Raw genomic sequence first — 57671 nt, forward strand, 5'->3', positions numbered from 1 at the left:
CTTCGTGTGGACGAAACCGGTCGAGGAGATTCTCAAGAAAGCTCAACCGAAAACCAACTAACGAAACGCGACACTAGCGGGGTTTCTTGAATCACTGCCCTAGCGTCGGCCGCGGCCGGATTCGTTCAGGCTCGACAGCATCGCCGATCCCGAAAACGCGCCAGTGATCGAAGTCGGCATCGGGTAGGTCATCGAGATCTGGGCATCGCTGCATCGTGGCGAAAATTGTGTCTGCGGGCAATGGGACGTCCCCGACCACGCGCAGATTCGTTCCAGGGTCCGGCGGCAGCTTGATATACGCGACATCGGGTGACGCGTAGATAGGGCGAGTGGCCATTCCGCGCTCCGAGAGTTGCTCGCGTATCCACTTCAATGCTTTACGTTTGCGGAAGTGCTTGAGCGTTTCCGGGACGACGACGAACGCGAGTAGTTCCTTGACGTTCGGTTCGTCCAGGACGGCTGTGAACGCCGTGTAGGCCGTTATGACACCGCGGTGACCCTCGGCATCGATTAGTGCCCACGACCGTTCTTCTGATCCCTCCATGTAGCCTTCGCCCCATTCGTGGACGAAGTCCAGGGCCTTTATCGCGGCAGCCGGCTTGCGCACGTCGAGGCCGGGGAAATCGATCCGCAGCACGGCCTTGTCGCCACTCACGAGCATCGTTGCGTCTGAATCCTGGAACAGCGCAACCAGGTAGTTATCGTCTGGGTCGTCACAGACGAGAGGGATCTCGTTGTCGGGGCGGTCGTCGATCCAATCAGCTACGACGGTTACGGCGTCGACGAAATCTCGAACCTCATCGAGAGAAAGCCAACGTCGGAACTTTTCCCGCTCCAGCCTGGTCTCCAACTCTTCGCACAGGTGGTCCGACATGATGAGCGAGATGCGACCCCGCCGAGCAAGTTCGATGAGCTGCGCAGAATGACCACTCGGGCTGAGCGCTGCACTTATAAGAGCGTTGGTGTCCAGTACAAGGACAACGGTCAACTATCCGATACCTCCGGCTACCGGGCGTAGACACCCTGGCGACGTTCGCGCCGGATACGTTCGGTTTCGGCTTCGACTTCCTCGAATGCCGCGTCCTCCGACAGTTCGCCCCGTTCGCGGACCTCGCTGTAGACCGCATCGAGAGCGGCTCCGGCCAGGGCTGCGTCGTCATTCTTCCCGTAGCGCGCAGACAACCTCCGTAGAGCGTCGGCACGCCTATTCTGCCTGCTCATGAGGTCCTCCTCCGGATGGTGTCCCACAAGTCTACCCATCCGAAGACACGGACGTAATGTGAACGACCCCGATGCCGGGTAGGGCATCGGGTCGTCGGGTGCTCGCGTCATCGGGTGACGCAGGCGGGTTCCGCCGCAGCGGTCGCCACCCGGTAGATGGCGGCGGGTTGGTACACCGCAACATCGAATCGGCCCTCAACGCGCGCCTGAATCTGGTTGCGCTGGAACAGCTCTCCCGACTCGACGCTCCATTCGATGTCGATGCGCGGGCCGACGATGTCGATGGAGATGGCCGCGGGGTCTAGGACCACACCGACCTTGACCGGCAACGCCGTCGACAGGACGACACGCACTCTTCGGATGACCGCGGCACACTGAAACCCGTTGGCACACTCTTGGCACAGTGGCCACTCAAACGAAAAAGCTAGGTCAGAGGAAAATACCTCCGACCTAGCTACCTTCTTGTGCGCCATCAGGGACTCGAACCCCGAACCCGCTGATTAAGAGTCAGCTGCTCTGCCAATTGAGCTAATGGCGCTTGGCCGTGCGAGAAAGAACCTTACAGGGTCACTGCCTCAGAAGTGAAATCGCCTGCTCGGAAGCCCTTTTTGGCCTCTCCCGCACGGGAACTCATGCGTTGCCCTTTTTCCACACCGCCCACGGGACGTTCCAGTCGCCGAGGCCGTCGTCTCCTGGCAACGGCTCGCCGACGGTGTTCTTCGCGATGACGACGTCGCCTCGGAGTGCGTTGTTCAAGAACCACTCCGCGTTGGCGGGGCTCACGTTGAGACAGCCGTTGCTCACGTCGTCGACGCCCTGGTCGCCCAACGACCACGGCGCGGAGTGAACATAGATGCCGCTGAACGAGATTCGAGTCGCGTCGTACACGGTCTCGCGATAGCCGCCGGGCGAGCTCACCGGCACGCCGTACGTCGACGAGTCCATGATCACGCTCGGCTCACGCTCGGCGACCATGTAGATGCCGTTGTTGGTCGGCGTCGAATCCTTGCCCATCGACGTCGGCATCGTCTTGACGACCTTGCCGTCGACCGAGATCGTGATGTTCTTGGTCTTGTCGTCGGCAACCGCGACAAAACTGCGCCCCACCTTGAAATTGGTGTCGAGGTTGTTGCTGCCGTACACGCCACCACCGAGGTCGATGCCCTTGAGATTGGCCGCGACGTGCACCTTGGTGCCCGGCTTCCAGAAATGCTCGGGGCGCCAACGCACCATGCTGTCGTTGAGCCAGTAGAAGGCACCCTCGACCGGCGGGTCGGCGGTCACCGTGATCGCACGCTGCGCGTTGAGCTTGTTGGCGACCGGAGTGTCGAAGTTGATCGCAACTGTCTGCCCGACACCGACGGTTTCGTTGTCTTGAACCACCGACGACACCGATGCCAGCGAGTCCGCGGATGCCGTCGTGAAGCTGATCTTGCGGGCACCGTCGCCCTCGACGCCCTTCGCCGCGGCGGTGAGCGTGTAATCGCCACCGAAGTCGAGCGGCTGACTCGACACCCAGGTACCGCCGTCGGGCGACACCTTGCCCGCGACCGGACCATCGGGCCCCGACACGACGACGGACGTGAGACTGCCGTTCTGTGCCGCGACCTTCACAGGTGCGCCCGGCATGACGCCGACCGCGTGGTCGGTCATCGGACGATCACGCCAGCCGGTCACCGAGATCGTCGGCTGCGCAAACGATTGCAGCGCAGGCGCATTGGTGACGGTGTCGGGATACTCGGGCGACTGAGAACAAGCCGCCGCACTGGCGACCACCAATCCGGCCGCCGCGAGTGCGCCCACACGCCGTGCACGCGAACCCCGGGACTTCTGTCGGTCTACAGAACTGGAGGGACGAGCACGCGTCACGCGATCACCTTGCGGACGACGACAACCAATACGACGGCGCCGGCAACCGCGAGCGAGATCTTGACCGCCGGCTTGTTGACCAAGGCGATCAGCTTGGTCTTCGCGTCGTCGGCAAGCCGCTCGGGACTCACCCGAACCGCGAGTTCGTCGAGCGTGTTGGCCAGGTCCTCGCGCGCCTGCACAATGTCCTGTTCGATACGGTCGGTGTCGCCGGCCACAGTTGTCCTCCCAGACTTTCTTCACTACACATGCGGACTCACCGATCCGCATCTTTCCGCCAGAACGCCGTCCACGCAGCGGCCACGGCAGGTCTCGCACGCGTCGACAGAGCAAACGACATGTCGAGAATACGTCATCGCGAGGTGGTGAGCCGCGTCCTGCGCGCGTGAGTTGAGACCGTGCCCGGTTTGCCCGGCTGTGGGTCGATCACCCGGTCGACCTGCCCTATCGGTTAGCCTGACGACCATGTCTGGCACATCCCGTCTCGAGGTCGGCGACACCGCGCCCGACTTCACACTCACCGACGCCCACGGCGAAGCGGTCTCCCTCTCCGACTACGCCGACTCGAAGGTCATCGTCTACTTCTACCCCGCGGCGTCGACTCCCGGCTGCACCAAGCAGGCGTGCGACTTTCGCGACAACCTCGCCGAACTGGACGGACAGGGCATCGCCGTCGTCGGCATCTCCCCTGACAAGCAGGAGAAGCTGGCAAAATTCGCCGACGCCGAGGGCCTGACATTTCCACTCCTGTCCGATCCGGACAAGTCGGTCATGACCGCATGGGGCGCTTTCGGCGAGAAGAAGCTGTACGGCAAAACCGTCACGGGTGTGATCAGGTCGACGTTCCTCGTCGACCACGGGACCATCGCGCTCGCGCAGTACAACGTGCGTGCCACCGGGCACGTTGCCAAGCTCAGGCGCGACCTGTCGGTGTGACCACAGGCGTTGATCGAACCGAGCTGATCGAACCGATGAGTACCGAACCCCTGGTGCCGCGCAAACGCCCGACGCAGGAGCGCAGCAAACGAAAGTTCTCCGCGATGCTGGCGACGGCGCGGGACCTGCTGACCGAGGTGGGTTTCGAGTCGCTCACCTGCGAAGAGATCGCCGTTCGCGCCGGAGTGCCCATCGGAACCCTCTATCAGTACTTCGCCAACAAGTACGTCATCGTCTGCGAACTCGACCGACAGGACACGGTCGGGGTACGTGAGGAGCTCGCCGCCTTCGCCTCGGAGGTGCCGTCGCTCGAATGGCCGAACCTGCTCGAGAAGTTTCTCGACCATCTGGCGACCCTCTGGCGCGACGATCCGTCGCGCCGCGCGGTCTGGCTCGCCGTCCAGTCGACGCCTGCCACCCGCGCGACGGCATCACTCAACGAACGCGTGCTCGCCGAACAGGTGGCAGGCATCCTTGCCCCGCTGACCCCCTCGCAGGGACGGCGTCGGGACATGATGGCACAGGTCCTGGTCCACACCGCGTACTCACTGTTGAGTTTCTCGGTGCAGGACGGCCACGACCACGCCGCGACGGTCGACGAACTCAAGCGCATGCTCGCGGGATATCTCCTGCTCGAGGAGTCGACCGGTAGCTGAATCCGTTGCACGACAGACGGATTGGGCACCCTCCGGTCAGCTCCCCTCCAGAATCGCCACCGCGGCAGCGGTGTTCCCGTCGTGCGTGAGCGAAATGTGCACGGTCGTGTCACGAAGGTGTTCGGCGATTTCTCCCGACAACCTGATCGCCGGACGGCCCCAGGTGTCGGTGACCACTTCGATATCACTGTGCCGGATCAGCGGCAGCAGCGGCGAGCGCGAGAATCGGCTCACAGACCACGCCTTGACCACGGCCTCCTTCGCCGCCCACCGTGCCGCGAGGTGACGGGCATCCTCGCCCGTACCCGTTGCCGCGTCACGCCGCTCGCCCACCGTGAACCTCTCGACGAAGTTCGTGCCCACCTGCTCGAGTTGGTCTCCGAACTCCGGGATCGACACGACGTCGATCCCCACCCCGAGTACGGCCATCGCGTCAGCGTCCATCGGCCGCGGCGCCGTACGCACCATCGGTCGTCAGCCGCGCACCCGGATCGAGCAGCAGTCCGGCTTCGGCATCATGCTCGTCGAGTGTGCTGTCGAAACGACGACCCGACGGACGTCGGTACGCAGGCTCGCCGCCGCACATCGCGACCAGCCGCCGCTGTGCGCCATCACGTTCGCGGCGTGCCGCCCGATCGCGATAGCTCTGCGCCTGATCCGAATCCAGAGTTGCAACAAAGGCTTCCGGATGAACGATGGCGATCAGACCCGACACGTGGCCGAAGCCGAGGCTGGTGAGCAGACCTGCCTTCAGGGGGAATCGATCACCGAGCGCGAGCGGCTCACGCGCCCACACGAGATGGGGGTAGTCGCGCATCTGCTCATCGACACAGTCGAGACTGCGGTTGGGTGGGATCACTCCGTCGCGCAGCACCTGACAGAGCCCGATGAGCTGGAATGCCGCCGCGCCGCCCTTCGCATGGCCGGTGAGCGACTTCTGCGACACGACGAACAGGGGCGCGCCGGGCGTCCTGCCGATCGCGTCGGCGAGCCGTTCGTGGAGCTCGGACTCATTGGGATCGTTTGCGCGCGTTGAGGTGTCGTGCTTAGACACGACCGCGACATCGTCGGCGCTCACGCCGAGCGCACCCAGCGCATCGGCCAACGGTGAGGCGAGCGCCCCACGTGCGGCGCCCAGTGCTCCGAGTCCCGGCGCGGGAATCGAGGTGTGAACACCGTCGCCGAAACTCTGCGCCCAGGCTACGACGCCGAGAACCGGCAATCCGAGCTGTGCCGCGACGTCGCCACGAGCGAGCAGAATGGTTCCGCCACCGGCAGATTCGACGAATCCACCACGTCGCCGATCGTTGGCACGCGAGTACCGGCGCTCGTCGATTCCGCGTGCAGCCATCTTCGCCGACTCCGCGGTCGCCGACATGTCGCCGAATCCGACGATGCCTTCGATACCGAGATCGTCGAATCCGCCCGCCACCGCGAACATCGCCTTGCCGAGACGGATCTTGTCGACGCCCTCCTCGACCGACACAGCGGCCGTCGCACACGCAGCGACAGGGTGGATCATCGCACCGTAGCTGCCCACGTACGACTGAACAACGTGTGCGGCAACGATATTCGGCAACGCCTCCTGCAGGATGTCGTTGGCTTTCGCCTCGCCGAGCAGCGTGTTGACATACAGCTCACGCATCGACGTCATGCCACCCATGCCGGTTCCCTGAGTGTTGGCGACGAGTCCCGGATGCACCCACCGCATCAGTTCCGACGGCGTGAAGCCCGATGACAGGAAGGCGTCGACGGTCGCGACGAGATTCCACAGCGCCACACGGTCGATTGATTCCACCATGTCGGGCGTGACACCCCAGCGAGTCGGGTCGAACCCGGTCGGAATCTGACCTCCGACGGTCCGGCTCAGCTCGAACTTGCGGGGCACGCGGATCTCGGTACCGGCCAGACGCGTGACCCGCCAATCCCCGGTGTCGGAGATCGGAGCGATCCTCGTCTTGTCCGGATCAGCATCCGCGAATGCCCTGGCCTGCTCTTCGGAGCTGACGGTAAAGCTCAGATCCTCGTCGAGGAAGATCGACGTGAGCAGCGGCGAGGTGTTGTCGACCATCGCACCGTCGTCGGCGTAGCGTCGAATACCGCAACGTTCGACGACCGCGTCGTGGTAACGCTCGGCGATATCGGCCTCGTCGACCGGATCGCCACTCTCGGTGTCGTACCAGCCCGGCTTCGGTGCGTCGTCCCAGACGATCAGACCGGTGTTCCAGGCAAGCTCCAACACGCCTGCCGCGCTCAGCTTTTCGTCGACCTCCATCTCGAACCGGGTGCGCGACGAACCGTAGGGTCCGAGCTCTCCGGCGCCGACGATGACGACGAGATCCTCGGGACGCGCATCGATCGACGGCCACGCGGGCGTCATCGATGCCGCGGCACGAGCCGGCGCGGGCAGCGCAGCGACGGTCGCCTCGTCGAGTTCCTCCGTCTCGACCTCGCTCGCGTCATCCTGTTCGGTGGCAAGTGATTTGAGGTCGATAGACGGATCGAGGCCGCCGGTGAAGTCGGCGAGAATCGCCTGATCCCGCGCGGCGACGCGCTGCGCGGGAGTGCACAGTTCGAGGAGCTGTGCCGCCATCTCGTCTGTGCTCCACGTTCGCACGCCCGCGGCCTCCACGGCCGCGACCATGCCGTCGTTGTGACCCATCAGCCCGGTGCCGCGCACCCAGCCGATGAGCGCGTGCGCGAGAGTCGTTCGCGCACCCCACGATTCCTCGGCTCCCCAGCGGGTGACGAGCGCATCGAGTGCGGCCTTGGATTCGCCATAGGCCCCGTCCCCACCGAACATGCCGCGATTGGGCGATCCGGGCAGCACGACGTGCAGTCGAGCCGCGATGTCATGGTCGGCACCGATCTCACACAGCCCCGCGATGAGCCGCTCCACCGACCAGAGCAGGACCTTCATCTCGAGCTCGGCGCGCGCTCCGGCGTCGGTGAGATCACCGGCGACACGAGGTGCCGCGAACGGGAAGAGGAGCGTCGGCTTCATCGCCGGCTTGAGGACAGCCGTTGTGCCGCCGATGTTCTCGGTCTGTTCGCTGCCGACCCATTCGACGAGATCGTCGACGTCGGTGTACGACGCCATGTTGGTCGGTGCGACCCACAGCGCGGCGTCGTGACGCGCGTTCTCGCGGTAGAGCTTCTTGTAGAAGGCGAGCTTTCCGGAATCGAGCTTCGACGTCGTGGCGATGACCGTCGCTCCGCCCGCGAGCAGTCGGCCGATCACGCCTGCGGCGATCGATCCCTTGCCCGCGCCGGTCACCACTGCGACCTCGTCGGACCATTCACCCGAGTCCGGCGCCTCTGCTGCGGCGGCGATCGCGCCGAAGATCTGGGCACGTGTCGCCTCGCCTGCAGCGGAAGCCTTGCCCTGCCACCACGTGGCATGTTGTGCGACAGTCTGTCCCGCACCCACGAAGGACTCGACGATCGACTCATGTCGGTCGGCGAGATCGGCGTCGGAAGTCAGCCAGATCCGCACCAGATCCTCGCGGCTCGTGGCCCACCGGTCGTCGACGAGGACGATCTTCTCGGCGTCGAACGCCGGCGCGACGGTGCGTGCCCAGTCGGAGCCGAGCTCGGCACTGACCCGCTCGGCCAGCTGAGCGTCGACGTTCTCCGCGATCTCGGGCGCGGCGTCGTCCTCGGTGAGTCCGAGTTTGGCCAGCACCGTGTACGCGGCAGAGGCGAGCGCGCCGCTACGTCCGGTCAGTTGCTCGGTGAACTCACCGAGAGCGGCCGCGTCGACCGTTGCGCCACCGCCGGTGTCGGCCGCGGGCTTGGCGACCGCGATGCCGCGGGACGCACCCACCGCGGTCACCGCGCGGTCGACGAGAGCGTCGAGTGCGTCGGTGTTGGCGAGAGGTCCGTCGAGCAGGTCGCCGAGGTCGCCGCCACGCACACTGGCGCCGTCGCGTGTGCCGAGAGCGAGCGCCACGGTGGCGTGCAGCCCCCAGCCGGGACCGAGCTGCCACACACCGGTCACCCGATCGGCGATGTACGCCTGCCGCTTTCCGACGGGGCCGAGCACCTTGCGGATCTGATCGGACACCGCGTCGGTGAGGACCGCACCCAGAGGGCGGTAGCCACGCGCGAGGCTGTCGACCGTCGCGGCGAGCGCCACCATGTCGGCTTCTGCGGCGCCGTCGATCGCGCCGAGTCCGAGTTCGCCACCGATGTCGAGCAGGAGCTGGTTACGCCGCGACGATACGCCGTCACACAGCGCCTCGATGGTGTCTGCCGAACCGATCTGCTCGGGGCGGATCTTGGTCCACAGCGCGACTACTGCACGAACCGCATCCGACGGCCCGAAGGTGACGTCGTCGGGCCGCGGAGCGCCCGCGGGCGCGCTCGGAGCAGCAGGCGCTGCCGCCGCTGGAGCGGGCGTGCTTGTCGCCGCATCTTGTGAAGCACCAGTGTCTTGCGCAGCTGCCTCGTCGGCGGGTTCGTCATCGAGCTCGGCACCCGCGTCCTTGGCAAGGATGACATCGGAATCGCGCTCGAGATTCACCACTTCGGTTGTCGCCGAACCGTAGTCGTCGAGCTTGAGGGTGTTGGTCGCCAGGCCTGCGAGCGTCGGCGCACCCTTGAGGCCGATCTCGACGAACCGTTGGATGCCGAGCGCACCGCGTTCGGCTGCACCGAAGAGAAGGTCCTGCGTCTCGATCCAGCGCACGGGACTCGCGAACTGCCACGCGAGCAGCTCGATGAGAACGATGCGTGCCAAACCAGCCGGGTCAGCCGCATGGGTGTCCCAGTCGGCGAGCACGGCGTCGAGCGGCTCGGACGGCACCAGTGCCGCGATCTCTTCGACGAACGCGCGGTCGAGTGTGAACAACCGCGGCACGAGATTCGGGATGTAGCGCCCGACGAGGATGTCGGGATCGATCCGTGCGGGCAGCAGTTCGTCGAGCTTGCCGCGGAACTCGGGCACACCGGCGCGCAGCACCGTCGAATGGAACGGGACGTCGATGCCCGGTACGAGGATGAACGATCGCTTGCCGCCGAATTCGGTTCGACGACGCTCGATCTCGTCTTCGAGATGTTCGAGACCGCGAACCGTGCCCGCGATGGCGTACTGCGAGCCGAGAAGGTTGAGGTTGACGACTTCCAGGAACTCGCCGATCGACTCCCCGACCTCCGCGACGAACGACTCGACGTCGGCGTCGGCGAGGCCGAACTGACTCGGGCGAATGGCCGCCATGCGATAGTCGCTGCGCCCCAGGTCATCTCGCGGGACCAGATGGTGCATGGCCTCGCCGCGCTGGAACACCACCTCGAGGACGGCCTCGAGTGGGAGCACTCCCGCGCATGCCGCGAGGGCGTTGTACTCGCCGACCGAGTGTCCACAGGTGATGGCACCGTCGACGAATCCGCCCGCTTCCTTGAGCTCAGCGATCTGCGCGACGCCGAGCGTCGCCATCGCGACCTGGGTGAACTGAGTCAGGTACAGCACACCGTCGGGGTGGTTGTAGGTGGTTCCGTTGGCCACGAGGGTGGTGGGGTTGTCGCGAACGACCGCGAGGATCGAGAACCCGAGAGCAGCACGTGTGTGCTTGTCCGCGCGATCCCAGATGGCCCGGGCGGCCTTCGAGCGCGACCGGGCGTCGAGCCCCATGCCCTTGCTCTGGATGCCCTGGCCCGGGAAGGCGTAGACGGTGCGCGGAGCCGCGAGAAGTCCCGTGGCACTCATCACCAGGGTGTCGCCGACCTTGCAGGTCACCTCGACGACCTCGCGGCCGTGGTCGAGACCGACACGGTCGACGCGGACCGAGACCGCATCTCCGGTGCGAACCATCCCCAGGTAGCGAGCCGTCCACCCGACGATCGGGCGTGGCGACGGAGTGCGATTACGTGAATCGGCCGCGGTGACGACGTGCTGAGCTGCCGCCGACAACCACATGCCGTGCACGATCGGCTCGCCGAGTCCTGCGAGCTTCGCGGCACATGCGTCGGTGTGGATCGGATTGCGGTCACCCGAGACGGCAGCAAACGCACCCATGCGCGTCGGCGCGGTGATCGTCGCGGTACGCAGCGGCTTCCGGGTGGCCGATGCCTCGTCTGTGATCGCTCCTCCGGCGCGCTGCGGATCGTCGAGTTCGGCATCGCCGATCCGGCCTCGGATGGCGAAACGCTCTGTCATACGGGCGATCTCACCGTCCGACCCCGACACCTCGACGGCGACGTCGATGACGCGCCCCACGGTCGTATCCCGGACGTCGCCCGCGCGCGCGACGACGGTGAGCTCGGTGTCGTGGTCGGGAATGGTTGCGACCGTCTCGATGGTGTGGTCGAGGTGGACGAGGTCGAGCAGTCCCTCGACGACGGGGATGCCGTCATCGGTCGTGACAGCACCGATTGCCGCGAAAACGCTTGGCCAGCAGGCTCCGACGAGCGTGTCGGGCACCGCGAAGCCGAACGGCTGCGACGGTGTGACGGCGTGGAGGTGAGCGGGCAGCGTGTTGGCGGTGACAACGGCGTGGTCGGCGACCCCGTCTGCCGACCACTCGACCTTGGTGACCGCGGCACCGTCGACGACGTCTGTCAAACGTCCACCCGCTGCGACGGTGAGGATCTCGCGCATGGCGTCTGCGGCATCGTCTCGCTCGATGCGTGGGCTACCGCCGTCGGCGATGCTCCGATCGACCCGGAGCGGAATGCGCACCGACGATCCCGAGATCGGCACTGTCAGCTCCAAGTTGTCTTCGCCCAGATGCTCAAGCACAGCGGCGGTTGCCGCGTGCTCCGCGCGATGCTCCGAGGTGACCTCCCAGGACTCCCGATCACCGAGTAGCGCAATGGGACTCGGCACGATACGGCCGGCCCACGAGACATCGTCTGCCCAGAGCACGGCACCGAGGACGCCTGCGTCGCGAACCTGCGCCTGCTTGCGTGCGGTGATCGGCTCAGGCGCCGCACCGGCGATGCTCAGATCGTCGACGACCCTGGCCTCGAACCGGTCGAGTAGGTCACCCACCGGCTCATCGACACGAGTGATACCCGAGACCGCGACCGGCCCCGGGATGATGCAGACGGCGTCCGCGCCATAGCGTGCATCGTGGGCCTGCCACAGCGAGTCGCTGCGCCACCACCGTCGAACATCTTTGTCGACGACGGGCACGAAGTTGACCGGCTTGCCGGGGGTCCGGCACAGACCGAGGAAGAACGCGACGTCCGCGGGATGCAGGATGTCGGTCTCGATCTCGGGATAGACACCGCCGAGAGCGTCGATCGCCGCGTGCGGATCGTCGGTCGACGCGAGGTCGGCGAACATCGTCGGCACCGGTCCCGAATCCTTCGGGTGCATACGCGCCTCGGTACGCTGCAACATCTCGACAAACCGCTGCTGCCAGGTGATGTCGGCCCACGGGTACTGATCGGTGCGACCATCCCCGACGGCCAGCGTCGCGTAGCGGTCGAGCCATTCGCGGTAGGTCATGGAGTCGACGTCGCCGAAGTAGGGCTTGGCAGTCGGTGCCATCGCGGCGACGATCTCGTCACGGCGTTCGGCCACCGCGTCGGCGTCGCCCGCCACCTCGTCGAGGAGTCGGCCGCAGCGCGACGCGGCATTGTCGACCTCGTGGATGTCGGCGCCGAGTTGGCTTCGGCCCGAGGCCATTCCGTGTGCGGCACGGCCTGCGCCGATCCACTCGTCGACACCCTCGGTGTCGACGAGCAACTGCTTGACCTCCGGCGCCGTGGTGGCCTCGGCGGTGGCCATGGCCGCGGTGCCGATCAGGATGCCGTCGAGCGGCATGGTGGGATAACCGTGCCTTGTTGCCCATTCGCCGGTCAGGTACTCGCTGGCGCGCTCGGGCGTACCGATGCCGCCACCGACGCAGATGACGACGTTGTCACGCACGCGCAGCTCGGCGTAGGTGGAGAGCAGCAGGTCGTCGAGGTCTTCCCATGAATGGTGGCCGCCGGCGCGCCCGCCTTCGATCTGCACGATGACCGGGTGGTGCGGTACCTCGGCGGCGATGCGGATCACCGAACGGATCTGCTCGACGGTGCCGGGCTTGAATGCGACGAAACGCAGTCCTGCCTCGACGAATTCGTCGACGAGGGCCACGGCGTCCTCGAGTTCGGGGATACCCGCCGACACGATCACGCCGTCGATCGGAGCGCCCTGCGCCCGCGCCTTCTGCACGAGACGCTTGCCGCCGAGTTGGAGCTTCCACAGGTACGGATCAAGGAACAGCGCATTGAACTGTGCCTCGCGGCCGGGCTCGAGGAGGTCGGTGAGCGTGGCAACGTTGCGCGCGAAGATCTCTTCGGTGACCTGGCCGCCGCCGGCGAGTTCTGCCCAGTGGCCCGCGTTCGCCGCGGCGGCGACGATCGCCGGGTCGACGGTGGTCGGAGTCATGCCCGCAAGCAGCATCGGAGAGCGCCCGGTCAGTCGGGTGAACGCCGTCTGCACGACGCGCCGACCATCGGCAAGCTCAGCCAGCGTCGGGGCGAAGTCAGACCAACGGCGTGCGACCTCCGGAATTCCGCCGGGGCTGAACAGGTTTCGCTGACCCCCGCGAAGTGCGGTTGCCACCAGGCCGACGCCCTGCCCGCGAACGAGCGGCGCGGTGAGTCGCGTTGCGAGATCGGTCGGACCGAAATCGAGAATCCACGCGGCGCCGTCGGCGATCACGGCGTCGATCTGAGCAACCCAGTCGACCGGTGCGACCAGAATCGATTCGGCGTGACCGGCGGCGAGGTCGGCGTCGATACCGCACGTCTGCGCCCACTCGCGCACCAGATCGACCGCCGGCGCCATGCCGGGGTGGTGGAATGCGACGCTGACGCGAAGCGCGTCGAAGACGGGGGCGAAGGGCGCGCCGCCGGTGACCTTGCGCTTGCGGTCGTCGGCCTCGGCGGCGACGATGCGCTCGCACTCCGCCGCGAACGCCGCGAGGTGCCGGGGTGCGCCGGACAGCACAACCGAACGTCGGCTGTTGCGAATGGCGATCACGGGTGCGGTGACCAGTTCGGCGTCGGGCAGCCCCGCGCGGTAGGTCGAGAGGATTTCGTCGATGCGTGCCGGGGCAACGTTGGTGATCGACAGCATCGGCGAGCCGTCGGGACTGCTCGCCAGGCCACGACGTCGAGCAACGAGCGTGCCCGAGGCGGCGATGAGATGCGCGATCGCAAGTAGCTGTCCGCAGCCGCTCTCGCCGTGCCGGATGGCGTCGACGGCGAGTGATCCCTGCGAGTGTCCGACGACGGCGACGGGTGCGATCACATCGGGATCGAGGCCCTGCTTCTTGAGTGATTCGACGGCTGCAACCTGGCTGAGGAGCACACCGGGTCCGCTCAGTGCGAAGTCGGCGAGCTCGGCGTCCGACGGCACCGGCTCGCCTGCGTCGGCCGCACGCACCCACGCGAGCGGATGGAAGCCGTCGGGGCGAGCGATCTCGATGGAGTCGGCAACGGGGGCGAGCATGCGGTCAGCGACGGCGACTGCCCCCGCCAGCTTCTGCTCGAGATCGGCGTCGACGACCAATTCGGCCAGTGTCGACAACCACGGACCACCCTGTCCACCGAAGCTGATCGCGTACTGCTCACCTGCTGCGAGCCGATCGATCAGGGATTCTGCAGGGCGTCCGGTGTTGCGGCTTCCGTGGTGCCCTGGGCGGAATTGGTCGACGGTCACGGGCTCTCCTCGTGGTTCGGGGCTCGGCTGATGTGCGATGCAGGAGTTGTCTGGGTCTCGTGCGAGAGCACCACGTAGCACGACCCGGCGGCGGGGGGATATCGCCGGGTCGCGCACGTGTCTCTCACGAACATGCTTGCCCAGCAACACCTTTGACGCTGTGGCGGGCGACTGACAGTTCAGCGTGGAACGTCGTCGACATGAACGTGGCACTCATGATGGCACATAAACGTGAGGACTTCCTCATGTTGTTTCCGACCCTCAGGTATACCCGCGAGTAGTCCCGCCGGTAACAAATGACGCGGTTCTCCGCCCCCGAGACCGCGTGCACATCCGACCAGTTCGCGGCGTATTTCCTTACTCATTCGAGCTCCGGTCGAGGCGCCCTGCGTCCGTTATATAATCGTTATGTGACCTGTCGCACTCCGTGTCGCGTACTGCGACATGCCACGCCCGTGGGACTGTCGAGCCCGGGCGGCGAAGTCGTTAGGGTTCAGGGATGACCGACTGCGTGTTCTGCCAGATCGTCGACGGTTCCGCGCCGGCCCGAAAGGTGTACGAAGACGACGCCGTGGTGGGCTTCCTCGACATCAAGCCGGTCTCGCGTGGGCACACCCTGATCGTTCCCCGAACGCATTCGGCGGGCCTTGCCGATCTGGCTCCCGACGACGGCGCTGCGCTGATGCGTGCGGGACAGGTTGTCGCGGCCGCATTGCGGACGGCGCCGCTGACACGCGACGACTCGCCTGCTGATGGGGTGAATCTCGTCGTCAACGACGGAAAGGCCGCCTTCCAGACCGTCTTCCACACGCACCTTCATGTGATCCCCCGTCACCGCGGCGACAAGCTCCGCATGGCGAGATCGCTGCTCGTGCGTCGCGACAAGACCCCCGACGTCACCGCGGCCACGGTGCGTGCGGCGGTCCTCGAACAGATCGGACGCGCATGACCTACGACGACGCCCTCACCACTCCTGATGCGCAGATCCCCCAGGCCGCCATCGACACCCTCGCGGGTGCCGAGTGGATCACCGTGTTCACCGGTGCGGGAATGTCGGCCGACAGCGGTGTGCCGACATTCCGCGACGCACAAACGGGACTCTGGGAAAACTTCGACGCCGAGCAACTGGCGACCCCGCAGGCGTTCAACGCCGACCCCGCCCTCGTGTGGGGGTGGTACCAGTGGCGCGCACACCTGGTCCGACAGGCCGCCCCGAACGCAGGGCACCTGGCGTTGAGCGCCCTGGCAGAGCCGACCGACGAGGCCGACGACGCACCATCGGTCATGGTGGTGACACAGAACGTCGATGACCTACACGAGCGTGCAGGCAACACGGTCGTCAGCCACCTACACGGCTCCCTTTTCGCTCCCCGCTGCTCGCGCTGCGGACACCCCTATGAGGGCAGAGATGCCGACCCGACAACAGCCACCGACGAACGCCCGGTCGAGCCGCCCGCATGTCCGATATGTCTGTCGCCGGTACGGCCGGGCGTCGTGTGGTTTGGCGAGCCGCTCCCCGCGGAGCCGTGGGCACGTGCCGAGCAGGTATTCGACGTCGCCGATGCCGTCCTCGTCGTGGGGACGAGCGGTATCGTCTACCCCGCCGCGGCGCTGCCCGAGCGCGCAGCGAACCGCGGCATTCCGATCATCGAACTGAACCCGGAACCGTCCGGACTGAGTTCTGTTGCCACGCATAGCATTCGGACCACCGCCGCGCGAGGTCTACCCGAGATCGCCGAACGCGTGCGTGCCGCACGGCGCAGCCGATAGCTGCTACTCCGCTCCGGTCAGGTCGATCGGTTCCCACGCAGCAGCCTCGCGGGAGGCCGTCGCCGATACCGAACCTGGTTTGACGCCTCGACGGTCGAGAAGCCGGATCACCGCGGCGAGCGCGGTGTCGGCGTCGAGCTCGAACTCCGATTCGCGCACGCGCGCGAATTCCCAACCGCAGCGGCGCAATTCACGCTCGCGCTCCATGTCGGAGCGCGCTTGGGCACCTGTCGAGGTGAACTCGTCTCCGTCGCATTCGACGGCCATCCGGCCCTCCGAACCCGTGACCACGAGATCGATAACCCGATTGTTGACAAGGACTTTCGGTGTCACGTGATAGCCGAGTGCGGCCAAGCGGTTGAACACCCGCTGCTCGAAGAGGCTGTCGAAAGGTTCGACGCGCTCGTCGTCGGGGACGTCGGAGGGCATCGGCGCGATGGTCGGCCCTTGATTTGCCTGCATGTACCCCAGCAGCGAGTAGCGCAGGTCGTTGGGACGCAGATCGTCGAGTCCGACCGAGTGGAACAACCACACCTGGTCCATCGCGCGCGACGCGGCGACGTTGATTCGACGCTGTGATTCTGCGCGGGTGAGGGCACTCAGCGACGAGGGGTCGGAGACCACCATCGACAAGAACATCACATGGCGTTCGTCGCCCTGGAAGTCGGGCGGGGTACCGACCCGGATACGACGCGCACGCCAGGTCTCCTCGTCGACGGCCTCGCGCAGGAGACGGGTGATCTCATCGACCTGCTTGGCTCCCTGCAGCGCGATGATGCCGAAATCGAGTTGGGCATAGGCGGGATCGGCGAGGCAATCGAGCAGTGTCGCAACGATCGCCGCGGCCTCGCCTTCATTCACCAACGACTGCCCCTGGCCGGTGGCGACGCCGTCGACGCGCACGGTCCGCAGGGGATCGAGGCGATCGGCACCGAACTGCCGAACGGGAACGAGTGGCGACCCACCGTAGAACTGTCGCGACGAGTACTCGATGATCTCCGGCATCGACCGGAAATGTTCACGCAGTCGGATGAGGTGACCGAATCGACTGCGCAGCAACGAGAACAGACTCGATCGCGGTGTCAGACCGTCGCGGAGGTAATGCGGGAGATCGGGAAGCTCGGCGTCGAGTCTGGCGAACGCGTCGTCGAGCGAGGTTCCGGCGAGTCCGCGTGGGGCGCACTGCTTGTCGTCGCCGACGACGATAACGCGGGGCGCGAGCCACAGCAGAAACGAACTGGTGATGTCGGCCTGACTCGCCTCGTCGACGATCACGACGTCGAACGAATTCGGTTCGGGCGGAAGCATGTCGGCGACCTGGCTGGTCGACATGATCCACGCGGGAACCGCCGACTGCGCCTGCTCCATCGCTTCGCGCGCGGCAGTCCGGAATCGGTTGGCGTGCTTGCCCGATCCCTTGCCGAGATTGATCATGTGGTCGCGGTAGGACTGCAACGCCTGCACCTGGGCGACGGTGGTGCGCGCGAGACACGCCCGCCACGCGCGCGCGGCGGCGAGCTTGGTGGTCAATTGTGCGATGTCGGCATCGGCCTCGTCGAGCGCCGAGGCCAGACGTGCCTCGGCGTCGGGGTCGCTGCGTTCGGCCACCCAGGTCCGCGCCCGACGCCACTCCCACGCGCCGACCACGTCACGTAGGCGCGCGTCCCACGCCGGGTCGTCGGCTGTTGCGGCCAGGGCCGCGTAGAACTCCGGTGCCTTGCCGCGTAGCCGCAGAGCGAGCAGGTCGACGGCCGCTTGGTCGTTCAGCTCACCACGCGCAGTGGCGAACGCGCGTCGCGCCGCCCTGATCGCCTCCGCATCAGCGTTGGCCAGTGCGGCGACGAGTGCATCGCCTTCGGGCGACGGCCCCCTTTCGACCTCCGTCGACAGCCGGTACGCGTGATCGGCCAGTTCCTGCTCGGCGAGAATCGCATCGTTGGCCGCCGCGATCGACGCACCCTGGTGGGCAACCTCGGCGACCTGCGCGACGCTGCGCGGGCGCGGGCCACCGGGACTGATGTACTCGAGCTCGCGAATCAACTGATCACGCGCAGAAAGCAGATCCGATACCCAGGCGAGCTGCGTGTCGAGGCGGACGAGTTGGCTGAGCTGCTTGGATCGCGAACCGGCGGTGTCGACGGGGACATGCAGATCCGCGAGCACGCGATGCACCTGACTCACGGCATCGAGGACCGCGAGGTGATCAGCGACGAGCGCCAGGCTGTCGGCATCGGTGGCCGCGTGGCCGTCGACGCTGGCTGTGGCGCCCGATTCTTCCACTGCCCGTTGCTGTTCCGATCGCAGGAGGCGGCCGCGCCAGCGTCCGCCATCACGCAGATAGGTCGCGGCAGCTGCGAACCGCTCGCCGTCACCCGGCCGCGCGTTCTCGACGACGATGACGTGCGCGCCGATCGCCCGGTCACGCTGCGCGGCGTCGGCGATGACCGACGAGAGAGCCGTGACCCGCGACCACAGGTGCGCCTCCTGACCGGCGAGCAGCCTGTCGGCCATGTCGACGACCAGGGGCGGGAACGTCGCAACCTCGCCGGAGGCCACCGCGAGGTGATCGCAGATTCCCTTGATCCGCAGCAACCGTTCGCTTCCGACGTCCGAGAGGATCGACATCAGCGAACCGCTGCCGACCATCGGCTCCTCGGGTCGCTGTCTGATCCGTTCGCAGATCGCGTCCATCGTCATCGTGTCGGGCAGGTAGTCGTCGAGGTCCGGCAGTCGCTGCGCGAGACGCCCGGAATCGTCACCGACGCGGCGAAGCAGTTCGAGCAGTCGGGTGAACTCGCCGCCGTCCAGTGGAGGCAGTGCGCCGTCGAGCGGCCCGGGAAGCCAGTCGAACCGTTCGGCGTCGGCGTTGCACGCGCGCACGATCGACGCCGCGGTACCGCGATAGTCGCCCGCGACCCACTCGTGCACCTCGGTCTCGGACGAACGCAGATCCCACAGACCGCGGAGCGCGCGCTCGCGCCGATCGACCGCTTGTGCACGGCGGTAGGCGAGGTCGTCGATCTCTGCGTCGGCGACACCGGGTGAGAAGCTGGACTTGCGGTCGGCGATCGCCTCGACGCCCGACACCACGGCGTCGTAACTGTCAGTGCTGATGTCCGCGAGCGAGACGGTCAGCTCGCGTAGCTCCGGCGGGAGGATGTCGCGCAGCACCTGCAGCGCGTTGACCTTCTCGCTGGTCACCAGCACGCGCTGCCCCTTGGCGAGAAGTGCCGAGAGGACGTTCGCGATGGTCTGGGTCTTGCCGGTACCAGGTGGTCCTTCGACGACCACGCCGCTGTCGACACCGAGTTGGGCCAGCACGTCACGTTGCTCGACATTGGACGCGAGCGGGAACATCGCATCGGCGACGAGTTCGGCCGCAGGAGTCGTTCCCGGCCCGCTGAGCGCCGCCAGCCGGTCTGCTGCCTCGATGGGCGCGACGAGCTGCGACAGCCCGATCGGCACCTCGGTGTCCGGCTCGCGCAGTGCCGCCAGCATGGCGTCGTAGAAGCGCAACGCCGACCCCGTTCCGCGGTTGCGGAGAACGATGGCCGGCGCGAGGTCGATGGTCAGTGACACGTGATCGTCGTCGATGACGACGTTGTCGCGCCACGCGGAAACAAGTTGTCCCGCAGCAGAATTTGCGATGTTCGTCAGGCCTGCTACACGTCCCCGCTGCTTGACCGCCTCGGACAGGTCGATGCCGTCGATGGAGGCGAGCAGGTGGGTGTCGTGGATCATCGGAACGCCCGCGGATCCGAGCGAGATCCGGATGACCCCCGAATCGGTGTCGCGTTCCGCGACGACGTCCTGAGTCAGCAGGTGTTCGCGAACGAGGGGCTCGGCGTCGTTCTCCTTGTCGACGACGGTGACCAGTCCGTTGGCGAGGACGATCTCGAGCGCCTCGGGATCGGCGACGAGGTCGTCGAGGATCGTCGACAGTTGCGAATACGTGTCATCGTCCGGAGATACCTCGACGACGGTCTGTCCTGGCGCCGCTCCCGTGCGTACCTGCACCGGCGTCGACCTGCCTACCCACACGACTGCGGGATGCGAGTCGACGGTGGTGACCGACACCGATCGTGACCGGACCAGGCCGCGGAGGAAACCGATCAGCCTCGACACCTGATCCCGACGCTCATCAGGAGTGTCGTTGATCATGCGCTTGCTGCCTTCCCGCCGCGATACCAGAGTTCATCAACGCTACCAAGGCCGCGGAGGCCCGGTCGTGTCGACGAGCACTGTGGCGGTGCAGCTCAGCGAACCGAGGTGCCTCGAAGGGCGGGGAAACCGCCGTCGACGTAGTGCACATTGGTGTAGCCGAGGTCAGCGATCTGCTCGGCGATGCGCGGTGCCTGCGAACGCACAGAGACGACGGCGATCTCGGTGTCGCGGTTGCTGACCAGCGGGAAAGAACCGGTCGGCGTGGGCGCGAGTCGAGTTGTGACCTCATTCGGGTCGACAACGACCGCGCCGGGAACACTGCCCTGGTGACGGACGACCTGCGGACGGGCGTCGACGACGACTGCGTCTCCGTGCTCGACGTGATCGATGGCTTCTGCTGCGGTAATCGAACTCACCACTGACACTGGTGACTCACTCCTGAACTAGAACTTCTACGTGCTTGCCGGGAGCCGGATCGACCGCTCTCCCCCAAAAAAGGTTACGGAAAGATATCGATCTGTCCACCTTCGCATCATCAGCCTGGTCACAGGTTTCAACCCGTTGTATCGCGCAGCGAATCCTTCGGTCGGCTATGTCAGCCCCGACTACGGCCGGCGACGCGCGGATTACCGCGCTTCCCCCAGCTGTCACCGCGTTTGCCGTGGCGGTCACGGTTGAAGCCGCCACCGCCCTGACCATTACGTTTACCGCCACGTGCGCGAGGCGGGCCCTGGTCGCGACGGATGTCGATCGGGTTCTTGCCGATCCGCGTGTGCCTCAGGCGATCCAACGTCTCACGGTCGAGGTCCTCGGGAAGCTCGACGATCGAGAAGTCGTCGCGGATGCTGATGTTGCCGAAATCACCCCGGGTCAGTCCGCCCTCGTTGGCGATCGCGCCCACAATCGCACCCGGAGACACCTTGTGTTTGCGTCCGACAGCGATCCGATAGGTGGCGAAGTTGCCGCCACCCGACCGCGGCGCACGTTCCCGACGCTCGGGACGTTCACCCTTCGGCGGGTCGGGTGCCATCAGGAATCCACCGTCGCGGGTCTCGAGCGCCATCGCGGCCGCGATGTCGGCCATCGCCACGTCGTTGTCGCGGGCGTAGTTCTCGATCAGTTGCCGGAACATGTCGAGATTCTCCGACGCGAGATTCTCGGTGATGGAGTCGGCGAAACGCGCGACGCGCTGGGCGTTGACGTCGTCGACGGATGGCAGATCGATCTCGGTGAGCGGTTGGCGTGTTGCTCGCTCGATCGCGCGCAGCAGGTGACGCTCGCGCGGTGACACGAACAGCAGGGCGTTACCCGATCGTCCGGCACGTCCGGTGCGTCCGATGCGGTGCACGTACGACTCGGTGTCGTGCGGAATGTCGTAGTTGACCACATGCGAGATCCGGTCGACGTCGAGTCCGCGGGCGGCTACGTCGGTGGCGACGAGAATGTCGATCCCGCCCGCCTTGAGCTGATTGATCGTCCGCTCGCGCTGGGCCTGCACCATGTCGCCGTTGATCGCGACCGCGGAGAACCCCCGCGAGCGCAACTTCTCGGCGAGTTCCTCGGTTGCCGACTTCGTGCGGACGAAGACGATCATCGCGTCGAACGTCTCGACTTCGAGGAAGCGCGTCAGGGCATCGAGTTTGCGCTGGTGAGACACCTGCAGATAGCGCTGGGTGATGTTCTGGGCGGTCGCGGTCTTGGCTTTGACCGTGATCTCCTGCGCATCGTGCAGGTATCGCTGGGCGAGCCGTCTGATCGCGCTCGGCATGGTCGCCGAGAACAACGCGACCTGCTTGTCGTCGGGAGTCTCGGCGAGAATGCGTTCGACGTCCTCGGCGAATCCCATCGTCAGCATCTCGTCGGCTTCGTCGAGCACGAGGAAGTCGAGTTGGGAGATGTCGAGTGTGCCCTTGTCGAGGTGGTCGATGACGCGTCCCGGCGTACCGACGATCACCTGCGCGCCACGCTTGAGACCGGCGAGCTGCACGCCGTAACTCTGTCCGCCGTAGATCGGCAACACACGTACATCGGGCATATGTGCCGAGTATTTGCCGAACGCTTCGGCCACCTGGAGTGCGAGCTCACGGGTCGGCGCGAGGATCAGCGCCTGCGGGCGTCGAATCTGCGGGTCGATCCGCGACAGGATCGGAATCGCGAACGCGGCGGTCTTGCCGGTACCGGTCTGGGCGAGACCGACAACGTCGCGACCCTCCATGAGCGGTGGAATCGTGGCCGCCTGGATGGGCGACGGGGTCTCGTAACCGACATCGGCGATGGCGTTGCGTACGCGTTCGTCGATGTCGAGATCGTCGAATGTGATCGACGGCGCATCTGTGGTCGGGCTGTCGGTCATGGTCTGCGTGTCCCGTTCATCGACTCATACTCTAATCCGCGGGCGGGCCAAAAGCGGCATTCACGTGCCGCACGGTCATGACCCGAGTCGATCACACCTGAATGTGATGAGCACCACTTTCCCTGCTACCCTCTGTGGCAACATATCCGAGCGGCATCCCGCCCGACCTCGACTATGTCCGTTATGTCTATGTCCGAAATGCCGGATACCACGTCCCAGGGGGCCACCTACATGCAGCAGTACGCCACTCCGTCGGATCTGACCGTCGAAGACAAGGCCACGCTGGTCGACACTCTGCTTCGTTATCGCGACGAACGCCCGACACTGCCATTGTTCAAGCGATTGTCGTCCGGTCAGTGGGTCACGGTCACCGCCAAACACTTCGCCGACGAGGTCGACGGCGTGGCCAAAGGCCTCATCGCGTCGGGCATCGAGCCGGGCGACCGCGTCGCGATCTGTTCGGCCACGCGGTATGAGTGGTCGCTCCTCGACTACGCCATCTGGCGTGCGGGCGCGACAACCGTCGCGGTGTACGAGACCTCTGCACCCGATCAGGTCCAGTACCTTCTCGACGACTCCGGAACCGTCGCGCTGATCGTCGAGGACGACAACCATCGCGACAAGTTCCGCGAGGTGACCGCCACGTTGCCGGCGCTTCGCGAGACCTTCGTCATCGACGACGGCGCGGTGAACGAGCTGACACAACGCGGCGCGGATGTTCCCGACTCCGAACTCGATTCGCGACACGCCAATACGGTGTCGTCCGACGCTGCGACGCTGATCTACACCTCGGGCACCACCGGCCGCCCCAAGGGTGTGGTGCTCACCCACGCGAACTTCCTCGCTGAATGCGCGGCGACCCGCGAGGCCGTCGGCTCGGGCCTCGAAGAGGGCAACTCGACGCTCCTCTTCCTACCGTTGGCGCACGTCTTCGCCCGTGTTATCGCCGTCGCGAGCCTCGAGAGCGGCGTGATCGTGGGTCACACCAGCGATATCCCGCACCTCGTCGAGCATCTCGCCACGTTCAAGCCGAACTACGTGCTGTCGGTGCCGCGCGTGTTCGAGAAGGTCTACAACTCCGCCAAGCAGAAGGCATACGACGGCGGCAAGGGATCGATCTTCGACAAGGCCGCCGACACCGCCATCGAGTACAGCGAGGCGTTGGAAAAGGGCGGACCGGGCATCGTGCTCAAGCTCAAGCACAAGGTGTTCGACGCCCTGGTCTACAACAAGCTGCGTGCCGCGCTCGGCGGCAACTGCGACGGTGCGATCTCGGGCGGAGCCCCGCTCGGAGCGCGCCTCGGGCACTTCTTCCGTGGCGCGGGTGTGCCGGTCTACGAGGGCTACGGACTGTCGGAAACCACGGCTGCAATCACCGCCAACAGCGAAGAGCACCAGCGTGTGGGTTCTGTCGGGCGGCCGATCCCCGGCGTGACCATCGCGATTGCCGACGAAGACGGCGAGGTTCTGGTCAAGGGACCTGTGGTCTTCACCGAGTACTGGCACAACCCCGACGCCACCGCCGACGCGATTCGCGACGGATGGTTCCACACCGGCGACGTCGGACGTCTCGACGACGGCTATCTCTACATCACCGGCCGTAAGAAGGAATTGATCGTCACCGCCGGCGGCAAGAACGTCTCCCCCGCCCAGCTCGAGGACTCGATCCGCGCGCATCCGATGATCAGCCAGTGCCTCGTCGTCGGCGACAACAAACCGTTCATCGCCGCATTGATCACCATCGACACCGAGGCGGTTCCCGGTTGGCTCGAGCGCAACGGGCTGCCTGCCGACACCCCGTTGACCGAGCTGGCCTCCAACGACAAGCTGCGCGCGGAGATCACCGAGGCTGTCGACGCCGCCAATGCGAAGGTCTCCAAGGCCGAGGCGATCAAGAAGTTCAACATCCTCGACACCGATTTCACGATCGATTCGGGCGAGCTCACGCCGACGATGAAGCTCAAGCGCAACATCATCCACTCGGCCCATCAGAAGGCGATCGCCGACCTCTACACGTGATCGCTTCGTAGATACTCACACCGCACCCCGCGTGGCCCTGCACGGCTGCGCGGGGTGTGGTCTTCTACGCTCGAATGACCATGACCCGTGATCTCGCCATCGACGCCACCCGCGGCGTCGCCATCTGGTCGATGATCACGGCGCACTTCGCGCTGGGGATGCGCATCGCCGAGCCAACGCACTCGTTCCCCTACGTCGACGGGATGTCTGCGTTCGTCCTGCTGTCGGGATTCGTTCTGGGCCTGGTGTATCAGCGGTGGATCGAACGCCACGGAGTGTGGTTCGCCTACCGACGTCTCACCAAACGGATCGTCGTGCTGTATGTCTGCCAGTTGACGATCGCGCTCGTGGCCGTCGCCGCGGCGATGGCCGGGCATCGGTGGCTGACGCTCCTACTTCCGATCGACGGGTGGGGTGAAGGAATCCGACTCGCGCTGAGAATGGACTACCTGCCCAGTGGGGGCAACATCTTGTTGCTGTACCTGGTGTTGATGGCGTCGGCGTATGTCGTGTTCCCCCTGCTGATGCGTGGATGGTGGGTCGCGGTGCTGTGCGCATCGATCGCGCTGTACGTGATCTCGCAGATTCACTCCCCGGACTGGTTTTTCCTGACCCAGTCGATGGCGTCTCCGCGGACGGAGAACTGGGCGGCGTGGCAGATCATGTTCGTGCCCGCACTGGTGATCGGCTGGAACTGGCGACGATGGCAGGGCGCCCGCTTCATCGACAGATATCTGCCAGCGATCCTTGTCGGGGCGGTCTGCGTCTGGTTGGTCTTCCACTACGTGATCGACACCGGCCCGTGGGCCGAACTCGAATCCCACTTCGCCGACAAGGTCAGCTTCGCGCCGGCACGCGCCCTGGGCGCCTGGGTCGTCGTACCCGCCGTGTACGGGGTGTTCCGCGCGCTGCTGCGGGTGTGGCATCACGACTGGTTGCGGCCTCTCGTGATGACCGGAGCGCGCAGCCTCGACTCATATGTCATTCAGGCGATCGCCCTGATCATTGTTCCGATCCACATCGCCCACCGCCCCTGGGACGAGACCACGTCGGTAGCCGTCACTCTGCTCGTCTTCGGTGCGTGCTGGGCGTGGGCGGAACTTCGACGCGCCGCCGAGATCGACAAGCTCCATCGACTTCCCGCGATCGCCTACCGCGCGGCTCACAGCCCCACCGCTCCGCGGACCGACAGCTCAGCATCTCCCACCTCGGAACGCGAACCTGTCGGCGAAGCCGTACCCGGTTGAGTTCCCGTAGCCGTTGACTGGTCCGGGTCCTGGCCGCGCTGCGCAGAAAGTTACACCCCTCGGGACCTCCGCATGTACCGGTACATGCGGAGGCTCCGAGGGGTGTGGTTTTCTGCGCCGCGATCCGAGCTATTCGAGCCGTGCGGGCTGCCTCAGCGGGCCACCCACGCACGCGCGATGTCGAGTCGCTGCCAGCCGCCGTTCGCTCCGGTCTTGTCGAGCGGATACCCGCCGGGCAACGCCGTACGCGCCAACAAGTCTCGCAGCTGCTGCGTCGACCACCCCGGATGAGCGGCCCGGATCAGGTTCTCGGCACCGGCCGGAACCTGAAGTGGCGCAGCGGGTCCGGTCGGCAGGAACGAGAAGGTCGAGCGCCGGCGGTAGCTGCTCAACGCGGCGTCGGTCCCTATGTAGGGCTGCTGGCAGCCGACGATGCGGCCGATCGGCGCACCGACCCGCGCAGCGAGTACCGACCGCAGTTCGGTCCGTGCCTGCGCCAGCAGCGTTGCGAAACTCGGGTCGGCGATGACCTCGGAAGTGATGTTCTCTGCAAGCATGCGCCCACCGATGACGTCGAGCGGGTAGTGCACGCCGAGCACGACGCGGTGATAACCGTACTCAGCGCCGCGGGCGAGAACCTGCGGCCCGACCTCGGGCAACATCGTCGCGATCAGGAAGGCCTGCGTGTAGCCCCAGGTGGTATGTCCCGACGGGTACGACCCGCTGCCGCGTACCGATTCATAGAGATCGGGACGGCCGTCGCCGTAGTGGCGGATGAGAGTGGGCGCCACCTCGAACGGCCGCCGGTAGTCGAAGTACTTCTTCTCCTTCGACGTACCGACGCGATCGCCGACCAATGCCTTGTCGCCGAGCAGCAGCTCACTCGTCTTCGGGAGCTGCCCGGCCTTGAGGGCGTCGAAGAATGCGGGCGAGAGCTTCGAGCCGAGGGCGTTGAAGATCGCGGGTCCCTCGATCGCGTAGTTGTCGTCGACCGCATACGCCGACACCTTCGGGCTCGCAGCATTGTTCACCGCGATGGCCTCGAGAAGGTTCTGCTGTTTGATCAGCGGGGACAGCGACGAGAACGCGTCGAGCGTCGCGATGTGATTCGCGGGCTTCGCCGTCGCGAACGGCGCCGACTTCTCGCCCGCGGTGAAGCCGCTCGACGCCGAGACCGTGGTCGGAGTGAACGCACAGGCCGCGGGAGCCGCAGTCGCGGTCGTGGGTACGAGCAACCCGACGGCAGCGATCGCGGGAAGGACTGCGGCCGTGAGTAATCTGCGGCTTCCGAACCGACGCATATGGTGTTGCCTCCCCGAATGAGTTGCGCCCCATGGACGTCGGGGCCGGTCGCGAACCCTCTCAGATGACCAGCTCATGTCAACGACGAGGCGACGTCGCGGTGAACGTCAGGTGTCGGGCCCGGTCCCATCGGATCGGGGTCGGACAATCCGGTCGGGCTGATCGGTTGTGGTTCGCGTTCCGGTTGAGGCGGAAGTGGTCGGACGCTTGCTCAGCGAACCTCGTAGAGGATGCCCCGCCCGATGGCCTCACGGACGACGGGTAGCGCTGCCGCAGCGAGCGCGTCGGCGTCGACGTCGTGGAAGTCGGCGAGGAGTTCGATGAGTGCTCCCAGCGGCACCTGACCCCGGCAACCCGCCAGCAACGCCCGTGAGACCTCGTCGACGCCGAGGACGGCGCCCGGCCCACCCGGGCGCCGCACGGATGCTCCGATCTCCTGCCAGCCGTCGTCGCCCGGAAGCGACTGCGCGTCGAGGAATACCGGGGAGGTCTTCAGTCGAGCGGCGAGCAGAGCATTGTCGGAGGTGGTCCGGAGATAGTCGCGACGGTCCAGAAATGCCTTGGCCTCGGGACCGGTCACCTCCTCACCCGCGCCGGTGATCTCTTCGATCACGACGTCGGGCGGGCCGTCGGGTCCACCCCGACGATCCCGAAGCGTGATGACTCCCATGCCGATTCCCGCGATACGCTCTCGCTGGAACCAGTCGAGCCACGCCGATCCTCGCGCGGCGATCTGATCCGGTTCTTCGCCCGCGTCGGACAACCACAGCGAGATGTAGTCGACGGGATCGGCCAGCTCGCGCTGCACAACCCACCCGTCGAGCCCCGTCTCCGCGATCCACGAACCCACTCGATCGCGCCAGTCCGCGTCCTCGTAGACGATCCAGTTGGCAAGCAACTGCGCCGTGCCTCCGGGGTTCAGGCGCGCGGGCAACTCGCGGATCAGGCGCGCACACAGGGCGTCGCCCTCCATCCCTGAGTCGCGATACTCGTAGTCCTGCGACCCTGACCCGACGACGAACGGCGGGTTGGAGACGATCAGGTCGAAGCGCTCGTCGCCGACGGGCTCGAACAGACTGCCCTCGCGCAGATCCCAGGACATCCCGTTGAGGCGTGCGGTCGCGGCCGCCAGGGCAAGCGCGCGGGGGTTGGTATCCGTCGCGACGATCCGATCGGCGTGGGTTCCAAGGTGTAGCGCCTGGATTCCGCACCCGGTACCGAGGTCCAATGCCGACTCGACCGGGTCACGAATGATCGCCCGCGCCAACGAGATCGACGCTCCCCCGATACCGAGGACGTGATCGTGCCCGACAGGACCCGAACGCATCGCGGCGTCCTGATCGGAGACGACGAGGTAGTCGCGGACGTCGTCGGCGTGTGGTCGGATGTCGAGGATCGCGCGCACGCGCCCGTCGTCGACGAACTCGACGACCCCGTTCGCCGCGAGCGCATCCAGCGGCGTCGACGCAAACACCTGCTCGGCGGCCTCACGCGGCTCGTCAGAGCCGAGGAGGAAGAGGCGTATCAGCGTCGCGAGAGGTCGGCGTTCGGCAGGCGCCATCACGGTGGCACGCAGCGCAGGCCACCACACTCCCTTGCCGAGTGCGGCGTTGGCATCGTCACCGAGAAGTGCGGCGACTCCATCGGAGTTGTACTGCGCCGCACGCAGATCCGCTCCGAGTGAATCGACGACCGACAGGTCGTCGAGAGGAAGACGCCCGAACGCGGGGTCAGACATGCGTCACCGACCTTTCGATACTTCATGTGGCGACGTCCAGCAGACCACACGGCTGGGGCGGTGGCGGACGACACTCGGATCAATTCGCCGAGAAGTCTGTACGGGTTCCGTAAAGTGCCCTAACCTTCCGAGTGTCAGTCGAGACCTGATAGTGACCTTAGAGTTTCATTAAGGTTATGCTAACCTCACCAACTGAGCCGATGTGCTGGTGCTATCGGCGGGATGAGTTGAGCAGTCGGCAGACACCATTTCGGTGACACATGAGAAGAGAGTGCTTCATGGTGCGTGGCGTGGGTCGGGACCACCCGGTGGCAGCAGGACGATCGAGAACCGGGACGAAGTGGCTGGTCCGCGTCACCGCGGCAACGACGCTGTGTTCGGTCTTTGCCGCCGGCGCTACCGGTAACGGCACAGCAGCGGTGGTGGCAACGCAGGCCGCTCATCAGCAGCAAATCGCGACGCAAGCGGCACAGATCAAGGTAAAGCCGACAACGCGTCCCGCCGAGACATACGACGAGCGACTCGACCGGATCGGTAAGTCGAAGCGCTCACTGCTGGCAACACCCAAGGAGAACTTGGGCAAGGAAACCAGTTGTGTCAGTGCAGAATTCACTTCGCTCTCGGTGGTCTACGACTCGCTGTTCGAGTCGATCCTCCCGTCGCTTCCGCCCCAGCTGCAGCAGAACGCCTACGCCGCACGCGCCCAGGCGCATCGCGACATGGACCACATGAACGTCTCGACGCTGGCCATCTCCGACAGCCCGCTGGCCCTCGGCGCCGACTCCGACGACCCAGCCACCAAATACCGGAGCCCGATCTCTCAGTGGATCGTGGTGCAGCTCTTGAAGGTTCGCGACGGCAAGCAGAACGAGGCCATCCCGGTCAGCCGCATCACGCTGATGCAAGCCGTGGAAACCGCGTGGCTGTACTTGTTCACGACCGTCGTGGCGCCGGCCAAGGTGCTGTCGCAGATCGCGCCCATCTCGGGCAGTCCCTTCGACGAGACTCAACTGTCGGCGCTCTCGAACTTCATCACCTGGAAGAGCATCCTGCAGATCGGCGTCTCCGCCAGCGCGCTCGGCGCCCAGTACACCTACCAGGCGATCGCCAGCTCGATGATCAACCAGTGCGTCGCGCGGGTCACGAAAGAACAGAAGGACGACGCCGGCCGTCCGAGTGAGACCGTTCGCTACAACATTCCGATCCCGGCGATCGTGCAGGACATTGCCGATCAACTCGCACTCGCCGACAACAAGACCTGTGCGCCCGTCGGTTCACTTCCGCTGTCGCGCATCGTGACCCGCACCTCCGACTACGCGCAGACGATGGTCACCACCGAGGCGCAGAAGCGCAACATCCGCAACGAGACCAAGCGCATTCTCTCGACGATGCGCTCGACCCCGATCCCGCACAACCTGATTCCTGCCGATCCCGCGGACTTCAACACGGCGGAATCGATCGCCTCCTACATCGGCACGATCATTCCCTACGTCGGCGGCGCACCCCTCGACATCGCGCTGGGCCTGGGGCACAACATCGGCCAGGGCGACAACCTCGCGGCGACGGTACCGCTCTCCGACCTCACCGTCACCAAGGGAATGACCGCCGCGTACTACTCGCTGTACCTCTCGCTTTATCTGTTCAGCACAGCGGGCGGACTGGTGGAATCTGCGGGCCTCGAGGCCGCGGGCATCACAGGTCTTCCGCTCACCCCCGTGCGCCTGCTCAACGCGGCCGGCTCGGCAGCCATCACGTACGGACTCGTCAACTACCACAACGTGATCCGCTCGATGTGCCTGCGCGAGGACGACACCACCGGAACAGGCCTCGGAGCCGAGCAGCACAAGAAGCTGCGCGACGCCAAGGACGGCGTGCGCACTGAGAAGGCCGCCGACGAGAAGGCGCTCGCACCTGCCGCACCGAGCACGTCGGCGCGGGTACCCGCCGGGGACGATCAACGTCGCACCGCGGCACCGACGACCACGTCGAAGAAGCCAGCCATCACCCCGGTGCCCGGCCTGCCCTTCACGATTCCGGCTGCCGGCTGATCCTGGCCTCGTATTGTCGCTGATGTTGGTCATGGATTTCCTGACCAACGTCAGCGGCAATCCCTCGCGCACGACGTAGGGTGGCGCTTGTGCGGTTCGGTGCGCGCAAGCAGAACCCGACCACCTCGCTACGGCGAGGCCCTGGTCCATCGCATCCTGTCAACGCACGGCCGCTGGTTGGTCTGACGTCGCCACAACCATGGGTCTACGACCTCACTGTGCGGCCCGAGTCCGAAGTGGTTGCCGCCCTCGACGGCTGCGATCTCGTCGGGCGTGTCGTCGGAGAAGACGACGAGCTGACCTACGCCATCCATGCCGTCTTCGACCCTGACGAACACGACGTGCGGGACTCGTACGCCGCGACGGCCATAGCCCTCGATCTCCAATTCGACGACGGCCACACACTTTCCGAGAGGGCGGTGCTCGACCAGCACGGCGTCGAACTCGATCCGCGTAGTCAGTACCTGTCTCGGACTATTGCGGTGGATCAGTGGACTCTGAAGAGAGTGCGACTCACCGGATGTGCGGGTCTGAGGATCGTCGGAGTGGCGCTTCGATTGACTCCCCCACCACGAATCATCAAGACTCACAAGCAACGTCGACTTTGGGGTTTGTCGACGACGTGTGCCTGCGTCCGCGCAGTGCGCCTCCCCCGGAGCGTATTCATCGCGTTCGCACCACACGCGGAACGCACTCCAGCGACCGCTTCTCGCGCGGTAACTGCGCGCCGCTTGTCGCTCCCCCGCACGGGTCGGTGTTCGGTCTGCCGATGACCGACGCGGGCAATCGAGGATGGCCGTACTCCTACCACGAGGCCAACGACGCCGAGAACCGTTCGCACCTCAACGCTTTCGCGACCTCGCACATCCCGAGTCCGTGGATGGGTGATCGCGGTGTGCTTCAGTTCTTTCCCAGTGTGCTTGCCCATCCGGCGCTGGATCGCAGCGACCGCGCACTCGAGTTCTCGCACCACGACGAATCCGATCGCCCGGACCGCTACGCCGTGCCACTCGACGGCGGCTCCGCGGCCGGCGGTGTCGACGCCGAACTCACCGCGGGCACGTGGTCGGTGTGGCTGCGGGTTGGCTTTCCCTCCGATGTCGGGTCACTGATCTTCGATCAGCTCGACGGGCGCGGATCGCTGGTGTTGTCCGACGCCTCACGGGGTCTGATCACCGGATTCGTCGACGGCCCAGGCGGTTTGGTCGATGTGCCACGCATGTACTTCGCTGCCCGCGTCGATGTTCCCGTCACGGCAACAAGCCATGCACCCGGTCGTCACGAACGCAGTGCGGTGCTCGGCTCGGTCACCCTCGACGTGGCGCAGCGTCGAAGCGCTGTGCTCGCCGTCGGGACGTCATTCATCGGTGTCGATCAGGCAGCCCGCAACCTCGACTATGACATCTGGCTTGCCGGAGGCGGTTTCGATGCGATCTGGTCACGGAGCCGCGCCGCCTGGGACGCTGTCCTCGGTCGCCTCGATATTCGTGGCGCAAGCGATGACCAACTCGTCACCGCATACTCCAGTCTTCATCGAGTTCACCTCTACCCCACCATCGCCCATGAGAACGTCGGAACTCCGGACAACCCACGGTGGGCGTACGCAGACCCCTTCGTTCCGCCTGTCGACGACGGACCGACACTGACAGCGCGTCCCGTCGTCGACGGCAAGCTCACCGTGACCGACGGCTTCTGGGACTCCTATCGTGCGAGCTGGCCACTACGTACCCTCGTGTGGCCAACGGAGACAGGAGAATTGGTCGACGGCTTCGTCGAACACTTTCGACGAAGTGGTTGGACGAGCAGATGGTCGGCTCCCGGGCCTGCCGACATCATGACCGGCACGAGCAGCGACGCCGTATTCGCCGACGCCGCGCTCGCCGACCTACCGGGACTCGACCTCGAGAATGCCTACGACGCCTGCCTCCGCAATGCGACCACCCCGTCGTCGAATCCCCGTGTTGGCCGAAAGGGAATGTCACGCTCGCTGTTCCGGGGGTTCACCGACACCGACACAGCCGAGGGAATGAGCTGGACCGTCGACGCGGCGATCAACGACGCAGCGATCGCCACCTTCTCACGTCTACTCGCACAACGATTCCCCGCGCACCCTCGGAGTGAGGAGTTCCGCACCAACGCGCTGTGGTTCGACGCGCGAGCGGCGTCGTACGCCACCGTCTTCGACGCCGAGACCGGCTTCTTCCGCGGGCGAGAACGCAATGGGGATTTCCGCCCGGTCCGCGACTTCGACCCACGCAGGTGGGGCGTCGACTACACCGAAACCAACGCCTGGGGAACCGCATTCACCGCACCGCACGACGGGGCGGGACTTGCGACGCTACACGGAGGACGAGCGGCGCTCGAGAAGAAGCTCGACGAGTTCTGCGCGACTCCCGAAAGCGGCAGCGCCGACATGCGCGGGTCGTATCCCGTTGTGATCCACGAGATGCGAGAGGCCCGCGACACCCGCATGGGCATGCTCGCACTCTCCAACCAACCCGCACACCACATTCCGTTCATGTACGCCCACGCGTCCACGCCGGGCAGCTTCGCCCACGCGAAGACGCAGGCGCTCATTCGCGATGCCACGCAGCGACTGTTTCTTGGATCGGAGATCGGGCAGGGGTACCCCGGAGACGAGGACAACGGCGAGATGTCGGCGTGGTATCTCTAAGCGGTGACGGGACTCTATCCGCTGTCGATCGGCTCGGGCGAGTACGTGATCACCGCTCCGACGTTCCCGTGGATCAGGTGGACGTTGGACAACGGCGCCACACTCACCGTCGACGCTCCTGCGGCGTCGTCGACGAATCGCTACATCGAGTCCGTGACCATCGACGGGCAGCCGTGGAATCACATCACCGTGTCGCGGGAACGACTGATGCGGGGCGCACACATCACGATCGCACTCGGCCCGGCGCCCACTACGTGGGCCGCGGGTACGGTGCCGGCATCGACAACTCCACAGGGCACGGTTCCCCAACCACCTCGCGACCTGACGAGTCCGCGGGCCGCTCCGACGTGTGCACGCGGCCCAGCAGGCGCAAGGGCCGTCTTCGACGACGATTCGTCAACCACACCACTACTCCTGCAGGCTGGCCACGCGGTGGGCTGGGAGTTCGACGCCCCGACCCTTGTCGACCACTACACGGTCACCCCGCACTCGGCGGGCGAGCTGAGTTGGCTGATCGAGGTTCTCGACGACGCCGGCGCGTGGATCGCCGTCGACGAACGGAGAGCGCCGTTCCGCTGGGACCGGCAGACCCGCATCTTCGCGCTGCCGTCGCCGACCGCAACGTCGGAGATCCGACTGCGGACACTCGACGACGTCGAGCTGGCCCAGTTGGAGTTCTTGCGACTGACCCGCGCCGAATCGTGAGGCGGATCGCGACATCGAGCTCCATGACAGACAGAAAAGGCTGTTGGCTGGACCACGGTCCATGCCGAATCGGCGATCCTACCGACCGCGCACTTCACCCTCTTGAATGACGGATTTCGGATGCTGTCAACGCACAAACATGACGCAACAAGAGTTCTGCTGTGCGCGAGGGGGGACTTGAACCCCCACGTCCGTAGACACTGGAACCTAAATCCAGCGCGTCTGCCAATTCCGCCACTCGCGCGTGCGCGGTCAACAGTACCGGTCGCGCGGCGATACACCCAGGCCAGGTACCGTCAAGGGTATGTCTACTACGCGTCGTGGTGCTCGCAGGCACCGCCCGGCACTGTTGGTGCTGGTGGCGCTCGCCGCTGTCGTGTGCCTCGGCATGGCGTGGTGGCAGTGGGATCGTTTCGAGTCGTCGGGCGGCACCGGTCAGAACCTGGGTTACGCGCTCCAATGGCCGGCGTTCGCCGTCGCGTTCGTTTGGGCATACCGCCGGTTCGTCGTGCTCGAAGCGGATCCGAAGGAGGTCGAGAAGCTCAAGCCGAAGGGCGTGACGGAGATCCCCGACGGCATACTTCCCGAGCGGGCAACCACCCCGAGCGCGTCGTCGTTCGCCGCGAATCCCGCGCGCGACGATTCCACACTCACCGACTACAACCGGTACCTCGCCGAGCTCGCCGCCACAGACCGAGAGCGCACCGAGGCGCACCCGGTCACCACGCCCGCGACGACCCGCGAGTCCACACAGACGGAGGAACACCACAGGTGAGCAGCGAGACCCCACAGAGCACCGAAACCGCCCGGTCCACACAGACCGCCACGCCCGTCGCGAAGGTGAAGAGCGCACTGACTCGCTATCGCGTGCTCGCGTGGATCACCGGTATCTGGCTGCTGCTGTTGGTCGCCGAGCTGATCCTGCGTTATGGCTTCGGCAATCACGTGTTGGACTTCGTCCCGCCGGTACACGGCTGGATCTACTTCATCTACCTCGTCTGCGCGATCGACCTCGGCATCAAGGTGCGCTGGTCGGTCGGCAAGATCATCGTGACCGCCATCGCGGGCACCATCCCCTTTCTCTCCTTCTATGTCGAGCACATCCGGTCGAAGGAAGTAAAGGCGCAGTTCAACCTGACCTAAGGCACGCGCAGCTCTGCGTTCACGCGAGCGCGGCTGACTGGCGGGGTGCGCATCGTCCAGTTGGCCAACTTCTACGGTGAGCGCTCCGGAGGACTGCGCACGGCCGTCGACCGCTGGGGTGCCGGCTACGTCGCCGCCGGACATGACGTGACGCTCGTCGTACCGGGAAGCGAATCCCGGGAAGACCTGATGCCGTCGGGAGTAGTGAAAATCTCGGTGCGCGCGCCGGGCATCCCGTTCTCCGGCGGCTACCGCCTGGCATCTGCTCGACGCGTCGCCGACGTCCTTGCTTCGATTCGCCCCGACGCGCTCGAGGTGTCGGACCGGCTGACGCTGCGCGGCTTCGGTGACTGGGCTCGACGCCGCGACATCCCGTCGGCGATGGTGTCGCACGAGCGGCTCGACAGGCTGCTCGCCATGGCGATGCCGGCCCGGACCGCACGGGCATTGGCCGATCGGGCAAACGCCGCGACCGCCAACTCGTATGACTCCGTGGTGTGCACCACCGGGTTCGCCGCCGCTGAGTTCGAACGTATCGGAGCCAGCAACGTGGTCCGCGCACCGCTCGGCGTCGACCTGGAGCAGTTCGCGCCACACCACCTCGACCCCACACTGAGTGCCCGCTGGACCGACGGATCGACGACGCTGCTGGGCCACTGCGGCCGACTGTCGATGGAGAAGCGTGCGGACCGCTCCATCGCGGCCGCTGCCAAACTCCATCGCGCGGGGCTACCCGTGCATCTGGTCATCGCGGGAGACGGGCCCATGCGCGGCGCCCTGCAGCACGCCGCCAGGGGCCTACCCGTCACTTTCCTCGGCCACCTGCGTGACCGGCGCGAGGTCGCCGCGCTGTTGGCCAGCACCGACGTCTCGTTTGCTCCCGGCCCGCATGAGACATTCTGTCTGTCGGCGTTGGAATCGCTCGCGTCGGGGACGCCGGTCGTCGGATCGCGGTCGTCCGCCGTCGCGGGGATGGTCGACGAGTCGTGCGGCGCACTCGCCGACAATTCGGGGACAGGGTTCGCACACGCCGTCGAGCGTGTTCTGTCGATACCGCGTTCCGAACGTGAAGGGGCCGCTCGCGCGCGAGCTGCGCAGTTCACGTGGCCCGATTCGGTCTCACGGATGCTCGCGGTCCACAGCGGCAGCGCAGGCTGACGGTAGCCCCTTGCCGCGACGCCCGGTCCGTTGCGCGCCGTCGACCCTCAGGCCAGGGCGCGCAGCGCAGGAACCAACTGCGCCAAGGCTTTTCCGCGATGACTCAGTGCGTCCTTCTCCGCCGGAGCCAGCTCGGCGGCAGAGCGTCCGGCAGCTACCGCGTCGTCGGGAATGAAGAGCGGATCGTAGCCGAAGCCGTTGGAGCCCTGCGGTTCTCGCGCGAACACGCCGCGCCACTCGCCGCGCACGACGGTCTCGTCGCCCGACGGCGACACCAAGGCACACGCCGACACGAATGCCGCGCCGCGTCTGTCATCGGGTGTGTCCGAGAGTTGCGCCAGCACCAGCGCGTTGTTGGCCGCGTCGTCGCCGTGTACGCCACTCCATCGAGCCGAAAGCACGCCGGGCATCCCGTTGAGTGCGTCGATCTCGATTCCCGAATCATCTGCGAGACAAGGCAACCCGGTTGCCCGCGCGCCCGCTCTGGCCTTGATCAACGCGTTGTCCTCGAACGTCGCGCCCGTCTCGGGTTCTTCGGGGTACTCGGGCACGGCGTCGAGCCCGATCACCTCGAGGCCCGTGAGGCCTGCGGCGTCGACGACCCGCTGAAGCTCGGCCAGCTTCTTACGGTTGCGACTCGCGAGGAGTACCTGCGACATCGAGTCAGGCCGGCTCTGGCAGGGTGCCGGGATACGGGAGCGCGAGCGCCTCGCGCTGTGCCACGAACAGCTTGTCCGTCCCGATCTCAGCCATGTCGAGCAGCTTGTCGAGGGTGGCACGCGGGAAGGTCGCGCCCTCGCCCGTGCCCTGCACCTCGACGAGGGTTCCGGCATCGGTGGCGACGACGTTCATGTCGACCTCGGCGCGCGAATCCTCCTCATACGGGAGATCCAATCGCACTCGTCCATCGACGACGCCGACGCTGACGGCGGCGATCATGCACGAGAGCGGCTGCGGATCCGACAGTCGCCCAGCAGCTTTGAGCCACGTCACCGCGTCGGCGAGTGCGACGTAGGCGCCGGTGATCGACGCGGTGCGCGTGCCGCCGTCGGCCTGCAGGACGTCGCAGTCGAGGGCGACGGTGTTCTCGCCGAGCGCGCTCAGGTCGATGCACGCGCGCAGCGAACGTCCGATCAGTCGACTGATCTCGTGGGTACGTCCCCCGATCTTGCCCTTGACCGACTCGCGGCGTGAACGCTCGTGGGTCGCGGCGGGAAGCATCGAGTACTCGGCGGTCAGCCAACCGAGCCCGGACCCGCGGCGCCAGGGCGGAACACCCTCGGTGACACTCGCGGTGCACATCACCCGTGTCTGACCGAACTCGATCAGCACCGACCCGGCGGGATTCGACGTGAATCCGCGGGTGATGGTGATGGGACGGAGTTCGTCGTCGGCCCTGCCGTCAGCTCGTGTGGTCACGAACTCAACTGTAGGAGATCACCCGGGTAGGTCGAACACCTGGCCCTGACGCACGAGGCCGACCGGCCCCGAGAAGGTGCTGCGCGCCTCGGCGAGGATCGCCTCGGCATCCGACCACGGTGCGACATGGGTGATCGCGAGCGATTTCGCGTCGGCCTTGGTCGCCATCTCCCCCGCCTCGATGCCCGACATGTGCAGGTGCGGAGGGCGCTCCGACGGTGCGTGCGTCCACGACGCCTCACACAAGAAGATGTCGGCATCCGCGGCGAGATCGATCACCGCGTCGCACGGACCCGAGTCGCCGCTGTAGGCGATGACCTGCCCCTCCGGACCGGTGAATCGCAGTCCGAACGTGGCGGGCGGATGGTCGACGCGGAAGGGTTCGATCGTGATGCCGCCCAACGTGATCTCGATGTTGTCCGACCACTCGTGGACGTCGAACGTATCGCTGATGTCGTCGATCTGACCGCCGAACTCGCTCGACGCCGCCCCGATCCGCAGCGCGGTACCCGTCGGCCCGTACAGCGACGCCAGTCCGGTCGCAGGCGTCGGCGCGTAGCGACGCCACACCAGCATTGCGGGCAGGTCGACGCAGTGATCGGCATGCAGATGGCTCAGCACGACGTCGACGTCATTCGGGTCGACGATCCGCTGCAGTTCCCCCATCACCCCGGGGCCGCAATCGACGAGCACGGGTCGATGGCCGGGAACGGTCAGCAGGTAGCCCGAGCAGGCCGCACCGGGGCCACCGACACTGCCCGAACAGCCCAGGACAGTCAGACGCATACGACCTACCTTGCCACGCGCACATGGCGGGCAGACCACTTATCGGTCACAAGACACGCCGACTCGGACGTGTGACCGATCCGACGTCGGCGACACTCCGCACGTCAGACCGGATCCACCGATCGGACAACAGGTCCGAGGAAGCGACTCGACAGCTTTGCGAACATCTCGGGGTCGCCGGTCGCCTGGAAGTGGCGCACCGCCTCGCGGCCGGTGTGCGGGTGGAGCAGATCGGATTCGGTGAGCACACGGAACAGATCCTTGGCGGTCTCCTCGGCGCTGGACACGAGCGTCACCTCGTCGCCCATCGCCAACTGGATCACGCCCGACAGCAACGGATAGTGGGTGCATCCGAGCACAACCGTGTCGACGTCGGCCTCCTGCAGCGGCTCGAGATATCCCTGCGCGAGACCAAGGATCTGCCTACCGCTGGTGATGCCGCGTTCGACGAAATCGACGAATCGCGGACATGCGACCGCGGTGATCTGGGCGTCGCGGGCGGCGGCGAACGAGTCCTGATACGCGCGCGAGGAGATCGTCGCCTCCGTGCCGATCACGCCGATGCGCCCGGTCTTCGTCGCGACGACGGCTCGACGGACCGCTGGCAGCACCACCTCGATCACCGGGATCGGCGCGTAGCGCTCGCGGGCATCGCGCAGGCAGGCCGCGGACGCGGTGTTGCAGGCGATCACGATTGCCTTGACCCCGCGCTCGGCGAGGTCGTCTCCGATCGCGAGGGCGTGTCGTCGGATCTCCGGAATGGTCAGCGGACCGTAGGGTCCGTTCGCGGTGTCGCCGATGTAGACGATGTCCTCGTCGGGCAGTTGGTCGATGATCGCGCGGGCAACGGTCAGCCCACCGATGCCGGAATCGAAGATGCCGATAGGCGCGTCGGCGCGTGTGTTGGTGACTATGACCGCACCCCCGGTGTTGTCGGACCATACGGAGATACAGGACCCGATGAGGCCGTCGGGCGTCGGCGACGATCCCGGTCGGCGAGGAACCACGCGGCGAGTACACCGCCGATGGCGCCGAACAGATGTCCCTGCCACGAGACCCCGAAGGTGCCGGGGAACACGCCCCACAGCACCGATCCGTATACGAGAAAGAGGATGACTCCGATCGCGATCTGCGTGAGGTCGCGGTTGAAGAGTCCGCGTACGAGCAGGTATGTCAGCCAACCGAAGATGATGCCCGACGCCCCGACCGTGACGCTGTACGACGGCGCGAACAACCAGACACCGATGCCCGACACGATCCAGACGATTGCGGTGACGATGAGGAAGCGTTTGCTCAGCAGCAGAATGAATCCCAGCACGACGAGCGGGATCAGATTGGCGAACAGGTGCTGCCAATCGGCGTGCAGGAACGGCGCCCACAGGATGCCGTCGAGTCCGTCGATCTGGCGTGGTTCGATGCCGGCGCGATCAAGGTCGTAGTGAGTTGCGGCGTCGATCGCCTCGACGATCACGAGCACCGCGACGATGAACGCCATCACGATCGCCGACCGCGCCCACAGCGGCCGCGCGCCGCGCGTGGGGGTGGTGCTCGGTGTCATCTCGTTCCTTCGTCGGGTGGTCTCGACAAGCTCGACCAGCGGGTTGGGCTCGACCAGCGGTGGTCTCGACAAGCTCGACCAGCGGGTTCAGCTCGACCAGCGAGGTGGCTCCTCCCGCTGGTTGAGCCGGGCGCGAGCGCAGCGAGCACCCGAGTCGAAACCACCCCAGCTAAGCCCAGAGCTGCCCCTCGAGTGCCTGCTCGGCATCCTCAAGGCTACCGTCGTAGGCCCCGGTGGACAGATACTTCCACCCCGCGTCGGGCACGACCAATCCGATGTCGGCGCGTCGACCCTCCTTGAGCGCCTTGCGGCCGATGCCGAGGGCGGCCTGCAGGATCGCGCCCGTCGACACTCCGGCGAAAATGCCCTCGAGGTCGATGAGTTCGCGGACCCGCGCGACGGCGTCGACGCCCTGAACGGAGTATCGGCGGGTCAGCACCGATTCGTCATACAGCTCGGGCACAAAACCCTCGTCGATGTTGCGCAGGCCGTACACCTCGTCGCCGTATCGCGGTTCGGCCGCGACGATCTCGATGTCGGGGTCGCGTTCGCGCAGATACCGTCCGACGCCCATCAACGTTCCGGTGGTGCCGAGACCCGCGACGAAGTGGGTGATCTCGGGAAGATCGGCGAACAGTTCCGGGCCGGTGCCCTCGTAGTGCGCGCGCCAGTTGGCCTCATTGCCGTACTGGTAGAGCATCACCCAATCGGGGTGCTCCGCTGCGAGTTCCTTGGCTATACGGACGGCGGTATTCGAGCCGCCCGCGGCTGGTGACGAAATCACCTCGGCGCCGTACATGCGCAGCAGTGATCGACGTTCGTCCGAGGTGTTCTCGGGCATCACGCAAATCAAGTGGTAGCCCTTGAGCTTCGCGGCCATGGCAAGCGAGATACCGGTGTTGCCGCTCGTGGGTTCGAGGATCGTCGACCCCGGCTGCAGCAGGCCGTCGGCTTCGGCTTGCTCGATCATGCGCAGCGCCGGCCGGTCTTTGGTCGAGCCGGTGGGGTTGCGATCTTCGAGCTTGGCCCAGAGCCGCACGTGCGGACCGTCGTCGGTGTCGTCCCACCTCGGTGAGAGGCGTTGCAGTCCGATCAGGGGCGTGTTCCCGACGGATGAGATCAGCGACGTGTAGCGCGCCACGAAATCCCTATCGTCCGAGCGCTGGCAGTGCGCCGCCGGCGACCGCGGGCAGGATGGTGACCTCGTCGCCGTCGTCGATCGTGGTCGCGAGACCGCCGGAGAAGCGCACGTCCTCGTCGTTGACGTAGATGTTGACGAAGCGGTGCAGCTTGCCCGCGGCCGCACCATCCGTGGCAACTAGGCGTTCCTTGAGGCCGGGGTTGGCAGTCTCGAGATTGTCGATGAGCTCCGACAGCGTCGAGCCGGAACCCTCGACCCGCTTCTCGCCGCCGGTGTGCGTACGCAGGATGGTCGGGATGGACACGGTGACCGTCATGGTTGATTCAGCTCCTGATCTCGATGGGTTCTTCGGTGACATCACCGTCGATGATGCGGTAACTCCGGATCTCGGTGTCGTCGGCGTCGCGCGTGGACACGAGGACGTAATGCGCCTGGGGTTCGCTGGCATAGGAGACGTCGGTGCGGCTCGGGTATGCCTCTGTGGCGGTGTGGGAGTGATAGATGACGATCGGCTCCTCGTCGTTGCGATCCATCTCCCGCCAGACCTTCAGTTGCTCCGTCGAATCGAAGCGGTAGAACGTCGGCGACCGCTCGGCGTTGACCATCGGGATGAACCGGACGGGACGGTCGGAGCCCTCCGCGCCTGCGATCACCCCGCACGCCTCGTCCGGATGATCGGCGCGCGCATGCGCGACCATCTCGTCGACCAACTCCTGGCTGATCTGCAGCACTCGCTCTCCTCGAAGTGAACGGATAAACGTCCTGACGAACAACGTGCCCCTCGACGCCGCTATTCCGAGACCCCGGTGACGACTCCGGCAGCTACGCGATGCCGGTGGTCGTGATCGCCGACGGCGCGAGGTCGGCGTAGGAGGGCACGCCCGCCACCGAATCGGCGGCCAGCACCGCGTTGACGATCGCGCGTTGGGTGACCGTCACGGCGACGCGGCAGATCTCGGCGAGGACAGCGACGTCGGGGTTCATCCCCGACGGCACGAACGCCGCGGGCTCGGTCGGCTGTGCTCCGGTCGCAACCGCGAAGATGGTGTCGCCGTCGAGCGGCGAGTGCACGGGGTGGATGGCGCGGGCGAGCCCGTCGTGCGCCGACATCGCGATTCGACGTACCGACGCGGCGTCGAGTTCGGCGTCGGTCGCCACCACGCCGATCGTCGTGTTGAGCACGGTCTGTTTGGCAGCGACCTCGGCCAATCGCGCGGCATCCGAGCTGTCCGGGCGGGCGAGTCCGTAATACGCGAGGTCGTGTTCTGTTGCACCCCAAGGCAATCCGGTAGTCGGATCGATCACCGAGCCCACCGGGTTGGCGACGATCAACGCGCCGACGGTGATGCCCGACGCCGCGCCGGTCTCGATGCGCGACGACGCCGTACCCACTCCACCTTTCAGTCCGCCCGCCCGAGCTCCGGCCCCGCCGCCGACACTGCCCTGAGCGACCTCGGCGCCCGCAGCCTGCAGCGCCGCGTGTCCGAAGCCCGCGTCCGGACGGTTGGTCCACCCGCCCATCGGGAGGTCGAAGATGACGGCCGCCGGAACAATCGGGACCACGCCGCCCTGGGCGTTCATCGGTAAGCCACGACCCGACTCCTCGAGCCCGGCCATCACCCCGTCCGCGGCGGCGAGTCCGTAGGCGCTGCCGCCCGTAAGGACTATCGCGTGCACCGTGGTCACGGTGTTCGACGGATCGAGCAGGTCTGTCTCGCGAGTCCCCGGTCCGCCACCACGCACGTCGACAGCCGCGGTCGGGGCATGCGTCGCTCCCTCCGGCGTGCTGACGACCACGACGGTCGTACCTGTCGCCCACCCCGTGCCGGGCGGATCGTCGGGTCCGCCGAGGCCGAGTGTGGCGTCGGCATCGACGAGGTGGTGATGACCGACGGCGATGCCTGCCACATCGGTGATCCGATCACCGGCGGGAGCCCAGCCGGTCATCACATCATCGCCTCGACGAGCAGCTCCTGGATGACTGTCAGCCAGTGATAGACGTCGAGGTGAGCAGCATGCGGATGGTCGGGCGGGAGCCGGTCGGGGGTGTCCTCGGAGATCCCGAGCGTCGCGCCCAGCGCGAGGCGGACGTCGTTGAGCGCGGTCAGCCAGCACATCGCCTCCTCCTCGGTGAGCGAGACGTCGCCGCCGCCGTCGGGGAGAGTCGCGAGCATCGTCGTCGACGCCGCGAGCTTGGCGTCGATGATCTTGGGTTCGTTGACGCTGCGCAGTGCCGCGTTGAGCCGCCCGTTCACGGCGTCCGCGGTGAGTTCGGTGTCCTGGTCGGGCCGGTGGAAGTCGGGCAGCAGACGGCCGAGGGTCACATCCGTCGGGGCGCTCGAGTGTCCGGTACGGATGCCGGTCAGCTCGGCGAGGTCGTCGCGCGGCGCGCTCGCCTCACGTTCGGTGAGCAACTCCGACATCGACGCCACCATCGACGCGAGGAGCTCGGACTCGTGAGACTCCAACGACGTCGTGTACCGCACCGAGCGTCCTCGGCCCTTGCGTTTGAAAACGCGCACTCGTATGTCCCGCCCGCTGCTAGCTGTCGCGCTGCATCGTCGCCCACAGACCCGCGGCGTGCAGTTTCGTCACGTCGGATTCCATCTTGTCGCGGTCGCCCGACGACACCACGGCCTTGCCCTCGGTGTGCACCTGCATCATGAGCTGGTTCGCCTTGGATTCGGAGTATCCGAAGACCTTCTGGAAGACGAAGGTCACGTAGCGCATCAGATTGACCGGATCGTCCCAGACGATGGTCACCCAGGGACGGTCGAACGCCGACGCGGCGTCGGCAACGGCCGGGTCGGCCACGGCCGTGCCACCGCTACCGCCGCCACTTCCGGGGGTAGCCTCATGCGCACGAATATCGTCAGGCGCCATACAAACTAGGGTAAGGGATCGTGACCATCCGCAACACCGCCCTGCTCACCGACCAGTACGAGCTCACCATGGTCTCCGCCGCGCTGCGGCACCCGATCGCACACCGACAGTGTGTGTTCGAGGTGTTCGCGCGCCGTCTCCCCGACGGCCGCCGGTACGGGGTCGTCGCGGGCACCGCTCGTATCCTCGACGCGCTGACGCAGTTCCGCTTCGGCGACGACGAGATCGCCGTCGTCGAACGCTTCCTCGACGACGAGACCGTCGAGTGGCTGCGCAACTACGAGTTCACCGGCGACATCGACGGATATCGCGAGGGTGAGCTGTACTTCCCCAACTCGCCGATCCTCACCGTGCGCGGAACCTTCGCCGAGGCGGTCGTGCTCGAGACGCTGATCCTGTCGATCCTCAACCACGACAGCGCCATTGCCTCCGCAGCCGCCCGCATGGTCAGCGCGGCGAGCAGGCGCCCGATCATCGAGATGGGATCGCGTCGCACGCACGAATGGGCAGCTGTGGCGAGCGCACGGGCCGCCTACCTCGCGGGTGTCGCGGCAACGTCGAACCTCGAGGCGGCGCGTACCTACGGCGTGCCGAGCGCGGGAACCGCGGCGCATTCGTTCACTCTCGCGTTCACCGATCCCGAGGGCCCCAACGAGAAGGCAGCGTTCGCCGCGCAGATCGAGACACTCGGTGTCGGCACCACGCTGCTCGTCGACACCTTCGACATCACCCAGGGCGTGCGCAACGCCGTCGAGGTGGCCGGTCCCGAGCTCGGTGCAGTCCGTATCGATTCCGGCGATCTCGGCGTGTTGGCACGGCAGGTCCGCGAGCAACTCGACGAGCTGGGCGCCCCGAACACCAAGATCGTCGTCTCCGGCGATCTCGACGAGTATGCGATCGCGTCACTGCGCGCCGAGCCGGTCGACACCTACGGCGTCGGCACGTCGTTGGTCACCGGCAGCGGTGCTCCGACGGCCGGCATGGTCTACAAGTTGGTCGAGGTCGACGGCATCCCCGTCGCCAAACGCGCCAGCCACAAGGAGTCGAAGGGCGGCGCAAAGAACGCCGTGCGGGTCGCGCGGCCGACCGGGACCATCGTCGAGGAGATCCTCTACCGCGCCGGAACACCTACACCGGACGTTCCGGGACACGTCGTGCGACCTCTGCAGATCCCGCTGGTTCGCGGTGGACGGCGCGTCGACGACCTCCCGACGCTCGACGACGCGCGCGCGTTCCTCGCCGAAGGTCTGGTCAGCCTGCCGTGGGAGGGACTCGGACTCTCGCACGGAGATCCCGCCGTACCGACCCGTTTCCAACTCGGCTGACAGCACAGGGAACCGATCCCCACCCGCCCACGTCCAATCATCGAACCGGTATCGAGCAACGAGCAACCACAACCGATCGCACAAGCAGCCACGCCACGACCCGAGGAGATCGGAATGTCCAGCCCACACTTCGACGACGACGTCAGCCCAGCCCAGGCGCTCATCGTCGTCGACGTCCAGAACGACTTCTGTGAGGGTGGCGCGCTCGGCGTGAACGGCGGCACCGCGGTCGCGCGGTCGCTGAAGTCATTGACGGACGACTACGGCATCGTCGTGGCCACGCGTGATTACCACATCGATCCGGGCGCGCATTTCTCCGACAATCCCGACTTCGTCGATACCTGGCCACCGCACTGCAGGGTCGGGACGGACGGTGTTGCGTTCTCGCCCGAGTTCGATACCTCTGCGGTGCAGGAGGTGTTCTCCAAGGGCGCCTACAGCGCGGCGTACTCCGGATTCGAGGGCGCCTCCGACGACGGCACCACGCTCACGGACTGGCTGCGGGCCCATGACGTGCGCAGCGTCGACGTGGTCGGCATCGCCACCGATCACTGCGTACGCGCCACTGCGATCGACGCCGCGAACGAGGGTTTCGACACCCGCGTCCTGTTGAACTTCACTGCGGCAGTCTCCGAACCGACCGCCAACGCCGCGCTGACCAGCATGCGTGACGCCGGCGTCACGCTCGTGGGCGATCTGGTCTACGGCGGACAGGCCGCTTCCTAGTGACCGACCTATCTGTAGCGAATGCCGCCAAGTCGGACGCCTCGGGGCCAACTACCTCGCGGGCGACCGGGCTCCCGCCGGTGACCGCCCTCCTCGACACCGCCGTGACCGCGCTGTCGGGCAAACGCCGCGACGGGCAGGTCCGCATGGCCTCCGCCGTCGCCAACGCCATCGACACCGGTCAGCACCTCGCAGTGCAGGCGGGTACGGGCACGGGAAAGTCGTTGGCCTATCTCGTGCCTGCCATCCGGCACGCCGTCGAGTCCGGCGACACCGTGGTGGTCTCCACGGCGACCATCGCACTGCAGCGCCAACTGGTCGAGCGCGACCTGCCCCGGCTCTCCAAAGCCCTGAAGGGCGCGCTCGGCCGCGAGCCGACGTTCGCAATCCTCAAGGGTCGCGGAAACTACCTGTGCCTGAACAAGATTCACGCGGGAACCGTCGAAGAGCCGGATACCGAGCTGTTCGACGCGTTCGAGCTCTCACGCACCGGCCGGGAGGTCACGCGCCTGCGCGAGTGGGTGTCCGACACCGACACGGGCGACCGCGACGACCTCTCCCCCGGCGTCACCGACCGATCGTGGCGGCAGGTCAGCGTCACCTCGCGCGAGTGTCTCGGGGCGTCGAACTGCTCGTATGCCGAGGATTGCTTCGCCGAACGGGCACGACGCAAGTCCGGGCAGGTCGACGTCGTGGTGACCAATCACGCGCTGTTGGCGATCGACGCGATGAGTCCGGCCAACGTACTGCCCGACCACCATGTGGTGATCGTCGATGAGGCGCACGACCTCGTCGACCGCATCACTTCGGTGTCGACGTCCGACCTCTCGGCCGCCTCGATCACGGTGGCCGCCCGACGCTGCGGCAAGCTCATCGACGAGGAAACCGTCGACGCGCTGATCGGCGCGGGCGAGCAACTCGGCGACATGCTCGACGACGCCCCCAAGCGCGAGTGGACCGCCATGCCCGCGGATGCCGCGCTGGTTCTGGCGACGCTACGAGATCGGTTGTGGCTGGCGCGTTCGGCCATCGGTCCCGCGCGCGGACCGGGAGGCGCCGACGACGGCCAGGGCGCGGCACGGTCGGCTGCGCTGACCTCCTTGGAAGAACTCCACGACACCGCGGTCCGCGTGCTCGGCGCCTTCGACGAACCCGACCCGGCGAAACGACGCGACGTCGTCTGGGTGGCAGAAGAACGCACCGGCCGATCCGAATCGTCGACGCGCACCGTGCTGCACATCGCACCGCTGTCGGTCGGCGGACTGCTGCGCGCGACGCTGTTCACCGAGTCGACCGTCATCCTGACCTCCGCGACACTGACCATCGGCGGCTCCTTCGACGCTCTCGCCGCCACATGGGGGCTGCCCGCAGCGGGCCGCGGCACCGACACCCCGGCCGCCGACGACATCGCGCTCGGCGGCGACGCCCGCAACGACACACCCGCACGCGACGTCACCGCAACGGGCAGCGCTGCGCCCTCCGACGGTTCGCCGATGCGGTGGACGGGCCTCGACGCCGGCTCACCGTTCGACTACCCACGCTCGGCGATCCTCTACGTCGCACGTCATCTCCCCCGACCTGGACGAGACTCCATCGCCCCCGCAACACTCGACGAGCTCGCCGCGCTCACCGAGGCCGCGGGTGGTCGCACGCTCGGGCTGTTCTCGTCGATGCGCGCCGCCCGCGAGGCCAGCGAGGCGCTCCGCGCGCGCAGCGACCTCCCCATCCTGTGCCAGGGCGACGACACCACCGCGGCGCTCGTCGCACGCTTCGCCGACGACCCGAGGACCTGCCTGTTCGGCACGCTGTCGCTGTGGCAGGGCGTCGACGTCCCCGGCCCGTCGTTGTCGCTGGTGATCATCGACCGCATTCCCTTCCCGCGCCCCGACGATCCCCTACTCGGTGCCCGCCAGCGCGCAGTCACCTCGCGGGGAGGAAACGGATTCCTGTCGGTCGCAGCCAATCACGCTGCATTGCTGCTGGCGCAGGGCGCCGGGCGACTCCTGCGGTCGGTCGACGATCGCGGCGTGGTCGCCGTCCTCGATTCGCGTCTGGCGACGGCCGGATACGGCGGTTATCTCCTCGCATCCATGCCGCCGTTCTGGCGCACGACCGACCCCGACGTGGTCCGCGCGGCACTCGGCAGACTGGCCGCCGTACCGCTACGGTGAGTCTGACGCCCGGATTCGGCATCACGACCCGGCGACGTCACTAGTGTTGAACTCAACGCCACTAGAGTGAACGCAACACTGTGGGATCGATGAGGACTCCCGGCCCTGCGCGTGGCCGCTGACGAGAGGGGGCCGAAGTGATCGGCCGGATGGGCATCGACGACATCCAACCATTGGTCTCCGCAGGGCAATACCCTGCCAAATGCGTTGTCGGAGAATTGATCCCGATCAGCGCGACCGCGTGGCGAGAGGGACACGACGCGCTCGGGGTCACCCTGCACGTCGAAACGCCCTACCGCACCTCGTTCGACGTCCGCATGTCGCCCGCGACGGAACCCGATGCCTTCAACGCGGCCATCGTTCCCGACGCCGTCGGCTACTGGACCTTCCGCATCGAGGCGTGGAGTGATCCGTACGCGACGTGGCGGTCGGCGGTCACCAAGAAGATCGACGCCGGTCAGGGCGCGGAGGATCTCGCCAACGACCTCGAGACCGGTGCGCGGATTCTCGGCGAAGCGGCGCAACAGGTCGACGGTACCGACCGCCAGTTGTTGCTCGACGCCGTCGACTCACTTCGCTCGAGGCGCAGACGCGTCGAGAATCGCGTGGGAATCGCGTTGTCCGACGAGGTCGTCGACCTTCTCGACGCACATCCCGTGCGTGAACTCGTGACCAAGAGTCGTAATCTGCGGATCTGGACCGACCGACGCCGCGCGCTCTACGGATCGTGGTACGAGATGTTCCCGCGATCGACGGGCGGCTGGGACAACGACGGCAACCCCGTGCACGGCACGTTCCTGACCGCAGCTCAAGATCTCTCGCGCATCGCCGACATGGGATTCGATGTGGTCTACCTGCCACCGATCCACCCGATCGGCGAGGTCAATCGCAAGGGGCCCAACAACACGTTGGTCGCGGCACCGAACGACGTCGGGTCGCCGTGGGCGATCGGGTCGGCGCAGGGTGGTCACGACGCGATCCACCCACAGCTCGGCTCGCAGGAGGATTTCGAGTATTTCCTCTCTCGCGCAAGCGAACTCGGCATGGAGGTCGCGCTCGATCTGGCCCTGCAGACCGCCCCCGACCATCCGTGGGCGACCGAGCATCCCGACTGGTTCACCACCCTGCCGGACGGCACGATCGCCTATGCCGAGAATCCGCCGAAGAAGTACCAGGACATCTACCCACTGAACTTCGACAACGATCGCAACGGCATCTACCGCGCGGTACTCGAAGTGGTGCTCGCGTGGAACAAGTTGGGCGTCAAGATCTTTCGCGTCGACAACCCGCACACCAAGCCACCGAACTTCTGGGAGTGGCTGATCACCGAGGTCAAAAAGCGCGACCCCGACGTGCTGTTCCTCGCCGAGGCATTCACCAGACCTGCACTACTCTATGGCCTTGCACGCCTTGGTTTCACACAGTCCTACACCTACTTCACCTGGAAGACCGCGAAGTGGGAACTCGAGGAGTTCGGCCGCGAGATCGCCGCGCACGCCGACGAGTCGCGCCCCAACCTCTTCGTCAATACCCCCGACATCTTGCACGAGAGCCTGCAGCACGGCGGACCGGGCATGTTCGCGCTACGCGCGGCACTGGCCGCCACCTTGTCGCCGACCTGGGGTGTCTACAGCGGCTATGAGCTGTACGAGCACCTGCCCGTGCGCGAGGGCAGCGAGGAGTACCTCAACTCCGAGAAGTACGAACTCCGCCCACGCGACTACAAGGGAGCCGCGAGCCGTGGCGAGTCACTCGAACCATGGATCACCTCACTCAATGCGATCCGCCGACGCCATCCGGCCCTGCAGCAGTTGCGCGACATCACCTTTCACCACCTCGACAACCCGGCACTGATCGCCTACTCCAAGCTCGACCCGGTGTCAGGTGATCGTGTCGTCGTGGTGGTCAACATCAATCCGTTCGGTGCCGAGGAGTCGACGCTGTGGCTCGACATGCCCGCACTCGGATTCGACTGGCAGGAGCGCTTCGTCGGCACAGATGAGGTCTCCGGTGAGGAATTCGGTTGGGGCCAGGCGAATTACGTACGACTCGAACCGTGGCGCGCCGTCGCACACATCGTCGCCCTTCCACCCCTGAGTCCCGACGCCGCCCGCCGACTCTCCTACCGAATCCAGTGAGCACACCGTGACCAGCACGCAGCCCGATCCCTTCGCTTCCGACCACGACCTCCGACGTCTGATGGCGACGACGCATCCCGACCCGCACTCGTTCCTCGGCGCCCACGACGCCCCCGGGGGTAACACGATCCTGCGGACACTGCGTCCCAATGCGATCTCGGTATCGGCGGTGATCGGCGGCGTCGACTATCCGATGCACCATCAGACCGATGACCTGTTCGTCGTCACCGTGCCGATCACCGACCTCATCGACTACCGCTATCGAGTCGTCTACCCCGACGGGCACGGCGGCACAACAGAATTCGTCGTTGCCGACGGTTATCGGTTCCTCCCGAGCATCGGTGAGCTCGATCTGCATCTGTTCTCCGAGGGCAGGCACGAGGAGCTCTGGAAGGTTCTCGGCGCGCACACCGTCGTCTACACCACGCCAGACGGCGACGTGCCCGGCACGACGTTCTCGGTGTGGGCACCCAACGCGCACGGCGTCGTCGTGATCGGTGATTTCGACGGCTGGAGCGGACGGTCGACGCCCATGCGGTCAATGGGGCCATCGGGCGTGTGGGAGTTGTTCATCCCCGACGTCGGCGAGGGCACGCTGTACAAGTTTCGCATCCACGGCGCCGACGGCACCCTCCACGACAAGGCCGACCCGATGGCCAGGCGCACGGAGGTTCCGCCCGCCACCGCGTCGGTGGTCACGCATTCGGACTTCGTCTGGTCCGACGACGACTGGATCGACCGTCGGATCGAGAGCGAGCCGACACGTGAACCGATGAGCGTGTACGAGGTGCATCTGGGTTCATGGCGCAAGGGGCTCGACTATCGCGAACTCGCTGAGCAACTCGGCGCCTACGTAATCGAGAAGGGCTTCACCCACGTCGAATTCCTCCCCGTCGCAGAGCACCCGTTCGGTGGTTCGTGGGGATATCAGGTCACGTCGTACTACGCACCGACGGCCCGCTTCGGCAAGCCCGACGACTTCCGGTACCTCGTCGACCATCTGCATTCGCTGGGAATCTCGGTGCTCATCGACTGGGTCCCCGCGCACTTCCCCAAGGACGAATGGGCGTTGGCCCGCTTCGACGGCACGCCACTGTATGAGAACGCCGATCCGATGCGGGGCGAGCAGCTCGACTGGGGCACATACGTTTTCGACTTCGGGCGACGCGAAGTGCGCAACTTCCTCGTCGCCAACGCGCTCTATTGGATCGACGAATTCCACGTCGACGGACTGCGCGTCGACGCGGTGGCATCGATGCTCTATCTCGATTACTCGCGGCCGGCGGGCGGCTGGCGACCGAACATCTACGGCGGCAGAGAGAATCTCGAGGCCGTGCAGTTCCTGCAGGAGACCAACGCGACGGTCCACAAGCTCTTCCCGGGCGCGGTGACCGTCGCCGAGGAGTCGACGGCCTGGCCCGGCGTGACGCGCATGACCGACCTCGGCGGACTGGGATTCAGCCTCAAATGGAACATGGGCTGGATGCACGACACGCTGGGGTACCTGGGTCGCGACCAGATCCACCGCAGCTTCCATCACCACGAGATCACGTTCTCGCTGATGTACGCGTGGAGTGAAAACTTCGTGCTCCCGCTCTCACACGACGAGGTGGTGCACGGCAAGGGCACGCTGTGGAGCCGGATGCCCGGCGACTCCTGGACGAAAGCCGCAGGCGTGCGGGTATTCCTCGCATACCAGTGGTCGCACCCCGGAAAGCAACTGCTGTTCATGGGCCAGGAGTTCGGTCAGACCGCCGAGTGGGCCGACAACCGCAGCCTGGATTGGTATCAGCTCCAGGGCTGGGAAGGCGAACTGCACCAAGGGATCTCGGCGCTCACCACCGACCTCAATCGCGTCTACCGCGAACGTCCCGCGCTGTTCACGCAAGACACCGATCCGCAGGGCTACGAATGGATCGACGCGAACGACACCGCGAACAATGTCATCAGCTTCCTGCGATGTGGTTCCGACGGCTCGGTGGTGGCGTGCCTGTTCAATTTCTCCGGAGCCGACCGCAGAGACTACCGAGTGGGACTACCCCGCGCCGGAACCTGGACCGAGATCCTCAACACCGACGCCGCCGCCTACAGCGGCGCGGGTAAGGGCAATCTCGGCGCGGTCGAGGCCGACGGCGAGGGCTGGCACGGGAGGCCGGTCTCGGCGTCGGTCACGATCCCTGCCAACTCGGCAATTTGGCTCGCACCGGCCTAGTGCGCGGCCCGCGCGATCGTCGGAACCAGACGCGACGGCCCGTCGTCGTGGTAGCCGTGGTCGGTAGCGCGTCGGAGTAACGCTTCGACGGAACCAGGGAAACCCGCGTCGATGAAGCGATCCGTGCTGGCGTGGAGGATATGAGTCAGCGTGCTGCGGGCAGACGCGATGGTGGACACATCACCGGGATAGCTGCCGAGCTCAGCATCCTGCGAGATCCCGGCTCCGACCTCCGCGGCCAAATGCACTATCGCGGTCAGCCGCTCGGTGAGGTCGTTCGCGTTGAGCCCTTCGGCTCGTCCGAGGGCGACGGCGTGGCTCCACGCTGTCACCGTGCCCCAGAACGCATCGAGCAGCGCGAGGTCGAGCGCGGCGACAGCGCCGGGATCGTCGCCATGGCGTGCAACCTCGGGCGCGATCACCTCGAGCACCGGGAGGGCTTGCTCATAGATACTCTCGACGCCACCCAGCACCGCCGTCGAGCCGGGCTGCCCCACCAGGACGGAGGGGGTGAGCATCGTTCCACTCAGGTATCGGACACCCTGCTTGGTCATCCAGCCTGCGAGCTCCCGCGCCGAACTCGGGGTGTCGGAGGTGAGGTTCACGACGAGCACGTCCACGCCGGACAGTTCGGCTTGTTCAAGTATGTCGCGCGCAGCGTCGTTGCCCCGCACCGAGATGAGCGCAATGTCGCTGCGACGCAAGGCCTCTCGTGGAGTGGTGGCGACACGCGCACCGAGTTCGGCAAGCGGTGCGGTCTTCTCGGGGGTTCGGTTCCAGACGGTCACCTCGTGGCCTGCTGAGAGTAGAGCGCGGGTGATGGCCTGCCCGATCGGGCCTGCCCCGATCACGGTCACGGTAGAAGTCATGCCTCAACACTCCTGTGCCGCTGCACTTCTCACAAGTACGCACTTTCGCGTTAGGTAGCCACCGAATGGTTAGTATTGGCTGATGTCTGATGCTTCGAGCAAGGGTCCGTTCTCCTGCGGGCTCGACGCGGCGGTTGCGGTGGTCGGCGGAAAGTGGAAGCCGCTGATCCTGTGGGCGCTGCACGAGCGCCCCTGCCGCTTCGGCGAACTGCGGCGCAACGTTTCGGGTGTCAGCGAGAAGATGCTCACCCAGCAATTGCGCGAACTGGAAAGCGACGGCATCGTCCACCGCGAGGTCTACCGGGAAGTGCCACCGCGAGTGGAGTACTCGCTCACTCCGCTGGGACAGTCACTCAACGACGCACTGCTTCCCCTCGGAGACTGGGGCGAAGCCAACCTCGTGACCATCGTCGCCACGCGGCAAACTCCGAGAACTCTCTCGTAGGTTCGACGCCCAGCTACGCACGGCCAGCTCAGAACAGAACTGCAGCCAACTCTTCGAGGCCTCTTGCGATTTAGCTACTCAGCGATACTATGTACTAGTACTCAGTACCACTAGCTAGTGGGGTCGCATGAGCAAACAACTGACCGAAATTCTGAAGGGGACGCTAGAGGGCATCGTTCTGGCGATCCTCAGCCGACGCCCGGCCTACGGATACGAGATCACCACGGCGCTACGCGATCAAGGATTCACCGACATCGCGGAGGGCACGGTGTACGCACTGCTACTCCGCGTCGAGAAGCGAGGCTTTGTCGACGTCGAGAAGGTTCCCTCAGACAAGGGACCGCCGCGAAAAGTCTACTCGCTCAACAACTCCGGCCGGGAGTATCTCGACGAGTTCTGGCGCACCTGGAATTTCCTCACCCAACGGCTCGACCAACTCCAGAAGGGACACTGATGATGATGGGCAAGATCGTCGCAGACAAGAAGCGGTATCGCGCATACAAGGCGCGCAAGCATGCGCTGCCCGACACCTACCGTCGCGCGCTCGACGGCACCGAGCACTACGTCTACTACTTCGCGTCCTCGGACGTCGACGCGTTGATGTCTCTCCTCGAAAACCTTGCCGATCTCTTTGAGCAGTCGTCCGCAGACGGCACCACGATCGCCGACATCGTCGGCGACGACCCGATCGAGTTCGCAGAGGAGTTCCTCCGAAGCTACCCGGAAGCGTCGTGGATCACCAAGGCGCGCAGCCAGTTCCGCAGCGAAGTCGACAAAGCCATCGCCGCCCAGAACGAAGCCGGAGACCACCGGTGAACACCGTCGCTCACACTGAACCCGCCATCTCGGTACGCGGACTCCGCAAGTCGTTCGGCGAGCTCGCGGTTTTGCGCGGCGTCGACTTCGACGTCGACGCCGGGTCGGTCTTCGCCCTCCTAGGTTCGAACGGCGCGGGAAAGACCACCATGATCAGGACGCTCGCCACGCTGAGTCGCGTCGACGACGGCACGGTACGCGTCAACGGACACAATGTCGCGCTCAGCTCCGACGACGTACGGCGATCAATCAGTCTCACCGGCCAGTTCGCAGCCGTGGACGAGATCCTCACCGGCCGCGAGAACCTGATTCTCGTTGCGCGACTACGACATCTGCCCCACCCTGGTGACATAGCCGACGAACTCCTCGAACGATTCTCCCTGACCGACGCCGGCCGCCGCAGAGTCGGCACGTACTCCGGCGGCATGCGCAGGCGTCTGGACATCGCCATGAGCCTGATCGGAGATCCGCTCGTCCTCTTCCTCGACGAACCGACGACCGGCCTGGATCCTCAAGCACGCCAGGAGGTCTGGGAGTCGATAGCCACTCTCGCACGTCGCGGCACCACCGTGCTGCTCACCACCCAATACCTCGAAGAGGCCGAGCAACTCGCCGACCGGATCGCCATCCTTCATCGCGGCCTCATCATCGCCGACGGGACACTCGACGAACTGTCCGCACTTCTCCCTCCCGCTCAGGTCGAGTATGTGGAGAAGCGACCATCCCTCGAAGACATCTTCCTCGCCGTAACCGGTGAGCCGAGCACGAAAGAACATCCATGACAACCACTTTCGTCTCCGATACACGGTTTCTGCTCGGCCGCACCCTCCGTCACGTGACCCGCAGCCCCGATACGGTCATCACCACGGCGATCATGCCGATCGCATTCCTACTGTTGTTCGTGTACGTCCTCGGCGGCGCCATTGAGACCGAATCCGGGTCGTACGTCGACTACCTGCTACCGGGAATTCTGATCGTCACCGTGGCCTCCGGGGTGTCCTACACCGCCTTCCGGCTTTACTCCGACATGAGTGCAGGCATGATCGAGCGTTTTCGCTCGATGCCGATCGCGCGGTCGGCGGCCCTCTGGGCGCACGTGCTCACGTCGTTGCTCGCGAACGCGGCGGCGGTATTGATCGTTGTATGCGTGGCGCTCGCCATCGGATTTCGTTCTGATGCAGGGCTTCTGCCGTGGCTCGCGGTGACGGGCATCCTGCTGGTGTTCACACTCGCTCTGACATGGGTGGCCGTCATCCCCGGGCTCACGGCTCACTCGATCGAAGGGGCGAGCGCATTCTCGTATCCGCTGATCCTGCTGCCGTTCATCAGCTCAGCATTCGTGCCAACTGAATCCATGCCCACACCGGTTCGTGTCTTCGCGGAGAACCAGCCCGTCACGTCGATCGTGGACAGCATCCGGTCACTACTCGCAGAGCAACCGGTCGGTACCGACATATGGATCGCGTTGGGGTGGTGCGTCGGCATCCTCATCGTCGCGAACATCGTCGCAGCCCGCATCTACCGCCGGAAGGTGAACTGACCGCCGATGACCGGCTCAGAACAGCGCGGCAGCCAGCTTTCGACGAGCGGCCACCACGAAGGGCTCGGCAGGGTCGAACAGCTCGAACAGCTCGAGCAGCCGGGTCCGCGCACGCGTGCGGTCGTCGCCGGAGGTCGCCTTCACCACGTCGATGATGCGCGTGAATGCTCCCTCGGGATCCTGACCGAGTAGCAGTACATCCGCAGCCGCGAGCTGAGCGTCGACGTCTGTCGCAGCGGCGTTCTCGACGATCGCCGGGTCATGAGCCTGGGCACGGAGCATGAAGTCGAGGTTGCGCACCAACGATGCGGCCTCGACGTTGTCGGGCTCGGCCTCGGCGATGGCGCGGTAGTCGGCGAGCGCGCCGTCGAAGTCGCCCGCGTTCATCTTGTCCTCGGCGGCGACCATGCGCGGATCGTCGGCGATCTCCTGCTCTGCCTCGGGGGCAGGAGCCCCGGGGAGCGCACCGCCGACCTGGGCGAGGATCTGATCGATCCAGTCGACGATCTCGGCCTCGGGACGGGCGCCGTTGAACGCGGCGACGGGCTGACCAGCGGCGAGTGCGACAACCGTCGGAATCGACTGCACACCGAAGGCCTGCGCGATCTGCGGGTTCGCGTCGACGTCGATCTTGGCGAGCATCCAGGTGCCGCCAGAGGCGTTCGCGAGCTTCTCCAACACAGGCGACAACTGCTTACACGGACCGCACCACTCCGCCCAGAGGTCGACCAGGACAAGCTGTCTCGTCGAACGGGCCAGGACCTCGGTCTCGAAGGTCGCATCCGTCACGTCGATCACGTTGCCGCCGGGCGGCGCCGCTCCAGCGCTGGGCCGCTGGGCCGCTGCGGCAGGTTGACGCGCCTGCGCTCGTTGCGCCTCGGCCTTCTCCTTCAGTGCGGAGAGGTCGACTGCACCTGACATGGCAACTGTCGCGGCGGCTTGCTGACGTGCTGCGGCGCCGGCCTGGGTGCGTGCTGCATT

Annotated in this window: 46 protein-coding genes, 2 tRNA genes and 1 pseudogene; 21 read left to right on the plus strand and 28 right to left on the minus strand. The window is 66.1% G+C overall.

The window, feature by feature from the left end; all coding sequences use genetic code 11:
- Positions 1-91: 91 nt before the first annotated feature.
- From A5785_RS11845 to A5785_RS11865, 6 genes are all read right to left on the minus strand, one after another.
- Complete coding sequence (locus A5785_RS11845) at positions 92-988, minus strand: putative toxin-antitoxin system toxin component, PIN family (RefSeq protein WP_005207793.1); 897 nt, start codon at positions 986-988, stop codon at positions 92-94.
- 17 nt (positions 989-1005) lie between these two features.
- Positions 1006-1221: a hypothetical protein gene (locus A5785_RS23275; protein WP_005207794.1), complete on the minus strand. Its 216-nt coding sequence runs from the start codon at positions 1219-1221 to the stop codon at positions 1006-1008.
- A 107-nt stretch (positions 1222-1328) separates the two neighbouring features.
- On the minus strand, positions 1329-1574 hold the full coding sequence (locus A5785_RS11850) for a hypothetical protein (RefSeq protein WP_005207795.1): 246 nt from the start codon (positions 1572-1574) through the stop codon (positions 1329-1331).
- Between the two features lie 112 nt (positions 1575-1686).
- Positions 1687-1759: transfer RNA gene (locus tag A5785_RS11855), tRNA-Lys, on the minus strand.
- Positions 1760-1851: 92 nt separating this feature from the next.
- Positions 1852-3024, minus strand: a complete 1173-nt coding sequence (locus tag A5785_RS11860; protein WP_231894537.1) for a L,D-transpeptidase — start codon at positions 3022-3024, stop codon at positions 1852-1854.
- Between the two features lie 62 nt (positions 3025-3086).
- On the minus strand, positions 3087-3308 hold the full coding sequence (locus A5785_RS11865; protein ID WP_005207797.1) for a DUF3618 domain-containing protein: 222 nt from the start codon (positions 3306-3308) through the stop codon (positions 3087-3089).
- A 247-nt stretch (positions 3309-3555) separates the two neighbouring features.
- On the opposite strand from A5785_RS11865, the gene bcp reads away from it, so the two are divergent.
- Both bcp and A5785_RS11875 read left to right on the plus strand, forming a co-directional pair.
- Complete coding sequence (bcp, locus tag A5785_RS11870) at positions 3556-4026, plus strand: thioredoxin-dependent thiol peroxidase (RefSeq protein WP_064866631.1); 471 nt, start codon at positions 3556-3558, stop codon at positions 4024-4026.
- 35 nt (positions 4027-4061) lie between these two features.
- Positions 4062-4682: a TetR/AcrR family transcriptional regulator gene (locus tag A5785_RS11875; RefSeq protein WP_005207799.1), complete on the plus strand. Its 621-nt coding sequence runs from the start codon at positions 4062-4064 to the stop codon at positions 4680-4682.
- Positions 4683-4718: 36 nt separating this feature from the next.
- Here A5785_RS11875 and acpS read toward each other — a convergent pair whose 3' ends face one another.
- Together acpS and A5785_RS11885 are read right to left on the minus strand one after the other, a co-directional pair.
- Positions 4719-5111, minus strand: coding sequence for a holo-ACP synthase AcpS (gene acpS / locus A5785_RS11880; RefSeq protein WP_039856554.1), 393 nt, complete (start codon positions 5109-5111; stop codon positions 4719-4721).
- Positions 5112-5115: 4 nt separating this feature from the next.
- Positions 5116-14340: a type I polyketide synthase gene (locus A5785_RS11885; protein WP_064866633.1), complete on the minus strand. Its 9225-nt coding sequence runs from the start codon at positions 14338-14340 to the stop codon at positions 5116-5118.
- Positions 14341-14839: 499 nt separating this feature from the next.
- On the opposite strand from A5785_RS11885, the gene A5785_RS11890 reads away from it, so the two are divergent.
- Positions 14840-15289 (plus strand): HIT family protein, encoded by a 450-nt coding sequence (locus A5785_RS11890; protein ID WP_064866635.1) that lies wholly within the window; start codon positions 14840-14842, stop codon positions 15287-15289.
- Positions 15286-16110 carry an NAD-dependent deacylase gene (locus A5785_RS11895; protein ID WP_005207803.1) on the plus strand — a complete coding sequence of 275 codons (825 nt, stop codon included), beginning with the start codon at positions 15286-15288 and terminating at the stop codon, positions 16108-16110. Before A5785_RS11890 ends, A5785_RS11895 begins: the two co-directional genes overlap by 4 nt.
- Positions 16111-16113: 3 nt before the next feature.
- On the opposite strand, the gene A5785_RS11900 is transcribed toward A5785_RS11895, so the two are convergent.
- The 3 genes from A5785_RS11900 to A5785_RS11910 all read right to left on the minus strand — a co-directional run bounded on the left by A5785_RS11900 (position 16114) and on the right by A5785_RS11910 (position 22627).
- Positions 16114-20271, minus strand: a complete 4158-nt coding sequence (locus A5785_RS11900; RefSeq protein ID WP_064866637.1) for an AAA domain-containing protein — start codon at positions 20269-20271, stop codon at positions 16114-16116.
- A gap of 95 nt (positions 20272-20366) precedes the next feature.
- Positions 20367-20699, minus strand: a complete 333-nt coding sequence (locus A5785_RS11905) for a rhodanese-like domain-containing protein (RefSeq protein WP_005207805.1) — start codon at positions 20697-20699, stop codon at positions 20367-20369.
- Between the two features lie 170 nt (positions 20700-20869).
- Positions 20870-22627: a DEAD/DEAH box helicase gene (locus A5785_RS11910; protein WP_064866639.1), complete on the minus strand. Its 1758-nt coding sequence runs from the start codon at positions 22625-22627 to the stop codon at positions 20870-20872.
- Positions 22628-22858: 231 nt separating this feature from the next.
- Between A5785_RS11910 and A5785_RS11915 the strand changes: the two genes are divergently transcribed.
- Positions 22859-24646, plus strand: coding sequence for an AMP-dependent synthetase/ligase (locus tag A5785_RS11915; protein WP_064866681.1), 1788 nt, complete (start codon positions 22859-22861; stop codon positions 24644-24646).
- Between the two features lie 74 nt (positions 24647-24720).
- The gene (gene opgC / locus A5785_RS11920) at positions 24721-25893 is read left to right on the plus strand and encodes an OpgC domain-containing protein (RefSeq protein ID WP_064866683.1); all 1173 of its coding nucleotides are present in this window, start codon (positions 24721-24723) and stop codon (positions 25891-25893) included.
- A gap of 152 nt (positions 25894-26045) precedes the next feature.
- On the opposite strand, the gene A5785_RS11925 is transcribed toward opgC, so the two are convergent.
- Both A5785_RS11925 and A5785_RS11930 read right to left on the minus strand, forming a co-directional pair.
- Positions 26046-27194: an acid phosphatase gene (locus A5785_RS11925; protein ID WP_064866641.1), complete on the minus strand. Its 1149-nt coding sequence runs from the start codon at positions 27192-27194 to the stop codon at positions 26046-26048.
- Positions 27195-27406: 212 nt separating this feature from the next.
- A complete protein-coding gene (locus A5785_RS11930) occupies positions 27407-28933 on the minus strand; it encodes a DUF7782 domain-containing protein (protein WP_005207810.1) in 1527 nt (508 codons plus the stop codon).
- 308 nt (positions 28934-29241) lie between these two features.
- On the opposite strand from A5785_RS11930, the gene A5785_RS11935 reads away from it, so the two are divergent.
- Positions 29242-30981, plus strand: a complete 1740-nt coding sequence (locus A5785_RS11935) for a hypothetical protein (protein ID WP_231895463.1) — start codon at positions 29242-29244, stop codon at positions 30979-30981.
- Between the two features lie 128 nt (positions 30982-31109).
- Here the strand turns inward: A5785_RS11935 and A5785_RS23705 are convergent, their stop codons facing one another.
- Complete coding sequence (locus A5785_RS23705; protein WP_231894739.1) at positions 31110-31382, minus strand: hypothetical protein; 273 nt, start codon at positions 31380-31382, stop codon at positions 31110-31112.
- 119 nt (positions 31383-31501) lie between these two features.
- On the opposite strand from A5785_RS23705, the pseudogene A5785_RS11940 reads away from it, so the two are divergent.
- Positions 31502-34360: pseudogene (locus tag A5785_RS11940) on the plus strand (GH92 family glycosyl hydrolase).
- 162 nt (positions 34361-34522) lie between these two features.
- On the opposite strand, the gene A5785_RS11945 reads toward A5785_RS11940, so the two are convergent.
- Positions 34523-34604 (minus strand) — tRNA-Leu (locus A5785_RS11945).
- A 60-nt stretch (positions 34605-34664) separates the two neighbouring features.
- Here A5785_RS11945 and A5785_RS11950 point away from each other — a divergent pair.
- The 3 genes from A5785_RS11950 to A5785_RS11960 are packed head-to-tail and all read left to right on the plus strand — an operon-like array spanning position 34665 to position 36661.
- Entirely contained in the window at positions 34665-35135 is a 471-nt protein-coding gene (locus A5785_RS11950) for a hypothetical protein (RefSeq protein ID WP_064866645.1), read from the plus strand.
- Complete coding sequence (locus A5785_RS11955) at positions 35132-35503, plus strand: DUF3817 domain-containing protein (protein ID WP_005207816.1); 372 nt, start codon at positions 35132-35134, stop codon at positions 35501-35503. Before A5785_RS11950 ends, A5785_RS11955 begins: the two co-directional genes overlap by 4 nt.
- A gap of 45 nt (positions 35504-35548) precedes the next feature.
- The gene (locus A5785_RS11960; protein WP_005207817.1) at positions 35549-36661 is read left to right on the plus strand and encodes a glycosyltransferase; all 1113 of its coding nucleotides are present in this window, start codon (positions 35549-35551) and stop codon (positions 36659-36661) included.
- Between the two features lie 47 nt (positions 36662-36708).
- Here A5785_RS11960 and rdgB read toward each other — a convergent pair whose 3' ends face one another.
- The 11 genes from rdgB to clpS all read right to left on the minus strand — a co-directional run bounded on the left by rdgB (position 36709) and on the right by clpS (position 44448).
- On the minus strand, positions 36709-37320 hold the full coding sequence (rdgB, locus tag A5785_RS11965; RefSeq protein WP_005207818.1) for an RdgB/HAM1 family non-canonical purine NTP pyrophosphatase: 612 nt from the start codon (positions 37318-37320) through the stop codon (positions 36709-36711).
- Positions 37321-37324: 4 nt separating this feature from the next.
- On the minus strand, positions 37325-38080 hold the full coding sequence (gene rph, locus A5785_RS11970; protein ID WP_005207819.1) for a ribonuclease PH: 756 nt from the start codon (positions 38078-38080) through the stop codon (positions 37325-37327).
- Positions 38081-38098: 18 nt separating this feature from the next.
- Entirely contained in the window at positions 38099-38866 is a 768-nt protein-coding gene (locus A5785_RS11975) for a cyclic nucleotide-degrading phosphodiesterase (RefSeq protein WP_005207820.1), read from the minus strand.
- A 104-nt stretch (positions 38867-38970) separates the two neighbouring features.
- Positions 38971-39780, minus strand: coding sequence for a glutamate racemase (gene murI, locus A5785_RS11980; RefSeq protein ID WP_082946568.1), 810 nt, complete (start codon positions 39778-39780; stop codon positions 38971-38973).
- Positions 39777-40424, minus strand: coding sequence for a rhomboid family intramembrane serine protease (locus tag A5785_RS11985; protein ID WP_005207822.1), 648 nt, complete (start codon positions 40422-40424; stop codon positions 39777-39779). Before A5785_RS11985 ends, murI begins: the two co-directional genes overlap by 4 nt.
- 169 nt (positions 40425-40593) lie before the next feature.
- Complete coding sequence (locus A5785_RS11990) at positions 40594-41565, minus strand: PLP-dependent cysteine synthase family protein (RefSeq protein ID WP_064866647.1); 972 nt, start codon at positions 41563-41565, stop codon at positions 40594-40596.
- A gap of 7 nt (positions 41566-41572) precedes the next feature.
- Complete coding sequence (locus A5785_RS11995; RefSeq protein WP_005207824.1) at positions 41573-41881, minus strand: MoaD/ThiS family protein; 309 nt, start codon at positions 41879-41881, stop codon at positions 41573-41575.
- 7 nt (positions 41882-41888) lie between these two features.
- Complete coding sequence (locus A5785_RS12000; protein ID WP_005207825.1) at positions 41889-42296, minus strand: Mov34/MPN/PAD-1 family protein; 408 nt, start codon at positions 42294-42296, stop codon at positions 41889-41891.
- Positions 42297-42387: 91 nt separating this feature from the next.
- Positions 42388-43512 (minus strand): P1 family peptidase, encoded by a 1125-nt coding sequence (locus tag A5785_RS12005; protein WP_005207826.1) that lies wholly within the window; start codon positions 43510-43512, stop codon positions 42388-42390.
- Positions 43512-44087, minus strand: a complete 576-nt coding sequence (gene aosR / locus A5785_RS12010) for an oxidative stress transcriptional regulator AosR (RefSeq protein ID WP_064866649.1) — start codon at positions 44085-44087, stop codon at positions 43512-43514. The genes A5785_RS12005 and aosR overlap by 1 nt, the downstream gene beginning before the upstream one ends.
- Before the next feature lie 19 nt (positions 44088-44106).
- Positions 44107-44448, minus strand: coding sequence for an ATP-dependent Clp protease adapter ClpS (clpS, locus tag A5785_RS12015; RefSeq protein WP_039856542.1), 342 nt, complete (start codon positions 44446-44448; stop codon positions 44107-44109).
- Positions 44449-44468: 20 nt separating this feature from the next.
- Here clpS and A5785_RS12020 point away from each other — a divergent pair, with 20 nt between their 5' ends.
- From A5785_RS12020 to glgB, 5 genes are all read left to right on the plus strand, one after another.
- Positions 44469-45773: a nicotinate phosphoribosyltransferase gene (locus A5785_RS12020; protein ID WP_005207829.1), complete on the plus strand. Its 1305-nt coding sequence runs from the start codon at positions 44469-44471 to the stop codon at positions 45771-45773.
- Between the two features lie 114 nt (positions 45774-45887).
- Positions 45888-46499: an isochorismatase family protein gene (locus A5785_RS12025; protein ID WP_064866651.1), complete on the plus strand. Its 612-nt coding sequence runs from the start codon at positions 45888-45890 to the stop codon at positions 46497-46499.
- A gap of 80 nt (positions 46500-46579) precedes the next feature.
- Positions 46580-48670, plus strand: coding sequence for an ATP-dependent DNA helicase (locus A5785_RS12030; protein WP_064866653.1), 2091 nt, complete (start codon positions 46580-46582; stop codon positions 48668-48670).
- Between the two features lie 137 nt (positions 48671-48807).
- The gene (locus tag A5785_RS12035; protein WP_005201712.1) at positions 48808-50808 is read left to right on the plus strand and encodes a maltotransferase domain-containing protein; all 2001 of its coding nucleotides are present in this window, start codon (positions 48808-48810) and stop codon (positions 50806-50808) included.
- Between the two features lie 7 nt (positions 50809-50815).
- Entirely contained in the window at positions 50816-53020 is a 2205-nt protein-coding gene (gene glgB, locus A5785_RS12040; protein WP_064866655.1) for a 1,4-alpha-glucan branching protein GlgB, read from the plus strand.
- Here glgB and A5785_RS12045 read toward each other — a convergent pair.
- Positions 53017-53889 (minus strand): NAD(P)-dependent oxidoreductase, encoded by an 873-nt coding sequence (locus A5785_RS12045; protein ID WP_064866657.1) that lies wholly within the window; start codon positions 53887-53889, stop codon positions 53017-53019. The two genes, glgB and A5785_RS12045, sit on opposite strands and share 4 nt — an antisense overlap.
- 82 nt (positions 53890-53971) lie before the next feature.
- Between A5785_RS12045 and A5785_RS12050 the strand changes: the two genes are divergently transcribed.
- From A5785_RS12050 to A5785_RS12070, 5 genes are all read left to right on the plus strand, one after another.
- Positions 53972-54334, plus strand: a complete 363-nt coding sequence (locus A5785_RS12050; protein WP_064866659.1) for a winged helix-turn-helix transcriptional regulator — start codon at positions 53972-53974, stop codon at positions 54332-54334.
- A 127-nt stretch (positions 54335-54461) separates the two neighbouring features.
- Positions 54462-54788 carry a PadR family transcriptional regulator gene (locus tag A5785_RS12055; RefSeq protein ID WP_064866661.1) on the plus strand — a complete coding sequence of 109 codons (327 nt, stop codon included), beginning with the start codon at positions 54462-54464 and terminating at the stop codon, positions 54786-54788.
- A gap of 5 nt (positions 54789-54793) precedes the next feature.
- Positions 54794-55150, plus strand: coding sequence for a DUF1048 domain-containing protein (locus A5785_RS12060; protein WP_231895464.1), 357 nt, complete (start codon positions 54794-54796; stop codon positions 55148-55150).
- Positions 55147-55932, plus strand: a complete 786-nt coding sequence (locus A5785_RS12065) for an ABC transporter ATP-binding protein (protein WP_064866665.1) — start codon at positions 55147-55149, stop codon at positions 55930-55932. Before A5785_RS12060 ends, A5785_RS12065 begins: the two co-directional genes overlap by 4 nt.
- A complete protein-coding gene (locus A5785_RS12070) occupies positions 55929-56690 on the plus strand; it encodes an ABC transporter permease (protein WP_064866667.1) in 762 nt (253 codons plus the stop codon). The genes A5785_RS12065 and A5785_RS12070 overlap by 4 nt, the downstream gene beginning before the upstream one ends.
- A 15-nt stretch (positions 56691-56705) precedes the next feature.
- On the opposite strand, the gene trxA is transcribed toward A5785_RS12070, so the two are convergent.
- On the minus strand, positions 56706-57611 hold the full coding sequence (trxA, locus tag A5785_RS12075) for a thioredoxin (protein WP_064866669.1): 906 nt from the start codon (positions 57609-57611) through the stop codon (positions 56706-56708).
- Positions 57612-57671 lie beyond the last annotated feature (60 nt).

The organism is Gordonia sp. 852002-50395_SCH5434458 (assembly GCF_001665905.1).
GTDB lineage: Bacteria > Actinomycetota > Actinomycetes > Mycobacteriales > Mycobacteriaceae > Gordonia > Gordonia jacobaea.

Bases quoted from the DNA above. Each gene is read 5' to 3' on its own strand.
- A5785_RS12025 (WP_064866651.1), top strand. From the start codon at position 45,888: ATGTCCAGCCCACACTTCGACGACGACGTCAGCCCAGCCCAGGCGCTC.
- A5785_RS11900 (WP_064866637.1), bottom strand. From the start codon at position 20,271: ATGATCAACGACACTCCTGATGAGCGTCGGGATCAGGTGTCGAGGCTG.
- A5785_RS12070 (WP_064866667.1), top strand. From the start codon at position 55,929: ATGACAACCACTTTCGTCTCCGATACACGGTTTCTGCTCGGCCGCACC.
- trxA (WP_064866669.1), bottom strand. From the start codon at position 57,611: ATGTCAGGTGCAGTCGACCTCTCCGCACTGAAGGAGAAGGCCGAGGCG.
- A5785_RS12055 (WP_064866661.1), top strand. From the start codon at position 54,462: ATGAGCAAACAACTGACCGAAATTCTGAAGGGGACGCTAGAGGGCATC.
- A5785_RS11910 (WP_064866639.1), bottom strand. From the start codon at position 22,627: ATGACCGACAGCCCGACCACAGATGCGCCGTCGATCACATTCGACGAT.
- A5785_RS11985 (WP_005207822.1), bottom strand. From the start codon at position 40,424: ATGACACCGAGCACCACCCCCACGCGCGGCGCGCGGCCGCTGTGGGCG.
- A5785_RS11930 (WP_005207810.1), bottom strand. From the start codon at position 28,933: ATGTCTGACCCCGCGTTCGGGCGTCTTCCTCTCGACGACCTGTCGGTC.
- A5785_RS12060 (WP_231895464.1), top strand. From the start codon at position 54,794: ATGGGCAAGATCGTCGCAGACAAGAAGCGGTATCGCGCATACAAGGCG.
- A5785_RS11895 (WP_005207803.1), top strand. From the start codon at position 15,286: ATGACCTACGACGACGCCCTCACCACTCCTGATGCGCAGATCCCCCAG.
- A5785_RS11995 (WP_005207824.1), bottom strand. From the start codon at position 41,881: ATGACGGTCACCGTGTCCATCCCGACCATCCTGCGTACGCACACCGGC.
- A5785_RS12050 (WP_064866659.1), top strand. From the start codon at position 53,972: ATGTCTGATGCTTCGAGCAAGGGTCCGTTCTCCTGCGGGCTCGACGCG.
- A5785_RS11925 (WP_064866641.1), bottom strand. From the start codon at position 27,194: ATGCGTCGGTTCGGAAGCCGCAGATTACTCACGGCCGCAGTCCTTCCC.
- A5785_RS11975 (WP_005207820.1), bottom strand. From the start codon at position 38,866: ATGCGTCTGACTGTCCTGGGCTGTTCGGGCAGTGTCGGTGGCCCCGGT.
- opgC (WP_064866683.1), top strand. From the start codon at position 24,721: ATGACCATGACCCGTGATCTCGCCATCGACGCCACCCGCGGCGTCGCC.
- A5785_RS11915 (WP_064866681.1), top strand. From the start codon at position 22,859: ATGCAGCAGTACGCCACTCCGTCGGATCTGACCGTCGAAGACAAGGCC.
- A5785_RS23275 (WP_005207794.1), bottom strand. From the start codon at position 1,221: ATGAGCAGGCAGAATAGGCGTGCCGACGCTCTACGGAGGTTGTCTGCG.
- A5785_RS12045 (WP_064866657.1), bottom strand. From the start codon at position 53,889: ATGACTTCTACCGTGACCGTGATCGGGGCAGGCCCGATCGGGCAGGCC.
- A5785_RS11890 (WP_064866635.1), top strand. From the start codon at position 14,840: ATGACCGACTGCGTGTTCTGCCAGATCGTCGACGGTTCCGCGCCGGCC.
- acpS (WP_039856554.1), bottom strand. From the start codon at position 5,111: ATGGCCGTACTCGGGGTGGGGATCGACGTCGTGTCGATCCCGGAGTTC.
- bcp (WP_064866631.1), top strand. From the start codon at position 3,556: ATGTCTGGCACATCCCGTCTCGAGGTCGGCGACACCGCGCCCGACTTC.
- rdgB (WP_005207818.1), bottom strand. From the start codon at position 37,320: ATGTCGCAGGTACTCCTCGCGAGTCGCAACCGTAAGAAGCTGGCCGAG.
- A5785_RS12005 (WP_005207826.1), bottom strand. From the start codon at position 43,512: ATGACCGGCTGGGCTCCCGCCGGTGATCGGATCACCGATGTGGCAGGC.
- clpS (WP_039856542.1), bottom strand. From the start codon at position 44,448: ATGGCGCCTGACGATATTCGTGCGCATGAGGCTACCCCCGGAAGTGGC.
- A5785_RS11950 (WP_064866645.1), top strand. From the start codon at position 34,665: ATGTCTACTACGCGTCGTGGTGCTCGCAGGCACCGCCCGGCACTGTTG.
- A5785_RS11875 (WP_005207799.1), top strand. From the start codon at position 4,062: ATGAGTACCGAACCCCTGGTGCCGCGCAAACGCCCGACGCAGGAGCGC.